The organism is Rhodococcoides corynebacterioides (assembly GCF_019834675.1).
Classification (GTDB): domain Bacteria; phylum Actinomycetota; class Actinomycetes; order Mycobacteriales; family Mycobacteriaceae; genus Rhodococcoides; species Rhodococcoides corynebacterioides_A.
Genome location: NZ_JABUBU010000014.1, coordinates 1 through 57,265 on the forward strand (window position 1 = coordinate 1; position 57,265 = coordinate 57,265).

Genomic DNA, 57,265 nt, shown 5'->3' on the forward strand with positions numbered 1-57,265 from the left:
GTTCGGGTTCGCCCGGTGCCGGTGGGTGGTTCTTGCCGGTGGCGGGTGGGTCGCCGAAGACGATCATGTCCAGGCCCGGGTGGGTGTCGAACCCGGTGTGGGCGGGTCCGAGGACGGTGCGGCCCTCGGGGATGGTGAACGTGCGGATGACCCGGCCGGGGTTCTCGGGGTCGGGGTACTGGTCGTCGACGAAGTCGCCGAACGTTTTCAGTAAGTGGTGGAACCGGCATTTGGCGCCGAGCCCGCAGGCGGAGGTCTGCCCGCCTCGCTCGGGGTTGCGGTGGTCGTATTCGGTGATGTGGTCGAGGTCGCCGTCCCGGGCGGGTTTGTTGCAGCCGGGCCAGGTGCAGTACTGATCGCGGGCGCGGATGTAGGTGTTCAGCGCCGCGGACGGCCGGTAGGGGTCCGCCGGTTGGGTCGCGGGGAGTGGGGTGTCGGTGCCGTCGCCGAGGGGTCGGATGAGGGTGGCGGGGTCGGCGGCGAGGTCGCGGAGGTGGGCGCCGGAGACGATGCCGAGTCCGGCGATGTAGCCGACACCGTCGACCAGCTCGGACTCCGCCGCAGCCTCAGTCGTCGCTGCCTCATCCGTCGCGGCGCCCTCGGCCGTACCCTCCTCGACCACGACCTCATCGACCGAAACGTCCTCTGCGGCAGTCGCGGTCGTGTCGATGTCACAAGCCTGTGCGTGCGTTGCTGTCTCGGCGGAGGTGGTCGCTGCAGTGGCGGTTGCGTGTGCGGGTCCGGTGAGGGTGGTGGTGTCGGTGACCACATGAATGACGATGCGCGCTGCGTTGGCCGCGACCTCGTCCGCATCGACCACAGTGAACGCGCATTCCGGGCGTGCGCAGTCGCAGCCGAACGGGGCGTGCTTGACCAACGCGAACAACGCATCCGACGCCCGCGCGGTTTTGGTGCGACTGTCGTGCTTGCACACCTGTGCGGCGAGGCGTTCGACGACGCGGGCGACGATGGCGGCGCGTTCGGCGGACATCGTCGCCCCCACCGTCGCCATGCCGTCGAGTCCGGCCTCGGTGAAGAAGCATCGCCCCTTCAGGGCGTCGTCGCGGCGTTCGCGGACGGCGTCGGGGTCGCGGCGGTAGACCATCTGATCGCACAGATCCCGCACTCGGGCTGTCGACCACGTCCCCGGTTTCCGCAGGGCGGCGGCGATGTCGGCGTCCACCAGTCCCTGATACGGGCGGCCGTGGATCAGTTCGGTGCGGGAGACGATGGTGCGGATGAAAGTGGCGGAGACGACCCCGTCACGCAAGCATTCCGCCACGCGGGGGAGTCGGTCACGCAGGGCGACGGCGTCGTCGAGGAGGCGTTCGGCGACGTACTGCGACACCGACAGGGTGGTGGCGATGCGGGCGGCGCACTGGGCGAACGCATCGACCGCCCGTTCGTCCCGGTCTTCCTCGGGGACGACGAGTTCGGTGTGCAGGGCGGCGGCATGCTGGTAGCGGCGCCACTCCAGATAGGCCGCCCCCGCAGCCAGGTCGGCCAGGGCGTCGAGGTGCCCACCGACGGGCAGGTCGAAGGACACGGGCAGGCCCATCGCGGTGTGATCCCGATCAGCCCATGGAGCCCCGACCTGCGCATCCCCCACCGTTCCGACCCCCCGATCGCTCATGTGTTCGATTGTATCGAACCCCACCGACACGATCCATGACACGCACGCACGAACTACTCCGCGTCCGCCGCCCGCGCCCGCAGCGCCCGTGCGAGATGGTCGCGCTGCTCGATCACCTGGCGGCGCAGGGCAGCGGGGGCATCGGGGTGCTCGGCCAGCCAGCGGTCCGCGTCGTCCGTGGTGTCGGCCGGCGGGAACAAGCCCACCACCAACCGTCGGGCGATCTCGATGCTGCGGTCGCGCCAGACGTCCTCGAGCATGGCGTAGTACGGCGCGTCGTAGGCCGCGACGCGCGATCGCTCGCCCGCCGTGAAGCCTCGGACCAGGGCGCCGACCTTCTCGTTGCTCGGTGACTCCTCGGTCAGCGCGGTCCACACCCGTGCCGCGCCGTCGGGAAGCGCGGCCACCGCGGCGGTGTGCGCCACCTCGCCGGCCCCGGTGCGATCGGAGTCGAGCACCGCGTCCAGTTCGGCCACCGTGGCGTCGCCGCGCGCGGCGAGGGCGAACCACAGTGCCCAGCGCTGCTCGGCGTCGAGGACGAGTCCGTCGATGCTCGTCCGGCCCGACAGCAGGTCCCGCAACTGCGCGGCGCGGTCGGTGTGCACGGCCGCGGCGGACCACGCGCGCCACCACTCGAGCTGGTGGTCGGACCCGGCGTCCGCGGCGACCAGCTGCTCGTAGGCGGTGTCGGCCCACGCGGACCGCACCGCATCACGATCGGCGACGTACCGCTCCACGGCCACGGCGGTGTCGGCGAGGACGGACGCGAGGATGCCCTCGTGCGGCTCCCGCGGCGCGAATCGGCGCGCCAGGTCCACGAATCGCGACGGCCGGTACTCCGCGTCGCGCGTCGCGTTCCACAGGGACGACCAGACGAGGCTGCGCCGCAGATCGTCGGGAATGCGATCGAGCGACGATTCGACGACGGCCACCGACGCGGCGTCGAGTCGCACCTTGGCGTACGTGTGGTCGCCGTCGTTGAGCAGGACGACGGTGCCGTCGCCGGCCGCGGCGAGATCGACGGACGTCTCCGCGCCCGTCAGATGGACCTCCTGCGGGGCGTCGTCGACCAGCTCGCCGTCGGCGTTCGGGGCCAGCACGGCGACGTCGAGCCGTTGCGGACGCGGGTCCGTCTGCACGATCACGCCGCGGGCGCGGTCGACGGTCAGCGTGCTCGGTCCGGTGGTCTGCAGCCAGGCCGCCGCCCAGGCCTCGAGGTCCCGCAGCGAGCTGTCCTGCAGCGCCGCGAGCAGGTCCGTCAGGGTGGTGTTGCCGTAGGCGTGGCGACGGAAGTACAGCCGAGCCCCGTCGAGGAACTCGTACTCGCCGACGAACGCCGCGAGCTGCTTGAGCACGCTCGCGCCCTTGGCGTAGGTGATGCCGTCGAAGTTCAGCTTGGCGGCCTCGAGGTCGACGATGTCCGCGACGATCGGATGCGTCGTCGGCAACTGGTCCTGCGAGTAGGCCCACGCCTTACGGCGCTGGGCGAACGCGACCCACGCGTCGGTGAATTCCGTGGCGGCGACGGAGGCGTACGACCCCATGTAGTCGGCGAACGACTCCTTGAGCCACAGATCGTCCCACCACCGCATGGTCACCAGATCGCCGAACCACATGTGCGCCATCTCGTGCAGGATCGTGTTGGCCCGACGCGCGTACTGGGATCGCGTCGCCGCGCTGCGGAAGACGTACGACTCGGTGAAGGTGACGCACCCGGGGTTCTCCATCGCGCCGAGGTTGTACTCGGGGACGAACACCTGGTCGTACTTGCCGAAGGGGTACTCGTAGTCGAACGCGTCGTGGAAGAAGTCGAGACCGGCGCGCGTCACGTCGAGAATCGCGTCGGCGTCGAGGTACTGCGCCAGCGACTTCCGGCAATGCACCCCGAGGTCGATGATCAGATCGTGCTGCACCGACCGACCCTCGACGCGGTGGTACGGCCCGGCGACGACGGCGGTGATGTACGTCGAGATCGGCTGCGTGGGCGCGAAGACCCGGGTGTCGCCGTCGGTCCGCTCGAGACGCTCGTTGGACAGCACCAGCCACTCCGACGGCGCCGTCACCCGGAACGTGAACGGGGCCTTCAGGTCCGGCTGCTCGAAGCACGGGAACACCCGACGCGCGTCGGCCGGCTCGTACTGCGTGTACAGGTAGGTCTCGCCGTCGGCGGGATCGACGAACCGATGCAGGCCCTCGCCCGTGCGGCTGTAGAGCCCGCGCCCGTGGACGCGCACGGTGCTCGCGCCGGTGAGGCCGCGCAGGGCGATGCGCGCCCCGTCGTACTCGACCTCCGTCTCGCGTCCGTCGATCTCCACGCGGTCGACGCCGGCGCCGAGGAAGTCCAGCCACGTCTCGGGTGACGACGCCGCGAGCGCGATCGTGGCGACGACGCCGAATTCCCCGTCGGTCAGTGCCCCGCTCAGATCGAGGGCGACGTCGTACGCCGAGACGGTGACGACGCGGGCGCGGTGGGCGGTCTCGGACCGGGTGAGGTTGGCGGTGCTCATCCCCTCATGGAAGCACCCCGACCTCAGCGCCGTCGGTCCGGTACCAGCCCGCCGAGCACCCAGTTCACGATCGAGATCAGCAGCGCGCCCCAGAAGGCCGCGCCGAACCCGTCGACGGTGAGGCCGTACCCGGTGACGTCGGTGACGGCCGCGGTCAGCATGAGCATCAGCGCGTTGATCACCAGGAGGAACACTCCGAGGCTCAGTACGATCAGCGGGAGCGACAGCAGCTGGATCACCGGCTTGACGACGGCGTTCACCAGTGTGAACACCGCGGCGATGCCGAGCAGCACCACCAGATCCCAGCCCGGGCCGCGGCCGGAACTCGCGACGGCGATCCCGTCGATCCAGGCGGCGGCGAGCCAGACGGCGAACGCGGTGACGACGAGGCGGAGCAGCAACACCATGGCAGCCATGGTGTCACCTCCGGCCGAGTCGGCGGCGTGTCAGCCGAGGACCAGGCCGACCGCCGTCGCGACGGACCACACCAACATGGCCAGGCCGGTGTCCCGGAGAGCGGGGATCAACGCCAGCCCGTGGGCCCGGGCCCGCACCGGGGCGTTGGCCTTCCAGGCGAGCGGGAACGCGACGAGGCCGAGCAGCGACCACGGCGTCTGCAGGACCAGCAGGACGCTCACCACGAACGGCACCAGCAGGAGAGCGGCGTGCAGTCCCCGGCTGCGCGGGTCCCCGAGGCGCACGGCGAGGGTGATCTTCCCCGACTCGGTGTCCGACGGGATGTCGCGGATGTTGTTGGCCACCAGCACCGCGCTCGAGAACGATCCGACCGCGACCGCGCACGCGAGGCCGGTGAGGTCGACGCGACCGGTGAGGACGAACTGCGTTCCGCACACCGCGACGAGCCCGAAGAACACGAAGACCGCGATCTCGCCGAACCCGCTGTAGCCGTACGGCTTCGTGCCGCCGGTGTAGAACCAGGCGCCCGCGATGCAGACGGCGCCGACGACGACGAGCCACCACGCCGTCGTCACCGCCAGGACCAGACCGGCCACGGCCGCGAGCGCGAAGCAGACCAGCGCGGCGGCGCGGACCGACCCGGGCGTCGCCGCCCCCGATCCGACCAGGCGCAGCGGGCCGACCCGCTCGTCGTCGGTGCCGCGGATGCCGTCGGAGTAGTCGTTGGAGTAGTTGACCCCGACGATGAGCGCGAGCGCGACGATGAGGGCGACCGGGGCCTTCCACCACGTGACGGTCGCGTCCGTCGTGGCGGCCGTGGCGGCCGCTGCCCCCGTGTCGGCCATGGCGGCCGCTGCCCCCACTGCCACCACCACCGGCGCGATCGCGTTCGGCAGCGTGCGCGGCCTCGCCCCCTCGATCCATTGCGTTGCTGTCGCCATGGCGGGAATCATTCCTCACGGTCCGTGCCGCGGGTCGCCCGGTGGCCGAATGCGACTGTGCGGTCGGTGTTGTCGGCCGGGCGCGCTGTCGCTTACCATGGCCGGGCGCTCTGGTTCGCAGAGTTTCTCACGGTCTGTGTCCGTCGGCCGTGAACGTGGCGTCACCACTGCGGGTCCCGGGTCGGTGTACCGACTCACGGCCTCGCCGTCACGATCGGGCTTCACCATGAATCCTTTTCCGTCCGCGGCGGACGTCGTCGCCGCCATGCCGTCCGACGAGATCGACCGCGCCATTCGCGCTCTCACCGAGCGTCAGCGGGCACTGCTGCTCGACGGTGATCTGTCGTCCGTGTGGGCCGTCACCGAGGATCTCGAGCGGTGCTTCGCCGCGCTGTCCGGACGGCGCTGATCAGAAGAACGGCCGGGGGTAACCGCGGTCGGTGACGGGCACCGGGTCCGGCTCGTCCGACGTTCCGGTCGGCTGGAACTCCACCATGATGAATCGGTGCCCGGGGACGCGCGTGGCCCGCAGGTCCACCACCACCCAGCCGCCGCCGCGGCGTCGCAGGCGCACCCCCGGAAGGAAAGCCGTGTGGTCGGACCACCGATCCATGGTCTTGTAGAGGTCCACCAGGCGCAGTACGTCGTCGGGATGCGGGGTGTCCCGACGGTCGACGTCGCCCTTCCACTGCACGCCCTGGACGGGCTCGGTCAACCACCGCACGACGCGGACCGCGCTCATGTCCACCAGCGCCATCGACGTGCGCAGGGAGCGCGTGAGCGACCGCAGCGCCAGTGATTCCAGGGACGGGCCCTCGCTCGAGAGCTGATCGGGCCGCAGTTCCACGGCGAGACCGCGGGAGACCAGGTCGGCCTCCCCGTCCTCCTCGACCCGCGCCGTGCGCACCACGTTGCGCAGCGGCACCGGCCCGTCCTCCGCCCGTGCCGCGACGGTGCCGGCCCAGCGGTCGCCGTCCCGCGCGTCGATCAGTGCGGTGAGCAGGTACATGCCCGACTCGGAATCGTGAATGGCCTCGAACAACCCCGGCGCCGTGCCGACCAGGGGCGTCCCGTCCGTGTGGTCGAGGAACGCGCCCATGTCCGGCGTGAAGCGGAAGACGCGGTCGACGCCGGACCACTCGTAGGCGGCGGCCCGCGGCGGCGGTGCGGGCGCGGCGCCGGCCGGACCGGCGTGCAGCAGGACACCGTGGACCGCGCCGCTGGGCCCGAGTACCGGACTCACGCGCAGGGTGACGTCCCCGTCCCGCAACGCCACGGTCTCGGTGATCTCCTGCGGATGGGCGACGACGCGCCCGACGAGCGTGCGCGCGGCCTCGGCCGCGCGCTTCTGGGGCAGTGCCCGTAGCAGCGACGTCCACCCCTTGGGCAGCCCGTCCCGCACCACCACGGAGGCGTCCGCGGTGTCGCCGGTGCGGGTGAGAGTCTCGACTACCATCCACCCGGCCGTCGGCGCCGAATGCTCCGCGGAATCGGGGGAGTTTCCACCGGCGGCGCGCCGTTCTGTCATCTCGACCACCTTCGAACGTGCCCGCGGTGCGGGTGGTCGAACTGTACCCATCGGCACCGACAGCCGAACCGTCGGAGCGGGGCGTTCCAGGCCGGTGTCGTCCGTTCGGAGGACAGTCCGTCCGGGCGCTCGCGGTCAGCGCGTCCGGTCGATCACCTGCTGCAACGCCGCAGCTCGGTCCACCTTTCCGGGCCCGCGGACCGGCAGTGCCGACGTGCGCACGACGGCGTGCGGCACCGCCTCGCGGCCGAGCTCGGACGCCACGCGGGCGCGGATGTCGTCGTCGGTCACCGACGCGCCCGCGTCGAGCACCACCAGGGCCGCCACGCGCGCGCCCAGCCGCTCGTCCGGCACGCCCACCACGACGCATTCCGCCACCCCGGGCACCGCCGTCACGACGTCCTCCACCACCCGCGGGACGACGGTCAGACCGGCCGTGGAGATGGCGTCGTCGACCCGGCCGAGGATGCGGAGGCGCCCGTCCTCGCCGATGCTCCCGACGTCGTCGGTCCGGAACCAGCCGGGCTCGGCGAACGCGGGATGGTCGGGCATCCCGCGGTACCCCGCGGCCAGCGTCGGTCCGCCGAGCGACACCCGCCCGTCGTCGCCCAGACGCAGGCGCACTCCGTCGAGGGGGACGCCGTCGTAGACGCAGCCGCCGCAGGTCTCGGACATCCCGTACGTGCGCACGACGGGGATCGACGCCGCCGTCGCCCGCGCCAGCAGCGGGGCGGGGGTGGCGGCGCCGCCGAGCAGGACGGCGTCGAGGGAGGCCAGGGCGGCGGTGGCGTCGGGGTCCGCCAACGCCTTGACCAGTTGGGTGGGTACCAGCGAGGTGTAGCGACGGGGGCCGCTCATCGCCGCGACCGCGGCCGGGAGCGCCGCGGGGTCGAACCCGTCGCGGACGTCGAGCACCACCGGCTCGGTTCCGGCGGCCACGGACCGGAGCAGCACCTGCATGCCCGCGACGTGGTGAGCGGGCAGGGCCAGCAGCCACGTCCCGACGCCGCCGAGCCGGGAGTGCGTCGCCGCGGCGCTCGCCCGCAGCGCGGCGGCGGTGAGCAGGGCGCCCTTGGGCACCCCGGTGGATCCGGAGGTGGCGAGGACCAGCACGGCGTCGTGCTCGATCGGGCTGCCGGGCGCGAGTGTGCCGGTGAGACGGTCGATCTCGCGCGGGTCGTCGGCGGGGACGGGCAGCGCCGGGGGTGCCTGACCGTCGAGCACGCGGGCCAGGTGGGGGAGCAGTGCTGCTGCCTCGGGACCGGCGGGAACGGGAAGGACCTCGAGGTCACTCGCCACGGGAGTCCCTGCGCTGCGGGTGATTCGGCGGCACCTCGACCAGCACGATGCGGGTGCCGTCGGGGTCCGCGATCCACATCTCGATCAGTCCCCAGGGCTCGGTCCGGGGTTCGCGCACGATCGGCACCCCGGCATCCACGAGCTCCGTGCGCGCAGCGTGGACGTCCCGCACCTGGAGCAGGATGGTGGCGCCCGACGCACCGTCCGGCTCGCCGTGCCCCGCGACCTCGATCAGGGCCTGGCCGGCGAAGAACACCACCCCGCCCGGATACTCGCGAAAGATGCCGAGGCCCAGGCGATCCCGGTAGAACGCCGTCGTGACGTCGGGATCGCGGGGGCGCAGGATCGTGCGGCTCGCCAGGACGTCCATCGCGTCAGAAGTACCACGGGTACGGCGACCAGTCGGGGTCGCGCTTCTCCAGGAACGAGTCCCGGCCCTCCACGGCCTCGTCGGTCATGTACGCCAGCCGGGTCGACTCGCCGGCGAACAGCTGCTGGCCGACCAGCCCGTCGTCCTGCAGGTTGAACGCGTACTTCAGCATGCGTTGCGCCTGAGGCGATTTGCCGTTGATGGTGCGGGCCCACTCGATGGCCACCGTCTCGAGCTCCGCGTGGTCGACGACCTTGTTCACCGCGCCCATCCGGTGCATGTCCTCGGCGCTGTAGGTGTCGCCGAGGAAGAAGATCTCGCGAGCGAACTTCTGCCCCACCATCTTCGCGAGGTAGGCGCTGCCGTACCCGCCGTCGAAACTGCCCACGTCCGCATCGGTCTGCTTGAAGCGGGCGTGCTCGCGGCTGGCGAGCGTCAGGTCGCACACCACGTGCAGGCTGTGGCCGCCGCCGGCCGCCCACCCGTTGACGAGGCAGAGCACCACCTTCGGCATGGTGCGGATCAGCCGCTGCACCTCGAGGATGTGCAGGCGACCGGCGCGCGCCTTGTCCACCGTCTCCGCGGTCTCGCCGCTCGCGTACTGGTACCCCGAGCGGCCGCGGATGCGCTGATCGCCACCGGAGCAGAAGGCCCACCCGCCGTCCTTGGGGCTGGGCCCGTTGCCGGTGAGCAGGACCGCGCCGACGTCGGACGTCATGCGGGCGTGATCGAGCGTGCGGTACAGCTCGTCCACCGTGCCGGGCCGGAACGCGTTGCGCACCTCGGGACGATCGAACGCGATGCGCACGGTGCCGTCGGTGACGTGGCGGTGGTAGGTGATGTCGGTCAGGTCCTCGAACCCGGGCACGACGGTCCACTGATCGGGCTGGAACGGGGAGCTCGTCTCGGTCACGCCCCAACCCTACGACCCGGCGCCCGCGCCGGTCCCACCCTACGACCCGGCGCCCGCGCCGGTCCCACCCTACGACCCCGGTCGTGGGCCGCAGCGTTACCGTCGGGCGATGAGCGACACGCCGCACGGCGGCTTCCCGAGGTTCACGCCCGCGCACCCGCCTGCCGACTTCGGGCGCCTGCTCGAGGCGCTGCGCACCATCCAGGACCTCGCCGTCTCGACCGACCTCCCCGAGGAGCAGCTGGCGGCCGCCGCCGACCAGGCGGAGAAGCTCGCCGCGGCGATGGCGCCGTACGTGGTGCCGGAGGGCGCCTCCCCGGCCGGCCGGTCGCTCGAGCTGCCGGGTCGCGGAAGTCTGCTGCTCCTGCCCTGGACCATCGAGAAGTACGGCCCCGACGGTGTGCAGGCCACCGGCGTGTTCCGGCGCTACCACCTCGGCGGCAACGCGGCCGCGCACGGCGGCACCCTGCCGCTGCTCTTCGACGACCTGTTCGGGCTGATCCAGCACGCCTACGGCCGCCCGCGCAGCCGCACGGCCTTCCTGCACATCGACTACCGCGCGGTCACACCGCTCGACCAGCAGCTGAGGGTGAGCGGGCACGTCACGAAGGTCGAGGGACGCAAGGCGTTCATCGAGGCGGTGCTGACCGACCTCGACGGGAAGGTCCTCGCCGAGTGCCACTCCCTCATGGTGTCGCTGCTGCCCGGCCAGCCCTGATGGGCCCGGCCGACCTGCTCGCGTCCGCGCACGTCGTCGCCCTGCCGATGCGCACGCGGTTCCGCGGCATCACCGTGCGGGAGGCGATGGTCTTCGAGGGCCCGGCCGGGTGGGGCGAGTTCGCCGCCTTCCCCGAGTACGACGACGCCGAGGCCGCCCTGTGGCTCGCCGCCGGTCTCGAGGCGGCCACCCTCGGTCCGCCCGATCCCGTCCGCGAGTGGGTCGACGTCAACGCCACCGTGCCCGCCGTGCCGGCGACCGACGTCCCCGACGTCCTCGCCCGGTTCCCCGGCGCCCGCACCGCCAAGGTGAAGGTCGCCGAGAAGGGGCAGAGCCTCGCCGACGACGTGGCGCGCGTCGAGGCCGTCCGTGCCCTCGTCCCCACCGTGCGGGTGGACGCCAACGGCGGCTGGACCGTCGACGAGGCCGAGCGGGCGCTGCACGCCCTCACCGCGACGGGCGACCTCGAGTACGCCGAGCAACCCTGCGCGAGCGTCGAGGACCTGGCCGAGGTGCGACGTCGGGTGCCGGGCGTCGCCGTCGCCGCCGACGAGTCCATCCGCCGGGCCGACGACCCCCTGCGCGTCGTGCGGGCGGGCGCCGCCGACGTCGCCGTGGTCAAGGTGCCGCCGCTGGGCGGGATGCGGGCCGTCGTGGCGCTCGCGGACCAACTGGCCGAGTACGGCGTGCCGGTGGTCGTCTCGAGTGCGCTCGACACCGCCGTGGGCATGAGCGCCGGTCTCGCCGCCGCCGCGGCGCTCCAGTCCACCGCCGCGTGCGGGTTGGCCACCGGCGCGCTGTTCACCGCCGATCTGGCGCCGCCGCGGGAGCTGGTCGACGGCCGATTGTGCGCCGACACAGTCGTTCCCGACTCCGCTGCGCTCACCGCACTGGCCGCGCCCGAGGACCGCCGGCGGTGGTGGATCGCCCGGGCCGAACGGTGCCTCCGGCTGTTGTAGGGTCGCCGCCGTCCCCAGAACCGCCGTTCCCGACCACCCCGAAAGGTTCCCCTCGTGGCTTCCCTCCAGACCACCCTGCTCGACGAGTCCGTCGCCCCCGCCGTCCGTGCCGACGTCGCGGCGCTGATCGACGCCGAGGTGTCCGGCAAGAAGGGCGCGTCCGGCCTCGCCGTCAAGGGCGGGTACGGCGCGGTGAAGAAGGTCAGCCCCGGTGTCATCGACGACGCCGTCGCCAAGCTGTGGCCGAGCTTCGTCGCCAAGCTCGACCCGTTCTGGCAGGAGTACACCGCCGCCGGGTCCGCCGGACGGTTCGGCGACCACCTCGTCGGCCGCGGTGACGCCGTGTCCGACGCGCTGCTGTCGGTCACCGACGAGCGCATCGAGGGCACCAGCAAGTCGACGATCAAGAAGGCCTACTCGTCCCTGCGTCCGTCGGCGAAGAAGCACGTCACCGAGGCGCTCCCGCGCGTGGGCGAGCTGGTCCAGAAGTACGCCTGAGCAGCCTCACTCGCCCCGCTGCCGCCGCCGCGTGAACAGCGGCACGATGAGCAGCATGAGGAACACCCGCAGCACCTGCGCGGCGACGACGAACGTCACGTTCACGTCGCTGGCGGCGGCGAGGGCGAGCACGGCGTAGATGCCGCCCGGCGTGGTGGCGAGGTACGCCTCGTACGGGGTGACGGACGTCGTCGCCACCAGGACGAGGCCGAGCAGCGCGCACCCGACGGCGATGGCGACGATCAGCAGCGTGGCCCACGGCAGGATGCGGCCGATGGACCGGAACGACTCGACGGTGAAGCGCAGGCCCGCCTGCCAGCCGATCACCACGTAGACGGCCTGGAGCAGCAGGAACGGCACCTCGGCGCCGGCGGTCCAGCCGGCCAGATCGGCCACGGTGGACACGATCAGCGGGCCCAGCAGCGCCGGCGCGGGCAGGCGGATCAGCCGCGCCAGCGGCACGCCGACGGCCAGGCACACGAGGATGAAGACGGCGTCGACCCACAGGGGTGCGCCGGACGCCTCCGGCGCGGTGCCGCGGCCGGTGTCGGCGTGGAAGACCACCGTCGCGACGAACGGCAGGGACGCCGTCACCAGCAGCACCCGCAGGTACTGCACGACGGCGACCACCCGCTCGTCGCCGCCCAGGTCGCGCGCGATGGCCACCATGCCCGACGCCCCACCCGCGACGAGCGCCAGCGCACCCGTCGTCGCCGACAGGTCCCGGTGCAGGCCGAGCGCGGCGCCGGCGGCGATCGACAGCAGCAGCGTCCCGAGGGAGACCAGCAGCACGGCGATCCAGCCGGATCCCAGGGACGACAGCGTGTCCCGGTCCAGCAGCGTGCCGATCTCCACGCCCAGCACCGCCTGCGCCGCCTGACTCGCACGGCTCGGCACCTTCGCCGGGCCGACCTTCGCCAGGGCGAACACCGTCGCGACGGCGAGGCCGACGAACAGCGCGGCCGACGGCACGCCCACGCGCTGGGCGAGGACCGTCAGCAGAATCGTGACGAGGGTGAGGGCGACCCACCTCCCGGCGAGGGCCGGGGAGAACCTCATCGCGGCGTCGTCGGCCGATCGATGGTCCGCACCGCCGGCGGCAGTCCCCATTCGTTGCGGCCGAGGCGACTCAGCGGAGCGAGCGAGTCGAATGCGGGCAGTCCGTCGTCGGCGAGGTGACTCTCCCGCACCGTGATCATGGTGACGTCGCCCATCACGACGAAGGCGTTGCCCACCTCGACCACCCGGTTCAGCGTCGCCTCGATGGACACCGGCGACTGCGCGACCCGCGGCGGGCGCACGGTCTCGCTCGGCTCGTCGGTCAGACCGACGGCCGAGAACTCGCTGACCGACGACTCGTAGTTCGCCGACGTCGCGTTGACCTCCTCGAACAGAGCCTCCGTCGCGAGGTTGATCACGAACTCGCCCGTCGCCTCGATGTTGCGGAGGCTGTCCTTGCGGCCGATCGAGGTGAACTGCACCACGGGGGGAACGGAGCTGGCCACGGTGAAGAAGCTGTACGGCGCGAGGTTGGTCACCCCGTCCGCCGAGATCGTCGACACCCAGGCGATCGGGCGCGGGACGACCGTCGAGGTCAGCAGCTTGTAGTAGGTGGTCTCGTCCACGGATTGCGGGGTGAAGGTTCGGCGCACGTCCTCGATCGTGCCATTCTCCCGGCGGTGTGCCCGTCGCCGTGTGTCACTCTGGATCGGTGAACCCGTCCACAGCTCAGGCCACCGTCGTCGTCGACGAGTTGATCCGCGGCGGCGTGCGTGACGTCGTCCTGTGCCCCGGGTCCCGCAACGCGCCGCTGGCGTTCGCGCTCGAAGCCGCCGACCGCGCCGGGCGCGTGCGGCTGCACATGCGGATCGACGAGCGCACCGCCGGTTTCCTCGCCATCGGGCTCGCGATCTCCGCCGGTCGGCCGGTCCCGGTGGTGATGACGTCGGGCACCGCCGTCGCCAACCTCGGGCCCGCGGTCCTCGAGGCGAACTACGCCCGCGTCCCGCTGGTCGTGCTCAGCGCGAACCGGCCCTACGAGATGCTCGGCACCGGCGCCAATCAGACCATCGAGCAGCTCGGCCTGTTCGACGTGCAGGTGCGGGCGACCATCAGCCTCGGGCTGGCCGAGGAGGGCGACCGCAACAGTCAGTGGCGCTCCGCCGTGTGTCGGGTTCTCGCCGCGGCGCGGGGCACCCGCTCCGGCAACGCCGGCCCCGTGCACTTCGACATCCCGCTGCGCGAGCCGCTGGTGCCGGACCTGTCCGACACCACCCCGGCCCCCGAGGGACGGCCCGACGGCGCCGCCTGGACCACCACGCAGTACGCCAGCCTGGACGTGCCCGTCGACCTCGACCTCACCCCCGACACCGTGGTGATCTCCGGCCACGGCGCCGCGTTCCGCCCCGAGCTCGCGCACCTGCCGACCGTCGCCGAACCCACCGCGCCGCTGCACGGCCCGGCCGTCAACCCGCTCGCGTTGCCGGCCCTCGCGCCGCGCCAGGCGGTCATCACCGGCCGGCCCACGCTGCACCGTCCCGTGTCCGCGCTGCTCGCGAACCCCGAGGTCGACGTCGTCGCCCTCACCACCGGACCGCGCTGGCCCGACGTGTCCGGCAACGTCGTCGCCACCGGGACGCGGGCCGTCGTCAGCGGGGCGCCGTCGGAGGCGTGGCTCCGCCGCTGCGCCGACGCCTCCGCGGCGGCCGACGAGGCCGTCCGGACCACCCTCGACCGCACCGACTCGGTGACCGGCCTACACGTTGCGGCGGCGGTGTCCTCGGCTCGACGTCCGGGTGACCTGGTGCTGCTCGGCGCCTCGAACCCCGTCCGCGACATGGCGCTGGTCGGCTACCCCGCCGAGGACGTGCGGGTGATCTCCAACCGCGGCGTCGCCGGCATCGACGGCACCGTCTCCACCGCGGTGGGCGCGGCGCTCGCGCACGACGGCCGCACCGTCGCCCTCATGGGCGACCTCACGTTCCTGCACGACGCGTCTGGCCTGCTCATCGGACCGGGCGAGCCGCGCCCGCGCGACCTGACGATCGTCGTCGCCAACGACGACGGCGGCGGCATCTTCGAACTGCTCGAGCAGGGCGACCCGCAGTACGCGGGCGTCTTCGAGCGGGTCTTCGGCACTCCGCACGGCATGGACCTCGCGGCCCTCTGCGCGGCCTACCGCGTGCCGCACCGCCGCGTCGACACCGACGAGCTGGCCAAGGCCCTCACCGGGCACGCCGACGGCATGCGGGTGTTCGAGGTGGCCACCGATCGCTCCGGGCTCCGTGACCTGCACGCGCACATCCGGAGGGCGATCGGCTAACCCTTCCGGGCCAGGTACTCCCGCGCCTGCTTGGACTCGGTGTGCACCAGCTTGCCGATCATGTCCACGATCAGGTTCTCGATCTTGCCGCCCACCAGCGGCACCTTGACCTCGGCGGTGCCGTTCAGGGTGAGGCGGGTGCCGGCGCCGTGCGGGGCCAGCGCGAACACGCCGCGAACCTTCGACGGCAGGCCCGTGGAGCCGCCCTCGAGGGTGCCGCCCGCGCGACCGTTCTCGAGCGGACCCCACGTGTCCTTGCGGGTGATGGTCAGACCGCCGCGCACCACCTTCTGCACCACGCCGGGGAGCACCTGAGCGCCGACGTTCTCGCTCATGGTCACCTCGATGCCGCCGTCGTCACGTCGGGTGACGGTGACCTCCGCGCGATCTCCGGCGTCCTGCCGGCGCTTCTCCCACAGGTCGTCGTCGGTCAGCGCGGCGTGCGCCTGCTCCAGTGTCACGTCGAAGTCTTCGGTGAACTCGAATTTCCGCCCCATGCGTCGGAAGGGTACCCGTCGCCGCACCGCCCGACCTGTCCGTGCGGGGCGGTGGTGAGGTGCCACTACGCTGACGGCCGTGACGAGCGAGACGACCGGGCCGCCGCGCCGACGGCGCCCCCTCGTGGTCACCGTGCTGACCGTGATCGCCACCGCCGTGTCGGTCCTGGCGGTGCTGCTGGTCCTCGCGGCCTGGCGCAACGACCACACCATCTCGTCCGACGAGGGCGTCGCGACGGCGGAGGTGCTCTCCGCGGGTCGCTTGCGGTCGGCGGTCAGCTTCGTCACGCCCGACGGGGAGACGCACAATCCCAAGCTCGGGGTGCTCTACCCGACCAACCTGGTGTCCGGTCAGCGCATCGACGTCGAGTACGCGCGCTCCGATCCGGATCTCGTGCGCGTCGCGGGCCGCGACGCGTCCGTCGCCGTCGTCCCCGCGCTGTCGGTCATCGTCGTGACGTGGGCGATCGCCGGTCCGCTGATCCTGGTCGCCCGCCGCAGGGTTCGTCTCCAGTTCGCCGAGACGTAACGGCCGCTCTGCCGCGCCGTCGTCGCGACGCGGAATCGTCGCCGACGTGCGCATTGCCGTGATCGCCGAATCGTTCCTGCCCCACGTCAACGGTGTCACCAACTCCATCCTGCGGGTGCTCGAGCACGCCGACGCCCACGGTCACGACGCGCTGGTCGTCGCGCCCGACACGCCGTCGGGCGCCGCGCCCGCGGCCACCGAGCACGACGGTGTGCCCGTCGTCCGCGTCCCGTCGGTGATGGTGCCGAAGGTCAGTTCTCTTCCGGTGGGCGTGCCGACGCCGGCCCTCGTCGGCGCGCTGCGCACGTTCGCGCCCGACGTCGTCCACCTGGCCTCGCCGTTCTCGCTCGGCGCGGGCGGTGTCGCGGCGGCCCGGCACCTCGGCGTGCCCACCGTGGCCGTGTACCAGACCGACGTGGCCGGGTTCGCCGAGAGCTACGGGCTGGGTCTGACCTCACGGGCCTGCTGGGCGTGGACGCGACGCATCCACAAGGCGAGCGACCGCACGCTCGCCCCGTCGACGTCGGCGATGGACGCCCTCGCCGCCCACGGCATCCCGCGGATCCACCGGTGGGGACGCGGCGTCGACACGCTGCGGTTCGCGCCGTCGGCGCGGCGCGCGGACCTGCGCCGCGCGTGGACCGGTGACGACGGCTCGCAGATCGTCGGGTTCGTCGGCCGGCTCGCGCCCGAGAAGCACGTCGAGCGCCTCGCCGGCCTCGCGGCGCGGGACGACGTGACGGTGGTGGTCGTCGGCGACGGCCCCGAACGGGCGCGCCTCGAGGCGCTGATGCCGACGGCGGTGTTCCTCGGCCAGCTCGGCGGGCAGGACCTGGCCGCCGCGTACGCGTCGTTCGACGTGTTCGCCCACCCGGGCGAGCACGAGACGTTCTGCCAGACCGTGCAGGAGGCGCTCGCCAGCGGGGTGCCCGTCATCGGGCCCGACGCCGGTGGTCCGCGCGATCTGGTGAGCCACTGCCGCAACGGCTACCTGCTCCCCGTGGACCGCTACACCGAGCTGCTGCCCAGCGCCGCCCGCGCGCTCGCCGACCCCACCACCCGCGCCCGGTTCGCCGCTTCCGCCCGCACCTCGGTGCTGCACCGGACGTGGCCGGCGCTGTGCACGCGGCTGTTCGAGCACTACGACGACGTCATCGGGGGCGCCGGCACGCGCCGCGCGCGGGCCGCGTAGGTGCAGCACGCGCCGCGCGCGGGCCGCATAGGTACAGCACGCGCCGCGCGCGGGCCGCGTAGGTGCAGCATCGGTAGTGTCAACGCCGTGGCTGCACACGGCTCCAGAGCGCAACTGGACAAGAAACCGCAGGACGTCGCGTCCATGTTCGACGGAGTCGCGAAGCGGTACGACATCACCAACACCGTCCTGTCCTTCGGGCAGGACCGCGGCTGGCGTCGCGCCACCCGTGCGGCGCTGGACCTGCGGCCCGGCGAGACCGTGCTGGACCTCGCCGCCGGCACCGGCGTGTCCACCGTGGAACTCGCCCGGTCCGGTGCGTGGTGCGTCGCGGCGGACTTCTCGAAGGGCATGCTGACCGCCGGACTGTCGCGGAAGCTGCCCATGGTGGCGGGCGACGCGATGTCCCTGCCGTTCGCGGACGACGCCTTCGACGCCGCCACCATCTCCTTCGGACTCCGCAACGTCGCCGACCACGAGGTAGGACTGCGCGAACTCCGTCGCGTGGTGCGGCCCGGTGGCCGGTTGGTGGTGTGCGAGTTCTCCACGCCCGTCTTCCCGGCGTTCCGCACGCTGTACATGGAGTACCTGATGAAGGCACTCCCCGCCGTCGCTCGCGCGGTGAGCAGCAACCCCGACGCCTACGTCTACCTCGCCGAGTCCATCCGCGCCTGGCCGGACCAGGCCGAGTTGGCCCGGCGCCTCGAGCGGGCGGGGTGGACGGACGTGACGTGGCGCAACCTCACCGGCGGGATCGCCACCCTGCACCGAGCGGTCGCTCCCTGACGGTCGGTGCGGTCAGCTGAACGGCGCGCGCGTGTCCAGTCGTCGGGACGCCGAGCCCGCGGCGCGCCACGCGCGCGCCACCACGTCGTGGTCCTCCTCGGTGATCAGGTTGCCCATCACCCGCACGGCGACGGTCATGATCGCCGACGAGCGCATTCCGATCGGGCCCGTCGCGGGCAGGAAGCGCGGGAGCGTGAGCAGTCCCGCGAGGCGTCGGGCGACGGAGAAACTGCGCCCGTAGTGCTCCCGCAGGACGGTGGGCCACACGTCGGTGAGATCCGGCTCGTCGAGCAGGTCGGCGATCAATCGCCCGCCCTCGAGTCCGTAGTCGATGCCCTCGCCGTTGAGGGGGTTGACGCAGGCCGCGGCGTCGCCGATCAGCGCCCAGTTGCGGCCCGCCACCGTCGACACCGCACCGCCCATGGGGAGCAGCGCCGACTGCACGCGCTGCGGCCCGCCGGACAGTCCCCATTCCGATTCGCGTTGCGCGGCATACAGATTCAGCAGCGGCCGGAGTGCGCCGCCGGCCGGCCGTCGGTCCGTCGCGAGGGTGCCGACGCCCAGGTTGATCTCGCCGGTTCCCAGCGGGAACACCCAGCCGTACCCGGCCTGCAGCACGCCGTCGGCGTCGCGCAGTTCGAGGTGTGAGGTGATCCACTCGTCGTCGCTGCGCTCGCTGGTGACGTACGCCCGCGCCGCCACCCCGAACGCGGTGTCCCGGTGCCACTGTCGGCCGAGCAGCTTGCCCAGGGGTGAGCGCACACCGTCGGCGACCACCAGCGTCCGGCACGCGATGCGCAGCGGACCGTGATCGGTGCGGAAGGTCACCGCCGCCACCCGGTCGCCGTCGCGCTCGACCTCGACGGCCTTGGCGCCCTCGACCATCCGGGCGCCGTCGTCCGTCGCCACGCGGCGGATGCGGTCGTCGAGTTCGGTGCGCGGCACGGCACTGCCGACGTCGGGCAGCGACCCGCCCGGCCACCGCAGCTCGTGCTGCTGCCCGAACCCCGTCAGCCGCAGGCCGACGTTGCGCGCGCGGCCGCGCACCCAGTCGCCGAGTCCCAGCCGATCGAGTTCCGCGACCGCGCGCGGGGTGAGCCCGTCGCCGCAGGTCTTGTCGCGCGGGAACCGGGCCGCGTCGGCCAGCACGACGTCGCGTCCCGCCCGCGCCGCCCACGCCGCGGCGGCGCTGCCGGCCGGTCCGGCGCCCACCACCAGAACGTCCGCGGACAGCGCGTCGGGGGTCGGGATCGCGGAGGTCACATGCTCGACGGGTCGCTCGGTCATGGTTCCATCTTCCAGACCCGCTAGGTTGGTGGTCGACGGCGCCGCGCGAGTGGCGCCGGGGGACAGGACTACGGCGACGGGAATGGGTGCGAGCACGGTGACCGACACGGGTGCGAGTACGGCCGACACGACCGTGGTTGCGGGCGTCGACCTGGGGGACGCCGAGTTCGCGGCCACGGTGCGGTCCGCGATGGCGGCGGTGGAGACCCTGCTGGTCGAGGAACTCTCCGACGGCGAGGACTTCCTCACCGAGGCGGCACTGCATCTGGCCAAGGCCGGCGGCAAGCGCTTCCGCCCGCTGTTCACGGTGCTCACCGGGCAGCTCGGGCCCGATCCGACCAATCCCGACATCGTCACCGCCGCGACCGTCCTCGAGATGGTCCACCTCGCCACGCTCTATCACGACGACGTCATGGACGAGGCCGGCATGCGCCGCGGCGTCGACAGCGCCAACGCCCGCTGGGGCAACAGCGTCGCCATCCTCGCGGGCGACTACCTCTTCGCGCACGCCTCCCGCCTGGTCTCGACCCTCGGCCCGCAGGCCGTGCGCGTGATCGCCGAGACGTTCGCGGCGCTGGTCACCGGCCAGATGCGGGAGACCATCGGCAGCCGTGCCGACCAGGATCCCGTCGAGCACTACCTCCGCACGGTCTGGGAGAAGACCGGGTCCCTCATCGCGACCAGCGGGCGCTTCGGCGGCACGTTCTCCGGTGGCGACACCGACCACGTCGAGCGGCTCGAACGCCTCGGCGACGCCGTGGGCACCGCGTTCCAGATCGCCGACGACATCATCGACATCTCCTCCGCGTCGGCCGAGTCGGGCAAGACTCCCGGCACCGACCTGCGCGAGGGCGTCCACACCCTGCCCGTGCTCTACGCGTTGCGCGAGGAGGGGGAGACCGGCGATCGGCTCCGCCACCTGCTGCGCGGCCCGGTCACCGACGACGCCGAGGTCACCGAGGCGCTCGAGCTGCTGGCCGCGTCCACCGGGATGACCCGCGCCCGCGAGACGCTGGACGAGTACACCCGTAAGGCGTTCACCGAGCTCGACGCACTGCCCGCCGGTCCGGCCAACGACGCGCTGCGGCACCTCGTGGAATACACGGTGGCGCGCACCAGCTGACGGCGCGCGGGAACCCGACACGGCCCGTCGCTCGTTGTCCTCACGGGGACGGCGAAAGGTGGTCGGCGAGCATGAAGTTCGCGAACGGTATGAAGACGTTCGGCCTGATGGTCGGCATGTCGGCGCTCATCGTGTTCATCGGATCGTTGTTCCAGAACTCGACCGTGCTGATCGTCGCGGTGCTCCTGGCCGTCGGCATGAACGGCTACGCCTACTTCAACAGCGACAAGCTGGCGCTGCGCTCGATGCACGCCCAGCCGATCACCGAGGTCGAGTACCCGCAGATCTACGCGATGGTGCGGGAACTCGCCACGGCCGCCCACCAGCCGATGCCGCGGCTCTTCATCAGCCCCACCAATGCGCCCAACGCGTTCGCGACCGGGCGGAACCCGCGCACCGCGGCGGTGTGCGTCACCAGCGGCATCCTCGGCCTGCTCGACCAGCGCGAGCTCCGGGCCGTGCTGGGGCACGAGCTCAGCCACGTCTACAACCGCGACATCCTCATCTCCTCCGTCGCGGGTGCCATGGCGGCCGTCGTGTCCGGCCTGGCGAACTTCGCGTTCTTCGCCAACGCCTTCGGCGGACGCGGCAACGGTCAGGGCGCCAACCCGCTGGCGCTGCTGCTGGTGTCGATGCTGGGTCCGATCGCGGCGTCGTTGGTCAAGCTGGCCGTGTCGCGCTCACGGGAGTTCCAGGCCGATCAGTCCGGCGCCGAGCTCACCGGTGATCCGCTGGCGCTGGCGTCGGCGCTGCGCAAGTTGCAGTACGGCACGCAGCAGGCGCCGCTGCCGCCGGATCCGAAGCTCACCGCGCAGTCGCACCTGATGATCGCCAACCCGTTCCGTATGGGCGACCGCGCGGGCAAGCTCTTCTCGACGCACCCGCCGATGGAGGAGCGGATCGCGCGGCTCGAGAGGATGGCCGGGCCGTATCGGTGAGTCGGTGGTGACCGGTGGTGACCGGTAGTTACCGGTAGTTGACGAACTGCAGGGCGATGCCGAAGTCCTCGCCCTTGAGCAGGGAGATGACGGCCTGCAGGTCGTCGCGCTTCTTGCTCGACACCCGCAGTTCCTCGCCCTGCACCTGCGCCTTGACCCCCTTGGGGCCCTCGTCGCGGATCTTCTTCGAGATCTTCTTGGCGTTCTCGGTGGAGATGCCCTGCACGAGGGTGCCGGTGATCTTGTAGGTCTTGCCGGACTGCACGGGCTCGCCGGCGTCGAACGCCTTGAGCGAGATGTCGCGGCGGATCAGCTTCTCCTGGAACACCTCGAGCGCGGCCTTCACCCGCTCCTCGGCCTCGGCGGTGAGCACGATCGACTCCTCGCCGGACCAGTCGATGCTCGCGCCGGTGCCGCGGAAGTCGTAGCGGGTCGACAGTTCCTTACCGGCCTGGTTCAGCGCGTTGTCGACCTCCTGACGGTCGACCTTGCTGACGACGTCGAACGACGAATCGGCCATGAGTTTCTCTCCCTCTTCCGCGCTGATCGGGGGCTGATCGGGGGCTGATCGGGTCTCAGCCCGTCGGTCGCGCCCTCGTTCGACCGTATCGGACCGCGGTCTGGGCAGGCGGTTTGGCATTCGGGGGTGCGGTCGTTGTAGTCTCGTCGTCGCACCGAGAGCGGAACACCGCCCTCGGATCGCACCCGGCAGATTGCCCGAGCGGCCAATGGGAGCGGACTGTAAATCCGTCGGCTTATGCCTACGTAGGTTCGAATCCTACATCTGCCACCCCGGCCCGGCCCCGGCGAGCACCAGCTCGTCGGGGCCGAGTCGTAGGACGGGTCGGATCGCACTCGCACCGGGCCCGACCAGCCGATTTGGCGGGTCGACCGGGGCTTGTGTACTGTCTGTCGAGGCTTCGACGCGTGCGAGAGCAAGCGCCGAACCTGCCCCCTTAGCTCAGTCGGTAGAGCGTTTCCATGGTAAGGAAAAGGTCAACGGTTCGATTCCGTTAGGGGGCTCGCGGGACCGTGCGCCGGCCGGCGTCCGGCACCGAGGCGGTGTAGCTCAGTCGGTAGAGCAAACGACTCATAATCGTTGTGTCGCCGGTTCAAGTCCGGCCATCGCTACTCGACTCGAAGGACTTCGCGGCCGCTGCGCGGCGAGGTCCGATCCGTGACCGACGCAGCGCCCGTATCGCGCTCTACCCGAAAGCAGGCATCGACGTGGCCTCCTCCACCGACGTTCGGCCCAAGATCACCTTGGCGTGCGAGGTGTGCAAGCACCGGAACTACATCACCAAGAAGAACCGGCGCAACGATCCCGATCGCCTCGAGATCAAGAAGTTCTGCCCCAACTGCGGAACCCACCGGGCGCACCGCGAATCTCGCTGATTCCTCCACGCCAGCGCTGTCCTCGCCCGTCGGGCGGGGGCAGCGCTGTCGTGCGTTCAGACACTCGTCCGTCAGGGGGGACCTCGTCATGACCGACACGGCAACGCCCGTCGCCGTCGATCCGGCCGCTCACACCGCGTCGATGGTGGGCCACCACTACCGCATGCCCGATCACTACGAGATCGGACGCGAGAAGGTGCGTGAGTACGCCCGCGCCGTGCAGAACCTGCACCCCGCGCACCTCTCGGAGGACGCGGCGCAGGAGTTGGGCTACGACCATCTCGTCGCGCCCGCGACCTTCGTCTCGGTCATCGGCATCATCGCGCAGAAGGCCATGTTCGACGAGGTCATCACGGGGTACGACCTCTCGCAGATCATGCAGGCCGATCAGCGCCTGGAGTTCCACCGGCCCATCGTCGCCGGCGACCGCCTGACGGTCGACGTCTACCTCGAGTCGTTCCGCCAGATGGGCGGCAGCGACATCATCGTGACCAAGAACATCGTCACCGACGCGGACGATCACGACGTGATGACCACGGTGACGACGTTGGTCGCCAAGACCGGCGGCGGTGCCGACACCGAGGCGCTGGCCATGGCGAAGGGAGTGATGCGCAGTGAGTGACGAGCGATCCGGAACGGTCGTGTCCGGCCGCAAGCGGTTCGACGACGTGGTGGTCGGACAGGACCTGCCGGAGAAGACCTACGAGCTCACGCGCGGCGACCTGGTCAACTACTCCGGGGTGTCCGGTGACCCGAACCCCATCCACTGGTCCGACCCGGTGGCGCGGTCGCTCGCGGGCCTGCCCGAGGTGGTCGCGCACGGCATGCTCACCATGGGCCTCGGCGCCGGGTACGTCACCGACTGGTCCGGCGACCCGGGTGCCATCACCGAGTACAACGTGCGCTTCACCTCGCCGGTCCTGGTGAAGGAGACCGAGCCGGCCAAGGTCGACTTCACGGGCAAGGTCAAGTCCGTCGACGCGGAGAACCGGACCGCCGTCGTCGCCATCACGGCGAAGTTCGAGGGCAAGAAGATCTTCGGGCGCGCGACGGCCACCGTGCGGCTCGGTTAGGGACGATTTCGTTCCCGTTCACGCGGTGCAGTACACTCGTGCTTCGGGGTCGTGCGGCGCTGCGCGCTGTCCGTCTCCGGCTGCGATCGCCTCGGGCGATCGAAGGGGCGTAGCTCAATTGGTAGAGCAACGGTCTCCAAAACCGTAGGTTGCAGGTTCAAGTCCTGTCGCCCCTGCCACGACCGGCCGGTCTTCTCCGAGTCACCCGATCCGGAGGTGTTCGATCCGGCGGGTCGGCCACCGTCCTCGCCCGTGTGGGCGCGGCGGACCGAACGCGACCGAGAGGAACCACGTGAGCGATCAGCGCGAGCCGCGCGACAGCGCCGCCTCCTCCGACGCGTCCGCCGCTGCCGACGGATCGGCCGCCGCAGAGGGATCGGCCGCATCGGCACGGCCCACCGGTAAGCGCGCCGCACGTCGTCCGCGGGACACCGGGACCACCGCAGGGTCCAGTGCAGGATCCGCAGCGTCGACCAGCGGATCGACCACCGCCGGCAAGTCGGTCGCCACGGCGTCGCGCGTCCCCGGCCGCCAGCGCGCCGAGGCGACGCCGAAGCAGAACATCTTCAAGCGACTGCGCAAGTTCCTCCGCGAGGTCGTTGCCGAGCTGCGCAAGGTCATCTGGCCGAACCGCAAGCAGATGGTCACCTACACCGCCGTGGTGTTGGTGTTCGTGACGTTCATGGTGGCCTACATCAGTGGGCTGGACCTGGCGTTCATCCGAGGGGTCCAGTGGCTGTTCGGCTGACGCCGACGTACGCGCCCACCCCGACACGACAGAACGAAAACAGGAAGCGAGTGCCTTTCGTGAGCACGCCCCATAACGACGCCACCGACGTGGCCGCCTACGACGCTCAGGTCGAGGCCACCGAGCAGGGCCTCGAAGCGGAGCAGGCCGCAGAGGACCGCGCGACCGACGAGGCCATCGCGGCCGACGTCGCCGCCGCGACTGGTGACGTCGCCGCCGCGACCGGTGACGACGCCGCCGTATCCGACGACGCCGCTGTCTCCGACGACGCCGTCTCCGACGAGACCCCGATCGACGCCGAGCCGGTCGACCCGGTCGCCGAGCTCAAGGCGGCGCTGCGTCGGGCTCCCGGTGACTGGTACGTCATCCACTCGTACGCCGGTTACGAGAACAAGGTGAAGGCCAACCTCGAGACCCGCGTCCAGAACCTCGACGTCGGCGACTACATCTTCCAGGTGGAAGTGCCCACCGAAGAGGTCACCGAGATCAAGAACGGCCAGCGCAAGCAGGTCAACCGCAAGGTGCTGCCGGGCTACATCCTGGTGCGCATGGAGCTCAACGACGAGTCGTGGGGCGCCGTGCGCAACACGCCCGGTGTCACCGGCTTCGTCGGCGCGACCTCGCGCCCGTCGCCGCTGACGGTCAACGAGGTCGTCAAGTTCCTCATGCCGCAGGAGGACAAGAAGAAGGCCTCCGCAGCGCCGGCCGCCGGTGGCGACACCGCGGGCGAGACCGCGGCCAAGCCGATCATCGAGGTCGACTTCGAGGTGGGCGAGTCGGTCACCGTCATGGACGGCCCGTTCGCGACGCTGCCCGCCTCGATCAGCGAGGTCAACGCGGAGCAGCAGAAGCTCAAGGTGCTGGTGTCGATCTTCGGTCGCGAGACGCCCGTGGAGCTCGGCTTCACGCAGGTCGCCAAGATCTAGCTCGCTCCACCCCCCACTACTTGCAGGCAGTACCGCAAGACATCCGAGAACCACGCAACAACCGAGGAAATACAGATGCCCCCCAAGAAGAAGAAGCTGGCCGGGATCATCAAGCTTCAGATCCAGGCCGGCCAGGCCAACCCGGCGCCGCCCGTGGGCCCCGCCCTCGGTCAGCACGGCGTCAACATCATGGAGTTCTGCAAGGCGTACAACGCGGCGACCGAGTCGCAGCGTGGCAACGTCGTGCCGGTGGAGATCTCGGTCTACGAGGACCGGACCTTCGACTTCAAGTTGAAGACCCCGCCTGCCGCCAAGCTGCTGCTCAAGGCAGCCGGCGTCGCCAAGGGTTCGGGCGAGCCGCACAAGACCAAGGTCGCCACGGTGACCATGGATCAGGTGCGCGAGATCGCCAAGACCAAGCAGGAAGACCTCAACGCCAACGACATCGATCAGGCCGCGAAGATCATCGCCGGCACTGCTCGCTCGATGGGCATCACGGTCCAGGGCTGATCACACCCCAGCACTTCTCGTGGGAGAGCCGGCCAGGCTCGTCACCACACTCCGAACGAACGAACGGATTCACCATGGCAAAGCGCAGCAAGGCCTACGAGGCCGCCGCAGCGAAGATCGATTCCGACCAGCTCTACTCGCCGCTCGCGGCGGCGAAGCTGGCCAAGGACACCGCGTCGAGCAAGTTCGACGCCACCGTCGAGGTCGCCGTACGCCTCGGTGTCGACCCCCGCAAGGCGGACCAGATGGTCCGCGGCACGGTCAACCTGCCCCACGGCACCGGTAAGACCGCCCGCGTCATCGTCTTCGCCGCCGGCGCGAAGGCCGACGAGGCCGCCGCAGCCGGTGCCGACGAGGTCGGAGCCGAGGACCTGATCGAGCGCATCCAGGGCGGATGGCTCGAGTTCGACGCCGCGATCGCCACCCCCGATCAGATGGCCAAGGTCGGCCGCATCGCCCGCGTTCTCGGACCGCGTGGCCTGATGCCGAACCCGAAGACGGGCACCGTCACCACGGACGTGACCAAGGCCGTCAACGACATCAAGGGCGGCAAGATCAACTTCCGCGTCGACAAGCAGGCCAACCTGCACTTCGTCATCGGCAAGGCGTCGTTCGACGACGCCAAGCTGGTGGAGAACTACGGCGCGGCGCTCGACGAGATCCTGCGTGCGAAGCCGTCGTCGGCCAAGGGCCGGTACGTCAAGAAGGTCACGGTCTCGACCACCACCGGACCGGGCATCCCGGTGGACCCGAACCGGACCCGCAACCTCCTCGAGGACGACGCGACCGCCTGATCCGCGTAGACAGCCGAAGGCCGGTACCCCCGTGTGGGGTGCCGGCCTTCGTCGTGTCCGGACCTGCGCCGGTGCACACGACCGCCCCGATCCGACGGGATCCCGTCGTTCGGAGCGAGTCGTGTGCCGTCAGGCAGGTCGGGCGCGCGCGATGACGTCGGTGATGGCGCCGATGACGTCGTCGAGCAGTTGGTTGGGGATGTCGTGACCCATCCCGTCGAGCAGCGTGAGTCGAGCACCGGGGATCGCCTTGGCGACGGCCTTGCCGCACATCGGCGGGACCAGCGGGTCGGCGGTGCCGTGGATCACGGCGGTGGGCGCGGTGATGCGGCGGGTGTAGTCCAGCAGGCTGCCGGTGCCGGTGATGGCCGCGAACTGCCGGACGATGCCGGCGGGGTGGTAGCTGCGGTCGTAGGCGGCGGTGGCGTCGGCGATGCGCTCCTCCCACGTGGTGGCGTACTGCTTGCCGCCGATGGTCTGGAACGTCGTCGCCTGGTGCTCGATGATCTGCTCGCGGGTGGCGTTCTTCGGCGGCGGCTTGAGCAGCGGCGCGAGCGCGCGCAGGTCCGGCGGACGCAGGAACGGCTGGTTGGTGCTGGAGAAGACGATGGTGACGGAGTCGAACCGCTCGGGGTGCGCACCGGCGGCGACCTGGGTGATCATGCCGCCCATCGAGGCGCCGACGATGTGCGCGCGGTCGATCCCCAGGTGATCCATGAGCCCGATCGTGTCGTCGGCCATGTCGACGATCGTGTACGGCACCGAGCTCGGCTGTCCCAGCTCGTGGCGCAGCAGGCGCAGCAGAACGTTGCCGGTCACCCGCGCGCCGGTCATCTTGGTGGACAGGCCGATGTCGCGGTTGTCGAACCGAATGACGCGGTGGCCGGCGTCGAGCAAACGGCGGCAGAACGGCATCGACCACGTCAGCAGCTGACACCCGAGACCCATGACGAGCAGGACCGGCGGCGCGTCGACGTCGCCCATGTCCTCGTACGCGATCTCGACGCCCCGACCGACGGGGGCGGTGCCCCGGCGGATCTCGAGGTCGGAGTCGGCTTCCCGTGCGTCTCGGTCGTGCTGGTCCGCGCGTGCCTCGTGCATGTGTCCTCCTACCAGCCGGGCTCACCGAGCACCGGCAGCGTGACGAAACTGGGGTTCGACGGATCGACGACGACGTCCTGGGCGCGCCAGCGGGTACGCAGGCGGTCCGGCAGGATCGGGACGTAGCGCGGCGCGTCGGCGGCGAACAGGTCGATCCGGAGGCGGTGGCCGGGGTGCAGCACCGCCTCGGTCGAGAGTAGTTCGATGTCGAGCACGGTGACCTCGCCGGGAACCACGGGCAGCAGCGATTCGCGCGTCAGCGGGTGGTGCGCGACGAGGTAGTCGCCGTCGTCGGTCCGCACGCTCTTGTCGTCGTCGATCGCCCGCCGGGTCGCGAGGAGCGCACCGTTGGTGAGCACCGTCGACCGCCCGTCGGGGTCGACGTCGCACACCATCACCGCCCAGAACGCCTCGCGCGCGAACGCGACCGTGGTGACGTGCAGATTCGCGGGCCCGGAGAGCACCACCGAGGCCCGGCAGGGCGGCGTGGTGAACGTGAGGGCGTCCCGCTCGGCGAAGCGGTTGTCGTAGGTGAAGCCGCCGCCGAGCACCGCGGGCACCCCGGCGAGCACCTGCGTCGTGTCGCGGGAGATCGTGGCGCGCCAGCCCGGCGCCACGCGCAGCGACGCGGAGCGGAACGGCGGCTCGGAGGTCAAGGAGCCGTCCGTGCGGGCGTGCCCGGCGGTGCCCGACGTGTCGGCGGTCAGATACAGCCGGCGGGGGGCGGCCTTGGGGGCGGGGAAGCGGCCGTGGGCGCTCCACCCGCCGCCCTGCTGCCGGAGCGTGACGGGCCCGTAGCGGTCGATGCCGTTGTCGACGCCGCGCAGCCACCGGTCGAACCAGGCGCGTTCGAGCACGTCGAGACGCGGTGGGAAGCCGGGTTCGCCGAAGCCGATGCCGGGATTGCCGTGGTAGCCGTCGCCGACCAGCAGTTGCTTGCGACCGCGCTCGAGGGTGAGCCGGTTGTACATGTCGGGGGCCGCGCCGCCGAAGATGTCGTGCCAGCACCCGTACAGGAACGTCGGGACGTCGATCGTCTCGATGGTGGGGTCGATGGTGTCGAAGCTCGGGTCGTCGTAGATACGCGGGTCGGACCCGGTGAGGAAGCCGCGCACGAGGTTCCCGACGTTCGTGGCCGGGCTGCGGAGCCGGTCCACCAGCCAGCGGGGAATGCCGGTCCCGAGGTGTGGGGTGGGCGCCCACTTCAGCGCGTTCACCGTGGCCAGCCACAGCGGGATGAACACCGACGGCGCCCCGCCGGTCGCGAAGATCTCGCGGACGATGTCCTCGGAGCCCTCCACTGCGAACACCGCGTCGGGTCCGTCCGGTGATCCCGCCGCCTGCAGCGAGTTGATCGCGGAGTACGAGATGCCGGCCATGCCGACGTGCCCGTCGCACCAGTCCTGCGACCGGACCCAGCGCAGCACGTCGAGGGTGTCGAGCTGCTCGCGCGGCCCCAGGGTGTCCCACACACCGGCCGATTGGCCGGTACCACGGGCGTCGACGATGACCTGGACGTACCCGCTGCGCACCAGGTGGCGGTTGATCGTCAGGAGATCGGCGGCCCCACCGGCGATCACCCGCGTGATCTCGGTGACGCCCTCGAGCGGGGTGCCGGACAGGTCGATCGACGCGGACACCGAGCGCAGGGTCCGGCCCAGCACCGGGGCCTCGAGCAGCCGGTCGATCACGTCGAGCAGCAGCGAGTTGTACGGGGTGACGTTGAGAACGACGGGGAAGCGGTACGACGCCGGTCGGCCGTCGTCGTCGGCGGGGGAGATCACCACGGCGCGCAGCACGGTTCCGTCGCTCACCGGAATCGGCACGGCGCGGCGGATGTGGACGCCGGGGAACTCGGGAGTCGACTCCACCAGGGCGGCCGAGCGCGCCCGGACGCACCAGTGGGTGCGCGGCGGCGGCCGTGCTGTCGACGGAGGTCATGATGGACGAGTCAACCTCGAGGGCGGTGCGCACGTCGTCGCAACGCGCGAACGTCGTCGCCGCGGACAGCCGCGACGACGCCGTTCGTGGGCAGGTGCCACGAACGGCGCGGTCGTCGGTGGTGTCGATCGGGGTGGGCCGGTCTACTTGCCGCCCTCGGGCGTGCCCTCGCTGTCGCTGAAGAAGGCCCACTCGCCGTCGTGTTCGACCTCGAGGCGCCAGCCGAGCTCGGCGTCGTCGGACTTGCTCTCCTTGAACCAGCTGTGGGCGTCGGTCGAGTTGGCGATCTCCTTGGTGGCGACGACGGAACCGGTGGGGTCGAGTACGCGATAGTTGGCCATGGTGGACTCTGTTCCCGAAGTCGGTCCTCGGTAACCCGTTTTGCGTTCGCGGCTCGCCACCGCCTACACTCGACCGGTCTGCGCAAGCAGCCACATGCTTCACCCGTTCCACCCAAGACCGTTGGTCGTCGCGCCCGTACGGGGCGTGATCGAAGGTCCGACCCCTCGCGAGTCGGCGGCCCACGCAGGAGGATCGAGGCCCGAGCAGCGTGTCGACGTCGTACCGACGTCCTCCGCTCACCGTCGTGCGCCCCGAACGCTTCTGCGTCCGGGGCGTTTCTCGTGTCCGGGCCGGCTTCGCCTCTCGCCGAGGGATCGACACGAGAGCGAAAGAGAGGAGGCGAAGTATGGCGAAAGCAGAGAAGGTCACCGCGGTGTCGGAGATCTCGGAGCAGTTCAAGGGCGCGACGGCGGCCGTGGTCACGGAATACCGTGGCCTGTCGGTCACTCGTCTGACCGAACTGCGTCGGGCGCTCGGTGCCGGGGCCACGTACTCCGTCGCCAAGAACACCCTGGTCAAGCGGGCCGCTGCGGATGCGGGCATCGAGGGTCTCGACGATCTGTTCGTCGGACCGACGGCGATCGCGTTCATCGAGGGCGAGCCCGTCGACGCCGCCAAGGCGATCAAGCAGTTCGCCAAGGACAACAAGGCGCTCGTGATCAAGGGCGGCTACATGGACGGCCGCGCGCTGTCCGTGGACGAGGTCAACCGCATCGCGGACCTCGAGTCGCGTGAGGTTCTGCTGGCCAAGCTGGCCGGCGCGATGAAGGGCAACCTGTCGAAGGCTGCCGGACTGTTCAACGCTCCCGCCTCGCAGGTCGCGCGTCTCGCGGCTGCGCTGCAGGAGAAGAAGGCCGCAGAATCGGGCGCCTCGGCAGATGCTGCCGCGGAGCCGGAAGCCGCAGCCGCCGAGTAGCTGATCCGCAAGGACTGCAGCACCACCTGTGCGGGTTCGCCCGCACGCCACCACCCTGTCCCCGGATCGGCGACAGCAACTTCCCGCCGCTCACGGCGGCGGGCATCACGGAAGGACGCCCCCATGGCGAAGCTCAGCACCGAAGAATTGCTCGACCAGTTCAAGGAGCTCACCCTCCTCGAGCTCAGCGAGTTCGTGAAGGCATTCGAGGAGACCTTCGAGGTCACCGCCGCTGCCCCGGTCGCCGTTGCCGCTGCCGGTGCCCCGGCTGCCGGTGGCGCCGAGGCTGCCGAGGAGCAGGACGAGTTCGACGTCGTCCTCGACTCGGCCGGCGACAAGAAGATCCAGGTCATCAAGGTCGTCCGCGAGGTCGTCTCCGGCCTGGGCCTGAAGGAAGCCAAGGACCTCGTCGAGAGCGCCCCGAAGGCGATCCTGGAGAAGGTCGACAAGGCTGCCGCCGACGCCGCCAAGGAGAAGCTCGAGGCTGCCGGCGCGAAGATCTCCCTCAAGTGATCTGAGTTCCCGCGAACCGACAGCGGCCGCATCCCTTCCGGGGTGCGGCCGCTGTCGTCGTTCGGGGGGGGCAGGCCGGGGTCAGGCCAGGGAGAACGCCTCGCCGCGGTGGTACGCGGCCAACGACGCCTCGGTCTCCCGGATCGACGGCGGGTGGAAGGCGAAGGCCGACACCACCGACTGCAGGTACGCCACGTCCGGGTCGGTGATGAACGCGATGCCGCCGAGCGCGGTCACGGCGGCGTCGGCGGCGCGGCGCAGCGCGCCCCGCAGGGCGATGCGGCAGAACAGCAGCCGCGCGGAGACGTCGGCACCCGTCTCGCCGCGGTCGAGGGCCGCGGCGACGGCCTCCAGTGCCGCCATGGCGGACTCGAGTTCGGCGGCGGCCGTGGTGTAGACGCTGTCGCTCACCTTGGGGTGGCCCACGAGCCGGTCCACCAGGGCCGTCGCGGCGCCGACGTAGCCGGCGGAGGCGAGGATGCCGAACCACAGGAACCCGGTCAGCTCGTGCCGGCCGTCCGGATCGTCGAGCGCCCCGATCATCGTGAGCGCCACCGGGATTCGGACGTCCTCGAGCACCACCTCCTCGCTCTCGGCGCCCGCCAGGATCGGCGTGCTCCAGAACGGCCGCACCGACACCCCCGGCATGGTGGCCGGGATCAGGGCCACCGCCTTGCGGGTCTTCCCGCCCTTCTTCTCGCGGGTGGCGACGCTCGCGGCGAGGAAGTCCATGGACGCGGACAGGCTGCACGGCTTCTTGCTGCCGTTGATCACGTAGTCGCCGTCGTCGTAGTAGGCGTCGACGGACGGCACCAGAGTCGAGCCGACGCCCTCGGCGAACCCGGACGCGATCAGGGCCTTCTGCTCGATGAGCCCGGCGACGAGGGGGAGTTCCTCCTCCGGCCCGGCCTTCGCGATCTCGACGATCGTGGCCAGCGAGAGATGGTGCATGGTCACCGCCGCGGCCAACGACGGCGACGACGCGCCGAGGGCGCGGTGGATGCGCATCGCGTCGACGGCCGACGCGCCCAGTCCCCCGAGGGACTCGGGGGCGATGAGACCGCAACCGCCGGTGTCCTTGAAGACCGCGACGGCGTCGTGCCCGGGCGATTCGAGGACCGACAGCGGGGTCGCGTCGAGGTAGTCCGCGAGCGTCGGCAGATAGCGCCGCAGCGTGTCGCGCTCGAGGGAGGCGAGGCGGGGGGTGGTGGCGGGAGCAGCGGTGGGCCGTTCCTCGGCAGTCGTGGACACGGCGGTACCTTTCGTCGGGGTCGTCCGGTTCTGTCCCGGAAGGTGCTCTCCTGCGGTCGTTTCCGGGCGGAACGCACCGACCGCAGTATCGGCTCGTCGCCGCCGCCTGCCCGGGTCAACCGCACGACCCTGGTACTTCTCCAACCGAACGACCGACTGTTGACCACAGGTCACATCGGTTCCGTCGTGTTCCGGCACAACGACTTCCGTAGCCTGGAGGGGTAAGCGCAACAGTGGTTGAGGCCGGTGTGCCCGGTGCGGAACCGCGCCGGATCCCCCCCTCGGCCGCCCGTGCGCCGGCGGGCTCCGCCGGATCCTCCCACCGACCTGTTCGGGGTGACACATGAGTTCACAGGCTCTGCTCGACCGCATCCGCCACGACAAGCGCATCTGGGCGCACCGCGTGCTCACCAAGCACGATCAGAATCCGTTCTTCCGCGTGATGAAGTCGGTCAACGCACCGACGGTCGACGTCGAGGACCGCTCGGTGATCATGATGGGCTCCAACAACTATCTGGGCCTGGCCGATCATCCGGTGGTGCGCGCGGGCGCCGCGGCGGCACTCGAGCGCTACGGCGCCACCGTCACCGGCAGCCGGTTGCTGAACGGCACCATCACACTGCACACCGAGCTCGAGGAGGAGCTGGCCGACTGGCACGGCACCGATCAGGCCCTGGTGTTCACCACCGGGTACCAGGCCAACCTCGGCGGCATCAGTGCCCTCGTCGGCGTCGGGGACACCGTCGTGGTCGACTCGGCGGCCCACGCGTCGATCTACGACGCCTGCCGGCTCTCCCGCGCGACGGTTCGCGCGTTCCGCCACAACCGGGTGGATCTGTTGGAGGACAAGCTGAGTCGCTCCACGGGCGTCGTCCTCGTGGTCGTCGACGGGCTGTACTCGATGCACGGGGACCTGGCACCGCTCGACGAGATCGCCGCCGTGTGCGAGAAGTACGACGCCGCACTGTTCGTCGACGAGGCCCACAGCGTCGCCGTGATGGGCCCGGATCTCACCGGTGCGGCCGGATTGTTCGGCGCGACCGACGACATCGACGCCCGCATGGGGTGCCTGTCCAAGGGATTGGGATCGTCGGGTGGGTTCGTTGCCGGATCCAAGGACATCGTCGACGCCATGCGCGTGCACGCCCGCACGTTCCTGTTCACCACGGCCGGGGTGCCCGCCGCCCTCGGCGCCGCGCTCGCGGCGATCCGCCTGATGCGCACGGACGAGGGGGCCGAGCGCTCCCGGCGCACCCTCGCCAACGCGCGGTACCTGCACGACGGTCTGCGGGCCGCGGGGGTCGACGTCGGCGCGCCCAGCCCGCTGCCCGACGGGTCGGACCTGGTGTCCCCCATCGTCGCGGTGAACGTGCGGGACGATCTGAAGACGGTCAACACGTGGCGAACCCTCTGGGACGCCGGGGTGTTCGCCTCCGCGGCGATGTTCCCGGCGGTGCCGCACGACGGCGCGATCCTGCGTCTGTGCGTCCAGGCCGACCACACGACCGCGCACCTCGATCGGGTGATCGAGGAGGTCGGCAGGGTTCTCGGCGACGGGTCCGAGCACGCGGACCGGCAGGCGGCCCCGGACGAGGTCGGCGCGGCCCTCTCGAGCCCGGTTCCGGTGGGCGCGTGAGTCTCTCGGTCGAGCAGTGCACCGCGTACCCGTGTTCTGCGGCGCGGTTGCACGCCACCCTGACCGACGCCGAGTACTGGTCGGACCGGGTCCGTGATCTCGGCAGCGGCAGCAGGGTCGTGCGGCACGAGGTGACGTCGACGCTGACCGTCTCCGAGGTCGACCAGACGCTCGATCCCGCCGCGGTCCCGAAGAGTCTGCGCCGGCTCGTCGGCAGCACGATGTCCGCCCGGTGCCTCGAGCGATGGCAGCCGCTGCGTTCGGACGGCTCGGCCGTGGGGGACTACCGACTGGTGACGGCCGGCGTCCCCGTGATCCTGGCGGGGGACCTCGAGCTCCGGCCGACCGGAACGGATCGGTGCGCGTTGATCTTTCGCGGCACCGTCGAGGCCACCATGCCCGTCGTCGGGCCCGCGCTCGAGAAGATGATGGCCGGGGACGTCGAGCGCGGCTTCGAGGCCGAACGCGAGTTCACGATGCGGTGGCTCGTCGCGCAGGGGACGGTGCCGCCGACCGCGTCCGTGCAGTCACGACACGACTGATCGCCGCGAGGGCGCGGGCCTGGCCGTCGCCCGTCCGCATGCCGGCGCGCCGCGGCAGCCGGACAGTGCGGACGCGCGGGAGCCGGGTGGTCGTGTGGCCCTCCTCCGATCGGCGTACCGGCAGACGCACACCGCTGCGGGCCCGCAGCAGTCCGTCCGCCCCCGGCACGGCCGCGAGGCTGTCCCGACGCGATCCTCGGCGATGACGGACGACCACGACGTCGTCGGTCGGGAACTCCGCCGTCACCGCCCGCAGGGCCTCGCGCTCGGCCCGGCGGGACGTACGCCCCCGGCGGCCCGTGCTCAGTCCGTGACCGGGCAGATCGACCAGCACCGCGGTGGCGCCGAGGTCGGCGATCGCGCGGCCCAGCGCGGTGAGGTAGCGGGCGTGCAGCCCGCGCGGGGCGGGGAGCACCACGACGGTCGAGCCGTCGTCGGCCCGGTGGATCTCCACGTGCACCGCGCCGGTCGGGATGTCCACCCGGCGGTGCTCGCACCGGTCGAGCCCCGCGTCGAGGCGGCTCGTCAGATCGGCGACCGCCGGGTCGACGTCGCCCCAGGCCCGTACCCGCGCGGTGGCCGCCTGCAGTGCCGATTCGCAGACCACGTGCCGCTGGGGGGCGTGGTGGCGCGTGACCACGGGCCGCCCCGCGAGCAGAATCATCACGGCGGCGGCCTCGGCGGAGCTCATGGTCGGAGCCCACCCGGTGCGGCGCTCCAGCGCGGACGAGTCCACCGCGGCCTCACCGGAGGAGATCCAGTGGCTGGAGAACGGGAGCAGACGCAGCGCGTAGGCGACGTTCACCGCGGTGCGCAGCAGGCGGAGCGGGACGTTCAGGACCAGCTGGCCCTGCATCGCGCCCAGCTCGGCGACCGAGAGCCAGTCCCGCGGACCGAGGTTCCACGGCCCGTCGAGACGCTCGTGGACGGCACGGTGGAACGCGTCCGCCATGTCGTCCTGGTGCAGGAACTGGTAGTGCGAGCGTCGGGGATCGGGGAACGCGACCACCGGCTGGGTCAGGGTGTCGATGCCGTCGTTCGCGAAGTGGGACCCCACCACGTACGTCGGCCGCAGCAGCGCGATCGACATCTCGCCCGGGTGGCGTCGCAGCCACCACTCCACGAAGTGCTCCACCTCCGCCTTGTCGAAGAAGTAGTAGCGACTCGGATCCGCCGTCGGGAACTCGTCCTCCGTCACGGGCACGGGCAGGTCCTCGCGGCCGTAGGCGCTCACGCTCGACGCCACGACCATCGAGCGCACCCCGGCGCGGTGCGCGCACTCGACGGTGTTGCGGGTGCCCTCGATGTTGACCTCGTGGATGGCGGCCTTGTCGCGCTGCTCCTCCACGACGAACGCCAGGTGGATCACCACGTCGCACCCGGTGAAGATCGATTCCAGTTCGGGGGAGCGGATGTCGGCGGACACGTGCCGCAGCTTGGCGTGGTGGACGCGGGGGGCGCGGCGCCCGAGCCCGACCACCGCCGTGATCGCCGGGTCGTCCAGCAGCACCGGGAGCAGGGCGGCGGCGAAATCGCTCGTGGCGCCCGTGACGGCGACGGTCAGTCCGGTCATGCGTCCTCCGATGTGTCGCCCGTGCGCAGCACGCCGGTGGTGCGATGGGACCGCGGCAGGCCGACGGCCACCACCACCGCGCAGACGGCGACGGCCGCCGCGGCGACGTGGGACGCCGTCTGCGCGCCGTCCATCGCGGCCCGCTTCATGGTTTCCACCAACGCATCTCGCGCGGGCACGAGCAGGCTGGGGAGATCCTGCTGCTGCAGCTGCGTGACCGACAGGACGCTCGAGTCGACGTACTCGCGGTCCCGGTCGGACAGGACGGACGACGGAATCTCGGCGACCACGGGCCGAACGGTGGCGTTGTAGTAGGACGCGGTGATCGAGCCCAGCACGGCAACGCCGAGGGTGCCCCCGAGTTCGCGAGTGGTGTCGTTGACCGCGGAGCCGGCGCCCGCTTCGTCCATGGGCACCGCGGACATGATGGATTCCGTTGCCGGACCCTGGATCACGGCGATACCCACGGCGAGCACCACCATGGTGGGCAGCAGCAGGCCGACGTACGACGAGTCGACGTCGACCTGCCCGGCGAGCACCATCCCGATCGAGACGAGGAGCAGGCCGGCGACCACGACGGGCATGGTGCCGACGCGCTGCGCCACCGACGTGGCCAGCGGCGCGCTCACGGCCAGCGCGAGGGCGAACGGAATGGTGGCGACGCCGAACTCGAGGGCCGAGTAGCCCCGGACCCCTTGGAAGTACTGGGTGGTGAGGAAGACGTAGCCGAAGAGGGAGAAGTAGGCCACCGAGATCGCCAGGGCGGGCATGGCGAACGGCGGCAACCGGAACAGTCGCACGTCGAGAATCGGTGCGGCGGTGGTGAGTTGGCGTCGGACGAAGAGGACGAGCAGCACGGTGCCGAGGGCCGCGCCGCCGAGGGTGTGCGCGGTCCACCACCCGTGCGTGGGCGCCTCGATCACCGAGTACACCAGCGCCGTGATGCCCGCGAAGGACAGGACGACGCCGGGAACGTCCACCGGACCGGCCACGGGCGCACGGGATTCCGGCACCGCGACGACGATGCCCGCGACGGCGGCCAGGGCGATCGGCACGTTCAGCCAGAACACCGCGTGCCACGAGAAGTGTTCGACGACGTAGCCGCCCGACACCGGCCCGACGGCGATCGCGATGCCCGCCACCGACGCCCAGGTGCCGATCGCGACCGCACGCTGCGCCGGCTCGCGGAAGAGGTCGATGACGACCGCCAGCGTGGCGGGCAGGGCGGCGGCCGCGAAGACCCCCATCAGGGCGCGGGAGGTGATCAGCTGCGGCAGGCTGTCGGCCACCGCACCGATCACCGACGTCGCGGCCAGGCCGGTGACGCCGATGAGCAGCATGCGTCTGCGGCCGATGCGGTCGGTGAGGTTGCCGAACGCGAGCAGGAGGCCGCAGAACGTGAGGATGTAGGCGTCGACCACCCACTGCAGGCCGGTGAATCCCGCGCGCAGCTCCTCGCTGATGTCCGGCAGCGCGACGTTCACGACGGTGTTGTCGAGCACCACCAGGAGCTCGACGAAGCAGATGACGACGAAGGCGGCGGTGCGGCGTCGCGAGGACAGGTCGGCGGCGGAGGGCACGACGGCCGTCACCGGTCGGCCTCGGTGTGGGACGGCCCGCTGTGCGACGGTCCGGTGTGCGACCGCTCGGTGCGGTCCGGTGCCTCCGGCGCCAGCATGCCGGTGGTGCGGTGGTGCGCGGGGAATCTCAGGGCGACGACGACGGCGCAGACGAACACGGCGCCCGCCGCGACGTACGCCGCGATGGACGAGCCGCGCAGGGCGGCTTCCTTCATCTCCAGGATGAGTTGTGCGCGTTGGGGTTCGAAGAGGCTGGGCAGGTCGCGGGCGCGGATCTCCGAGACGCTGAGCACGCTGGCCTGCGCGTACGTCTTCTCGGTGTCGGTCATGATCGCGCTGGGGATCGCCTCGACCAGGGGCCGGACCGTGGAGACGTAGTAGCTGGCGACCAGGGAGCCGAGCACCGCGACCCCGAGCGTGCCGCCGATCTCGCGGGTCGTGTCGTTGACCGCGGCGCCGGCGCCCGCTTCGTCGAGGGGGAGCGAGGACATGATGGATTCCGTGGCCGGGCCCTGGATCACGGCGATGCCGACGGCCAGCAGAAGCATGGCGGGGAGGACGAGTCCGAGGTAGGAGCTGTCGATCTCCACCTGCGCGGCCACCACCAGGCCCGCCCCGATCGACACCAGCCCGGTGACGAGGACCGGCATGGTTCCCACCTTCTGCGCGACGACCGTGGCCGTCGGCGAGCTGATCGCGAGGGCGGCGGCGAACGGCAGGGTAGCGATGCCGAAGGCCAGCGGGCTGTACTCGCGAATACCCTGGAAGTACTGGGTGATGAGGAACAGGAAGCCGAAGAGGCTGAAGAAGCCCACGGCGATCGACACCGCCGGCCAGGCGAACGGCGCGATCCGGAACAACGAGACGTCCAGCACCGGGGCCGCAACGCGTCGTTCCCGACGGACGAAGGCCCACAGCAGCGCGGCCGCGACCACCGCACCGCCGAGGGTGGCGGGGGAAGTCCACCCGAAGTTGGGGGCCTCGATGACCACGAACACCAGGAGGGTCACCCCGGCCGTGGACAGGATCACGCCGGGCACGTCGAGCTTGCCCGGGTTCGCGGCGCGCGACTCCGGCACGATCAGCGCCACGAGCACCACGGCCACCAGGGCGATGGGCACGTTCAGCCAGAAGACCGAGTGCCAGGAGAAGTGCTCGAGCAGGAAGCCCCCCGAGACCGGTCCGATCGCGACGGCCACCCCCGCGATCGACGACCAGACGCCGATGGCGAGGGCGCGCTCCTTCGGGAGCGGGAAGAGGTTGGTGATGACGGCCAGCGTCGCCGGGAGCACCATGGCGGCGAAGACGCCCATGACGGCGCGGGAGGTCAGCACGTCGCCCAGTCCGTCCGCGGTCGCCCCCACGATCGACGACGCTCCGAGGCCGGTGAGGCCGACCAGCAGGAACAGCCGGCGGCCGTACCGGTCACCCAGGTTGCCGAACGCGAGCAGCAGGCCGGAGAACGTCAGCGTGTAGGCGTCGACCACCCACTGGAGTCCCGAGATGCCGGTGGCGAGCTGGACGCCGATCGACGGCAGCGCCACGTTGATGATCGTCATGTCCAACACGATCAGCAGCTCGGCGACGCAGATGACGGCGAAGGCGGCGAGTTGGCGGCGCCGGCTCGGGGCCGTCCGGGTCACGTCGGTCATCGATCCTCCGGTTTCCGCGCACGGGGTCGTGCGGGGGCTCACGGTAGGGCGGGTCTCGCGGCGCGGGGCGCCATCGCGCCCGTCGCGGAGCATCTCGGGGCGAGGTCACTGCGTCGACGGGCGCGCCCCGTGACCGCGTACGACGGACTCCTTGCGAACGGTCACGAATTTCACGCGCGTCACCTCTGTTCCCCCGTGCAACGGCGGATCATCGTGCAGACTTCGATCACGGAAGCCACGGCCGCGTCGGGGGGCGGGTTACCGATCGGTAAGGTGCGTGGTCGTTGCGGCCACTCGAGTGGGTTAGAGTGACGCGACGCACACACACAGATGTCGGTTGAGCAGTCGGTCGGCGCACCTGCGTCGTGTGCGAGAAGCAGTGGGAGGGTCCAACAGTGGGTGTCGAGGTTTCGGTCGAGGGACTGACCAAGTCGTTCGGTGTTCAGAAGATCTGGCAGGACGTCACGCTGACTCTGCCGACCGGTGAGGTGAGCGCGTTGCTCGGCCCGTCGGGCACGGGCAAGTCCGTCTTCCTCAAGTCCCTGATCGGACTGCTGCGCCCCGAGGAGGGCCGGATCGTCGTCGACGGCACGGACATCATGGAGTGCTCCTCGAAGGAGCTCTACGAGATCCGCAAGCTGTTCGGCGTCCTCTTCCAGGACGGCGCGCTCTTCGGCTCCATGAACCTGTACGACAACACGGCCTTCCCGCTTCGTGAGCACACGAAGAAGAAGGAAGACGAGATCCGCAAGATCGTCATGGAGAAGCTCGAGCTGGTCGGTCTGACCGGCGCCGAGAACAAGCTCCCCGGCGAGATCTCCGGCGGTATGCGCAAGCGCGCGGGGCTGGCGCGCGCGCTGGTCCTCGACCCCGAGATCATCCTGGTCGACGAGCCGGACTCCGGCCTCGATCCCGTCCGCACCACCTACATCAGCCAGTTGCTGCTCAACATCAACGCGCAGATCGACGCCACGATGCTGATCGTCACGCACAACATCAACCTCGCGCGCACGGTGCCGGACAACATCGGCATGCTCTTCCGCAAGAACCTCGTCATGTTCGGACCACGCGAGGTGCTCCTCACCTCCGACGAGCCGGCCGTCAAGCAGTTCCTCAACGGCACGATGATCGGCCCCATCGGCATGAGCGAGGAGAAGGACGAGGCGCAGATGCGCCAGGAGCAGGCGCTGTCCGACGCCGGCCACAACCTCGGCGGCGTCGAGGACGTCGAGGGCATCATGCCGCAGATGGATCCGACGCCCGGTATGCCGCGTCGGCAGGCCGTCGACCGCCGGCGCGAGCGGGTGCGCAGCATCATGCACACGCTGCCCGAGAGCGCCCAGCAGGCCATCCAGCAGAGCTTCGACGAGGCCGAGGCGGAGGACGGCCGCAGCCCGGCGTACGCCGGGGCGACCGAGCGCAGCGGCTACGGCAACGACGACCAGGGCTACCAGCAGGGCGGCTACGACCAGGGTTACCAGCAGGGCGGCTACGACCAGGGTTACCAGCAGGGCGGCTACCAGCAGGACGGGTACCAGCAGGCCGGCTACGACCAGGGACAGCAGCAGGGCGGATGGTCGTCCGACGACCGTCCGACCGAGCAGAACGAGTTCAGGCAGGGCGTCGACGGGGGCGAGCGCCGAGCCGATCAGGGTGGCTACCAGGGCTGGAACGAGCCCGAGCCGCGTGATCGGTACGATTCCCCGACCGACCGTCCCCGAGGCTGAGACGACACATGGCGAAGACCTCCAACCCGATCGCACGATCGGGCACTGCCGCGCTGACCCAGGCCGGAAACATCGTCGAGCTACTCGTCGACGTGGCCAGGAACACCTTCAGGCGGCCGTTCCAGTTCCGTGAGTTCATCGAGCAGGCCTGGTTCATCGCGAGCGTGACCATTCTGCCGACGGCGTTGGTGGCCATTCCGTTCGGCGCCGTGGTGTCGCTGCAGACGGGGTCGCTGATCAAGCAGCTCGGCGCGGAGTCCTTCACCGGTGCCGCCAGCGTGCTGGCGGTGGTCCAGCAGGGCAGTCCCATCGTGGTCGCGCTGCTGATCGCGGGAGCGGCGGGGTCCGCGGTGACCGCGGACCTCGGGTCGCGCACCATCCGCGAGGAGATCGACGCCATGCGCGTGCTGGGCATCGACCCGGTGCAGCGCCTGGTGGTGCCCCGCGTGCTGGCGATGATCCTGGTCGCGTTGCTGCTCAACGGCCTGGTCTCCGTCATCGGCATCGCCGGCGGCTACTTCTTCAACGTGATCCTGCAGGACGGCACCCCGGGTGCGTACCTGGCGTCGTTCGGCACGCTGGCCCAGCTGCCCGACCTGTGGGTCGGCGAGCTCAAGGCCGTGGTGTTCGGACTGATCGCCGGGGTGATCGCGTCCTACAAGGGGCTCCATCCCAACCCCGGACCCAAGGGCGTCGGCGAGGCGGTCAACCAGACCGTCGTCATCACCTTCCTGATCCTGTTCTTCGCGAACCTCATCATGACCCTGGTCTACCTCCAGGTCGTTCCGGCCAAGGGAGCCTGAGATGACCATCGCGCGCGGTCGCGGCGACCGCACTCTCCTCAAGCTGCGCAGCGCAGCGGGCGCCCCACTGGGGATGCTCGACCGCGCCGGCGAGCAGATGTCGTTCTACGGCCGGGCCATCGGGTGGATCCCGCGCACCGTCGTGCACTACAAGAAGGAGACACTGCGGCTGCTGGCCGAGGTCACCTTCGGCACCGGCGCGCTCGCGGTCATCGGCGGCACCATCGGCGTCATCCTCATGATGAGCGGCTTCACCGGCGTCGTGGTCGGTCTCCAGGGCTTCGCGGCGCTCGAGCAGCTCGGATCCCAGGTGCTCACCGGATTCCTCAGCGCCTACGTCAACACCCGTGAGATCGCACCGATCGTCGCGTCCCTGGCGTTGTCCGCGACGGTCGGCTGCGGCTTCACCGCGCAGCTCGGCGCGATGCGCATCTCCGAGGAGATCGACGCGCTCGAGGTCATGGCCGTTCCGTCGGTGCCGTTCCTGGTCTCGACGCGCATGATCGCCGGCTTCATCGCCGTCATCCCGCTCTACATCGTCGGTCTGCTCTCGGCGTACCTGGCGTCCCGGCTGGTCTCGACCATCTTCAACGGGCAGTCGCCGGGCTCGTACGACCACTACTTCTCGCTGTTCCTGCCGCCGGAGGACGTGCTCTACTCCTTCGCCAAGGTGCTGGTCTTCGCCTTCGTGCTGATCATGATCCACTGCTACTACGGCTACACCGCCTCGGGCGGACCCGCCGGTGTGGGCGTGGCCGTGGGTCGCGCCGTCCGCGCCGCGATCGTGACCGTCGCGGTTCTCAACTTCTTCCTGAGCCTCGCCATCTGGGGCACCACGACCACGGTGAGGGTGGCCGGATGAATCACGCTCCGTCCGCGACCAAGCGCAGGCTGCTCGGCGTCGGGTTCCTGCTCGTCGTCGTGCTGTTCGTCGCCTGGTCCATCGCGAGTTACTCGAAGACCTTCAAGTCGGTCGTCATGGTCGACCTGGTCACCGACACCGTGGGCAACTCCCTGCCCGCCAATGCCGACGTCAAGGCACGCGGCATGATCGTCGGAGAGGTGCGCTCGGCCACGACCGAGGACGGCCGGGTGGTCTCGCAGCTCGCACTCGACCCGGACAAGGTCGACATGATCCCGTCGAACACGACGGCCCGCCTGCTCCCGAAGACCCTGTTCGGCGAGCGGTACGTGGCGCTGCAGATTCCGGAGGGCGGCGCGAACGCCACCCCCATCGCGGCGGGCGGCACCATTCAGCAGGACACCAGCGGCAACGCCATCGAGGTCGGGCAACTGCTCGACTCCCTCCTGCCGCTGCTCGACGCGATCCCGCCGCAGGATCTGGCGAACACCCTCGGTGCGCTGTCGCAGGCGCTCGACGGGAAGGGCGAGAAGCTCGGCCTGACCATCGACCGGCTCGAGGAGATCTTCTCCGGGCTCAACACCGAGCTGCCGAACATCCAGGCGGATCTGCGCGGTATCGCGGACCTGTCGCAGACGTACTCCACCGCGGCGCCCGATCTGGTCGACGCGCTGGACGACCTGCGCGTCACGGGCAACACCGTGGTGGAACGGCAGAGCGACGTCGAGACGCTGCTGGTGTCCGCCACGGCGTCGTCGGGATCGTTGGCCGACCTGGTGCAGACCAACGCGGAGTCCATCGTCACGGTGGCGGCCGATTCGCGCGAGGCGCTCGAGCTGCTCGCCGAGTTCTCGCCGTCGTTCGGGTGCACCTTCACCGAGTTCGTGCGCGTCGCCGACGAGGCCAAGAAGATCCTGTCCGTCGACGCCCCCTACCCGGGTGTCCGCGCGTCGATCAACTTCGTCAACCCCAAGGGCCGGTACCTCCCCAACCAGGACGAGCCGCGCCTGTTCGACGATCGTGGGCCGTCCTGCTTCGACAACGTCACCACGCCGGGCAAGTTCTTCCCGCAGTACCCCGGCAGTGGCGTCAACGACGGGTCGTACCAGGTGCCGTCCCGTAACCCGGGCCCGGCGATCGACCCGCCGCTGCCCAACCCGTTGGACTCGCCGGTGCCGGCCTCGTACGCCGGATCGGACGTCGAGCGTGACACGTTGGCCGTCGTGTACGGCTCCGGGTCCGGACTGGCGCCGGAGCAGGTGCCGGCCTGGACCACTCTGGTGGGCGCTCCGGCGCTCCGCGGCACGGAAGTGAGTGTGCGATGAGGGGATTGGCTGCACCGCTGGTCAAGCTGATCGTCTTCGCGGTGGTCACCATCCTGGCGACGGCCGCGTTGGCGCTGACCATCGCCAACGGCGCGGGATCCGGCAACACCAAGTTCTCGGCGATCTTCTCCGACGTGGCCTCGCTGAACGAGGGCGACGAGGTGCGCATCGCCGGCGTCCGGGTGGGCACGGTGGAGAAGATCGAGATCTACGAGCGTGACCGCGCCCGCGTCGATTTCGCGCTCACCCAGCGGGACTGGTTGCCCGCGAGCAGTACCGCGACCATCCGGTACCGCAACCTCATCGGCCAGCGCTACATCGCGCTCGAGGAGGGATCCGGCAACCAGGGCGAGAAGATCACGAGCGGCGCGACGATCCCGATCGAGCGCACGCGCCCCGCCGTCAACCTCACCACGCTGTTCAACGGCTTCCGTCCGCTCTTCCAGACGCTCACGGCCGACGACGTCAACAAGCTCAGCTACCAGATCATCCAGGTGTTCCAGGGCGAGTCCGGCACCATCGGAGACCTGGTGCGCGACACCGCATCCCTGACCAACACGGTCGCGGACAAGGACCGCGTGATCGGCGCCGTGATCGACAACCTCAACGGGGTGCTCGACACGGTCAACCGCCACGACAAGGACCTCGACCAGCTGATCGTCAATACCCAGCAGCTGGTGTCAGGGCTGGCCGCGGACCGCGACACGGTGGGGTCGGCGGTCACCTCGCTGGCCGGATTGACCGACGCCACAGCGGATCTCCTCGAGCCGACGCGGCCGTCGATCCAGTCCTCCATCGCCTCGATCGACCAGTTGTCGACCAAGATCAACAACCGCCAGGCCGACTTCGACGCGATCCTGAAGAACTTCCCGGTGAAGCTCGAGAAGCTCATTCGCGTGGCGAGCTTCGGCTCGTGGTTCCAGTTCTACCTGTGCGGCATCGACATCGTCGCCGGGCCGGGGTACGCGCCCCAGCTGAACCTCCCCACCGGTCTGCCGACCATCAACCAGCCGCTCTACACGAACTCCGCGAAACGCTGTGCGGCAGGAGGTATTTCCTGATGGAGTCCCGTCGCAAGCCGGCCGTCGCGGGTGCCCTCGGCATCTTCCTCATCCTGATGGCCACGATGAGTGCGTTCTTCCTGGACTCGCTGCCCATCATCGGGGCGAGCACCAAGTACACGGCCAACTTCTCCGAGGCCGCCGGGCTGCGCGCGAGCAACGAGGTGCGCATCGCCGGCGTGAAGGTCGGCAAGGTCACCGACGTCTCCCTCGAGGGCGACAAGGTCGCCGTCGAGTTCACCGTCGACGACGCGTGGGTGGGCGACCGGACGTCGGCGTCCATTCAGATCAAGACGGTGCTGGGGCAGAAGTACCTCTCGCTCGAGCCGAAGGGCGACGAGCGGCTGAACCCGCGCGACGTCATTCCGATCGAGCGCACCACGGCGCCGTACGACGTCATCGACGCGTTCTCCGACGCCGCCCGGACCACCGGGGACATCGACACCACGCAGTTGGCGACGAGCATGGAAACGCTCTCGCAGGCGTTCTCCGAGACCCCGGAGAACATCCGCGCCTCCCTCGACGGCGTGACCCGGCTGTCGGAGACCATCGCCTCCCGCGACGACCAGCTCTCGAAGCTGTTCGCGGCGACCAACACCACGACCAAGGTCCTCGCCGACCGCAACCAGGAATTCACCCGGTTGATCGGTGACGCGTCGGTTCTGGTGCAGGAGCTCAACAACCGGCAGCAGTCGATCTCGCAGCTGCTGATCGGAACCCAGCGCGTCTCGCGCGAGCTCACCGGGCTGGTGCGGGACAACGAGGCACAGATCGGGCCCGCGCTCGCGTCGCTCGGTCAGGTGATCGAGACGCTCCGCAGCAACAACGAGAACATCGCCCGCGCCATCGAGTTGTACGAGCCGTTCGTGCGGCTCTACACCAACATCGTCGGCAACGGCCGGTGGTTCGACCAGGTCATCGTCAACACGTTCCCGCCGGGTCTTCCCGACATTCCGGGCTACCGGGAACCGATCCGCACGCTGGGTGTGGATCCCGTTCGCAGTCCGGGAGCAGGCCAGTGACCGCCGAGCAGGGTACGCAGAGTTCGAGGTTCACCAAGCGCAGCCTCGGGCTGATCGCGGCCGTCGTGGCCGTCGTCGTGGTGGTCGTGTTCGCGCTGTGGTGGGCGTTCACCCGGCTCGGGACGACGACGATCACCACGTACTTCGACAAGTCCGTCGGCGTCTACGAGGGCACCGAGGTGCGGGTGCTCGGCGTGAAGGTCGGCGAGGTGACCAAGGTCGAGGGACTCGGCGACCAGGTGCAGGTCGACCTGCGGGTCGACCGCGGCGTCGACATCCCGGCGACCGCGCGTGCGGTGCAGATCGCGCCGTCGGTGGTCGCGGATCGGTACGTCCAGCTCGCGCCGGCGTACACGGGCGGCGAGAAGATGGAGTCGGGCGCGGTCATTCCCCGCGAGCGCACGGCCACCCCGGTCGAGGTCGACGAGCTGTACACGAGCATCGACCAGCTCTCCGAGGCTCTCGGTCCCAACGGCGCCAACCGCAACGGCGCCGTCTCCGATCTGGTGACGACGGGTGCGCGCAACCTCGAGGGCAACGGCGAGGCCCTGAACGACACGCTGACCCAGCTGTCCGGCGCCGTCGACACGCTCGATTCCTACCGCGGCGACCTGTTCGGCACGGTCCAGAACCTGCAGACCTTCGTCAGCGCGCTGGCGGCCAACGATCAGCAGGTGCGGGCGTTCAACGAACAGCTGTCCTCCCTGACCGGCTTCCTGGCGGGCGAGCGGGAGAACCTGTCGCAGGCGCTGCAGCAACTGTCGGTGACGCTCGGCGACGTGGCGGGCTTCGTCCGCGACAACCGCGATCAGCTGGGCGCGGACCTCGACGCCCTCGCGCCCACCACGCAATTGCTGGCGGACAATCGGGACAAGCTGGCCGACACGCTGACCTTGCTCCCGCTGGCCGTCGCCAACGTCGCCAACTCCTACAACGCGGAGAACGGGTCGCTGGACGCGCGCCTGATCTTCAACGAGCTCCAGGACCCGAAGACGTTCGTGTGCAGCCTGATCGATCTGCAGAAGCTGCGTCCGGGCGATCCGCAGTTCGAGGCGCTCGGCCGGCAGATGCAGCCGATCGTCGACAACTGCGGGGCCATCGTCGACCAGGCCGTCGCCGGGGTGAAGACCCCGACGCTGGTGCTGCCGTTCGGTCTGCTCTCCGCCGACAACATCCAGCGGAACGTCGAGCCGGGCACGGTGCCGGGCAACCCGTCGCCGCGCCTCGATCTGAACCTGCCCGGACTGTCCATCCCGCAGGAAGGGGAGTGACCGTGCGCGTCACGCGTAACTCGACTCGCCGCGCGCGCGGTGTCGTCGTCGCGTCGGGTGCCTGTGTGGTGGCCCTGACCGTGGGGGCCTGCGGGTCCGAGGGCGTCTACGGCATCCCGCTGCCCGGCGGCGCCGACGTGGGGTCCGAGCCGCTCCGGCTCACCCTGCAGTTCGACGACGTGCTCGACCTGGTGCCGCAGTCGACGGTCAAGGTCGACGGCGTCGAGGTCGGCCGCGTCACCGACATCTCGGTCCCCGGGGACTCGTGGATCGCGAACGTCCAGGTGGAGGTCAACAACTCCGTCGACCTGCCGGCCAACGCGACCGCGTCGATCCAGCAGACCAACCTCCTCGGCGAGAAGTTCGTGCAGCTGTCGGTGCCCGAGGAGGACGCCGACGAGGCGCGCCTCATCGGCGGCGACACCATCCCGGTCGAGCGCACCCGCCACGCCACCGACATCGAGCAGGTGTTCGGGGCGCTGTCGATGCTGCTCAACGGGGGCGGCGTCGCGCAGCTCGCGCCGATCGTCAAGGAACTGAACACCGCGACGTCCGGCCGCGAGGATCGCCTGCGGTCGCTCATCGAGCAGGCGAACACCCTGATCGGCGGACTCGAGGAGCAGAAGGGCGACATCACGCGCGCCCTCGACGGGCTCGACGTGCTCACGGGCACGCTGAACCAGCAGACCGAGAAGATCGATCGCATCCTCGCCGATCTGCCCGTCGCGACCGAGGTCCTCGAGCAGCAGCGTCCGCAGCTCACGCAGTTGCTCACCCAGCTGGACCGTCTCGGCGAGGTGGGTACCGACGTCATCGAGCGCAGCAAGGACGATCTCATCGCCGACCTGCGGGCTCTGCGGCCGACGCTGCAGGAGTTGGCGACGTACGGCGACGAGTTGGTCACCGACCTCGCCTTCGTGCCGACGTTCCCGTTCCCGGACGGCGTCGAGAAGATCGCCCAGGGCAACTCGGTGAACCTGTTCATCAGTGCCGATCTGCAGATCGGCAACCAGCTGAGCACGTTCGGTGTGGGCGAGGGCAATCCGGTCTACAGCCCGCCGCGCAACGGTGACCCCAAGCCGCGGGTGGATCCGTCCAACCCGTACTACAACGGCAACGGTCCGCGGCCGGGATGGCCGACGGTGTCGCTGCTGCCGCTGCCCCCGGTGATTCCGTCGCCGACTCCGGCGCCGGGTGTTCCGGCCGCCGCGCCGCCGGCGGCGAATCCGCTCGACGGCATCCTCGAACAATTCGGTATCGGCGCTGCCCCCGGCGCGCAGCCGGGAGGTGGACAGTGAGATCGAAGTTGGTCAGCGGTCAGCTGATCGCGTTCGTGGTGATCGCGCTGCTCGGCATCGTCTACGTCGGCGCGAAGTACGTCCGCATCGATCAGCTGCTCGGATTCGGGCAGTACCAGGTGACCGGGCAGTTCGCGGACTCCGGCGGCATCTTCCAGAACGCCGAGGTCACGTACCGCGGCATTCCGGTCGGCCGGGTCGGCGCCCTGTCGCTCACCGAGGACGGTGTCGACGTCACGCTGAACCTGGAGAAGGGCGGCCCGGACATTCCGTCCGACACCGTGGCCGTGGTGGCCAACCGCTCCGCGATCGGTGAGCAGTACGTCGACCTGCAGCCGCGGACCGATCAGGGTCCCTACCTCGAGGACGGGTCGACCATCGCGCAGGCCGACACCTCGACGCCGACGCCGGTCGAGGACCTGCTGCGCAACGTCGACACGCTCGCGTCGTCGGTCCCCAAGGACGATCTGCGGACGCTGGTCACCGAGCTCGGTGCCGGGTTCGAGGGCACGGGGACGGCCCTGGCCGGTCTCGTCGATTCGCTCGACACGTTCTCGCAGGACGGACTGTCCAACCTGCCGCAGACGTTGACGCTGATCCGGGACAGCCGGGTGGTGCTGGACACGCAGAGCGAGCAGTCGTCGGCGATCCAGCAGTTCAGCTCCGACCTCGCGTTGGTCACGGCGCAGCTGCGCTCCAACGATCCGGACATCCGACGGCTCATCGACAACGGCATTCCGTTCGCCGACGAGACCAGCGCGCTGGTCGATCGGGCCGGTCCGGGGCTCACGACCAACCTCACCAACCTGGCCGGGGTCAGCGAGGCGCTCAGCCCGCGGACGTTCGCTCTGCGGCCGCTGCTGCAGTTCCTGCCCGCCCTGGCGCAGGGTGCGAACTCGGTGAGCCCGGGTGACGGCACCATCCACTTCGGCATCGCGCTCGAGGTGAACAACCCGCCGTCGTGCACGCAGGGGTACGAGGGCACGCAGGCCATCATCGACGCCGAGTACGCCCGCAACCCCGACTTCGATCCGACGCAGCAGGACTTCCCGATCAACCTGGACGCCAACTGCACGGTGCCGCAGGGCTCGCTCACGGGCGTGCGCGGGGCCAACAGCGTCCGGTTCGCCGATCCGAACATCCCGCAGCCGTGGGACGGCAAGCCGAAGGTGGCGCCGGACCCCATCGACCTGAACCCCATCGCGACGCAGCTGGCGGCGCTGCTGGGTGTGACGGTTCGTCCCTGACGGGTGTCGTCGTCGACGGTGGTGGCCACCGGTCCCTCGGGGGACCGGTGGTTACCGCCTAGTAGGGTGGCGCTGTGACGCCAACCACCTCCACCCCGCGCACGCGACGGTCCCGGCTCGTCGTGGTCGTGGCCGCCGTCTGTGTGGTCGCGGCCGTTCTCGCCGTCGTCTCGGCCGTGTTCTGGTTCCTCGCGTACCGCGAGTCCTCGTCCGCGAGCACGCGGGACGACGCGCTCGCCGGCGCTCGTCAGGCCGCGATCAATCTCAACTCGGTCGACGCCAACGATCTCGACAAGACGTTCGCCGACATCGAGTCGTCGATCACCGGCGACGAGCTCACCAACGGCCTCAACGACACGCGCGAGCAGTTCCGCCAGCAGTTCGCCGACACGAACGTCGTGACGACGGCGTCGGTCCAGCACGCGACGCTCGTCGGTTTCTCGGCCGACGAGGGCACGGCGCAGTCGCTCATCGTGCTGACGACCGACACCACCAAGCCCAGCGGTACCGAGCGGTATCAGAGCACCCTGCGGCTCGAGTTGGCCGACGACGACGGCACCTGGAAGGCCACGCGCATCCAGCCGATCGGCAAGCGCATCCCGTTGCAGCTGCCGCAGTCCGCGCCGACCGACCCCGCCGCACCCGCCGATCCGGCTGCACCTGCCGACCCCGCTGCACCTGCCGACCCGGCGGCCCCCGCCGCGCCGTCCGGCGGCCAGTGATCCCGCGCTAGGAGAATCCATGCCCCCCGCACGTCGTCGCCCTCCCGTGGGCGCCACGCGTCCCCCGGCCGGAGCCGTCCGTCGCAAGAAGGTCGCCGGCCGGCCCGCCGGCCCCGTGAATCCCGCCGACACCACCGAGAACAGCGACGCCACCGAGTCCCTCGAGACCACCGACGAGACCGGTACCACCACCGACGCCACCCCCGGCGCGGTCGATCTGTCGAAGCCCGCCACCGAGACTCGCGCCGACACCGACACCGACACCGACACCGACGCCTCTGCGTCCTCCGAGCCCTCCGAACGACGCCCGCTCTCGCCGCTGGTCTCGATCCTGGGCGCCCTCGCCGTGGTGTTCGCGGTGATCGCGGTGCTGGGTCTGATCCGGCCCGGCGCGCCGGCGGTCACCAACAGCGCCTGGGTGGACACCGGCGCCACCCTCGAGGTGACCTCCGCCGGCCGGGACGCGCTGCAGACGGTGTTCAGCTACGGCTTCGACACCATCGACCAGGACCAGGAGGCGGCGCGCGCCGTCCTGAACGACGAGCGCCGCGCCGAGTACGACTCGACGGCGGAGCAGACCAAGCAGGGCGTGCTGCAGACGCAGACCGTCACGACGGCCACGGTCACGGACATCGGCGTCTCGCTGCTCGACGGGGACCGGGCCGAGCTGGTGGCGAGCATGGACATCGCGGCCCAGCAGGACACGGTGGACCAGGGGACCGTGCAGACCCCCGTGGCGTTCACGATGGAGCGGGTGGACGGTCGGTGGTTGCTGGCGACCATCGACAACCGCTAGCCGACCGATCCCCGACCCGAAACGCCGCGCGCGCTCTTGACGCGGGGCGTCCGGGAGTCCACTCTGATTACCGGATTCGTCCACGAACCCGGTTTCGAGCGGGTCGTCGCCGGGGTACATTTCGTCGGAGACGCCACCCGATCGGTCTCGATCACGGGTCGGGTGGTGAGTTCGATCGCCGAGATTTCTGGGCGACGCCGGAGCAAATGGAGGCACCGGGCGTCGACAGCGGGTCTCGGCGGAGCCTGTCTCCGGCGTGTTCGACCACGCCGTACTGCCGTCGGTGCAGTGCGCCGTCCGGCGTCCGAGACCCACGCGTGTTGCCATGTCCGCGTTTCTGGGGTACTTTTGGACGTTGCGCTGGGTGCCTCCTGTCATTCTCCAGACTCCGCCTCGATGGACACGTGTGTCGATCGCTGCCGAGCGAGGGCTTCGTACGGGTCGTGACCAGCGGAGTTCCCACTCGAAAAGCAGATACAGCGACGGTCGCGCAGTGCAGCAAGCGGCCCGCGTGAGGTGCTGGAAGGACGCATCTTGGCAGTCTCCACCCAGTCCAAGGAAAACGCCGGAACCCCCGGAGCCCCGAAGAGGGTGTCGTTCGCGAAGATTCGTGAACCCCTCGAAGTCCCGGGGTTGCTCGATCTTCAGACCGATTCGTTCGAATGGCTCGTCGGTACCCCCGAGTGGCGTGCCCGTGCCGAGGCACGCGGCGACAGCTCGGTCAGCGGCGGCCTCGAGGACATCCTGACGGAGCTCTCGCCCATCGAGGACTTCTCGGGTTCGATGTCCCTCTCCTTCTCCGACCCGCGCTTCGACGAGGTCAAGGCCTCCATCGAGGAGTGCAAGGACAAGGACATGACCTACGCGGCGCCGTTGTTCGTCACCGCGGAGTTCATCAACAACAACACCGGTGAGATCAAGAGCCAGACGGTCTTCATGGGTGACTTCCCGATGATGACCGACAAGGGCACGTTCATCATCAACGGCACCGAGCGCGTCGTCGTCTCGCAGCTCGTGCGGTCCCCCGGCGTCTACTTCGACCACACGGTCGACAAGACCACCGAGAAGGACCTGCACAGCGTCAAGGTCATCCCGGGCCGCGGCGCGTGGCTCGAGTTCGACGTCGACAAGCGCGACACCGTCGGCGTGCGCATCGACCGCAAGCGTCGTCAGCCGGTCACCGTGCTGCTGAAGGCTCTCGGCTGGACCACCGAGCAGATCACCGAGCGCTTCGGCTTCTCGGAGATCCTCATGGCCACGCTGGAGAAGGACAACACGGCCGGCACCGACGAGGCGCTGCTCGACATCTACCGCAAGCTGCGTCCGGGCGAGCCCCCCACCAAGGAGAGCGCGCAGACCCTGCTGGAGAACCTGTTCTTCAAGGAGAAGCGCTACGACCTCGCTCGCGTGGGTCGCTACAAGATCAACAAGAAGCTGGGTCTGAACTCGGGCCTGCCCATCGAGGCGTCGACGCTGACCGAAGAGGACATCGTCGCCACCATCGAGTACCTCGTGCGTCTGCACGCGGGGGAGAAGTCGATGACGGCTCCGGGCGGCGTCGAGGTGCCGGTCGAGGTCGACGACATCGACCACTTCGGCAACCGTCGTCTGCGTACGGTCGGTGAGCTGATCCAGAACCAGATCCGCGTGGGCCTGTCCCGCATGGAGCGCGTGGTCCGTGAGCGGATGACCACCCAGGACGTCGAGGCGATCACGCCGCAGACCCTGATCAACATCCGCCCGGTCGTCGCCGCGATCAAGGAGTTCTTCGGAACGTCCCAGCTGTCGCAGTTCATGGACCAGAACAACCCGCTGTCGGGTCTGACCCACAAGCGTCGTCTGTCGGCGCTGGGCCCCGGTGGTCTGTCCCGTGAGCGTGCCGGCCTCGAGGTGCGCGACGTGCACCCGTCGCACTACGGCCGCATGTGCCCGATCGAGACCCCCGAGGGTCCGAACATCGGTCTGATCGGTTCGCTCTCGGTGTACGCGCGGGTCAACCCGTTCGGCTTCATCGAGACCCCGTACCGCAAGGTCGTCGACGGCCAGGTCACGGACGAGGTCCACTACCTGACCGCGGACGAGGAGGACCGCCACGTCGTGGCGCAGGCCAACTCGACCATCGACACGTCGGGCCGCTTCGTCGACGAGCGCATCCTGGTCCGCCGCAAGGGCGGCGAGGTCGAGTTCGTCTCGTCGATGGACGTGGACTACATGGACGTCTCGCCGCGCCAGATGGTGTCGGTCGCGACGGCGATGATCCCGTTCCTCGAGCACGACGACGCCAACCGCGCCCTGATGGGTGCGAACATGCAGCGTCAGGCCGTGCCGCTGGTGCGCAGCGAGTCCCCGATCGTCGGTACCGGCATGGAGCTGCGTGCCGCCGTCGACGCCGGTGACGTCATCGTCAGCGACAAGACCGGTGTGGTCGAGGAGGTCTCGGCCGACTACGTCACCGTCATGGCCGACGACGGCTCGCGCACCACGTACCGGATGCGCAAGTTCGCCCGCTCCAACCAGGGCACGTGCGCCAACCAGCGTCCGATCGTGGACGAGGGTCAGCGCGTGGAGTCCGGCCAGGTGCTGGCCGACGGTCCGTGCACCGAGAACGGTGAGATGGCGCTGGGCAAGAACCTGCTCGTCGCCGTCATGCCGTGGGAGGGCCACAACTACGAGGACGCGATCATCCTGTCGCAGCGCCTCGTGGAAGAGGACGTCCTGACCTCGATCCACATCGAGGAGCACGAGATCGACGCCCGCGACACCAAGCTCGGTGCCGAGGAGATCACGCGCGACATCCCCAACGTCTCGGACGAGGTGCTCGCGGACCTCGACGAGCGCGGCATCATCCGCATCGGTGCGGAGGTTCGTGACGGTGACGTGCTGGTCGGCAAGGTCACGCCGAAGGGCGAGACCGAGCTCACCCCGGAGGAGCGCCTGCTGCGCGCCATCTTCGGCGAGAAGGCGCGCGAGGTGCGCGACACGTCGCTGAAGGTGCCGCACGGCGAGAACGGCAAGGTCATCGGCATCCGCGTGTTCTCGCGCGAGGACGACGACGATCTGCCTCCGGGCGTCAACGAGCTGGTACGCGTCTACGTCGCGCAGAAGCGCAAGATCCAGGACGGCGACAAGCTCGCCGGCCGCCACGGCAACAAGGGCGTCATCGGCAAGATCCTCCCGCAGGAGGACATGCCGTTCCTGTCCGACGGCACGCCGATCGACATCATCCTGAACACGCACGGCGTTCCGCGTCGTATGAACATCGGTCAGATCCTCGAGACCCACCTGGGCTGGATCGGCAAGACCGGATGGAACGTTCAGGTGGCGACGGACGGCACTCGACCCGACTGGGCCGAGACTCTGCCGGAGGAGATGCTGGCGGCGGACGCCGACACCAACATCGCCACCCCGGTGTTCGACGGCGCCAAGGAGGACGAGCTGACGGGTCTGCTGTCGAGCACGATCCCCAACCGCGACGGCGACCAGATGGTCGGCGCCGACGGCAAGGCGACGCTGTTCGACGGCCGCTCCGGCGAGCCGTTCCCGTACCCGGTGTCCGTGGGCTACATGTACATCATCAAGCTGCACCACCTGGTCGACGACAAGATCCACGCTCGCTCGACCGGGCCGTACTCGATGATCACGCAGCAGCCCCTCGGTGGTAAGGCGCAGTTCGGTGGACAGCGCTTCGGTGAGATGGAGTGCTGGGCCATGCAGGCCTACGGCGCGGCGTACACGCTGCAGGAGCTCCTGACCATCAAGTCGGACGACGTCGTCGGACGCGTCAAGGTCTACGAGGCGATCGTCAAGGGCGAGAACATCCCCGAGCCCGGCATTCCCGAGTCCTTCAAGGTGCTCCTCAAGGAGCTCCAGTCGCTCTGCCTCAACGTGGAGGTGCTGTCCTCGGACGGCGCGGCCATCACGATGGCCGACGGCGACGACGAGGATCTCGAGCGCGCCGCGGCCAACCTGGGAATCAACCTCTCCCGCAACGAGTCCGCCACCGTCGACGATCTCGCGCAGTGATCGGTGACCGGCCGGCGCGACCACGCGTCGCGCCGGCCGGGCCGCCGACCACGAGCAGCAGCAGGAAACTATCCCTGAGAAGGGGAAAGGAAGTACGACGTGCTGGACGTCAACTTCTTCGATGAACTCCGCATCGGTCTCGCGACCGCGGACGACATCCGTAACTGGTCCTACGGCGAGGTCAAGAAGCCGGAGACCATCAACTACCGCACGCTGAAGCCGGAGAAGGACGGCCTGTTCTGCGAGAAGATCTTCGGACCGACTCGCGACTGGGAGTGCTACTGCGGCAAGTACAAGCGTGTCCGCTTCAAGGGCATCATCTGCGAGCGCTGCGGCGTCGAGGTGACGCGAGCCAAGGTGCGCCGTGAGCGCATGGGCCACATCGAGCTGGCCGCCCCGGTCACGCACATCTGGTACTTCAAGGGTGTGCCGTCGCGGTTGGGCTACCTGCTCGACCTGGCGCCGAAGGATCTCGAGAAGATCATCTACTTCGCCGCCTACGTCATCACCTCGGTGGACGACGAGCTGCGCCACAACGAGCTCTCGACCCTCGAGGCCGAGATGGAGGTCGAGAAGAAGGCCGTCGCCGATCAGCGCGACGCCGATCTCGAGGCCCGCGCGCAGAAGCTCGAGGCCGACATCGCCGAGCTCGAGGCCGAGGGTGCCAAGTCGGACGTGCGTCGCAAGGTCAAGGACGGCGGCGAGCGCGAGATGCGTCAGCTCCGTGACCGTGCGCAGCGCGAGCTGGATCGTCTCGAGGAGATCTGGTCCACCTTCACCAAGCTGGCACCGAAGCAGCTCATCGTCGACGAGCTGATCTACCGCGAGCTGATCGACCGCTACGGCGAGTACTTCACGGGTGCGATGGGCGCGGAGTCCATCCAGAAGCTCATGGAGACCTTCGACATCGAGGCCGAGGCCGAGTCGCTCCGCGAGACCATCCGTAGCGGCAAGGGGCAGAAGAAGCTCCGTGCGCTCAAGCGTCTCAAGGTCGTCGCGGCGTTCCAGTCCACGGGCAACTCGCCCATGGGCATGGTGCTCGACGCCGTGCCGGTGATCCCGCCGGAGCTGCGTCCGATGGTTCAGCTCGACGGTGGCCGCTTCGCCACCTCGGACCTGAACGATCTGTACCGCCGCGTCATCAACCGCAACAACCGC

General features: G+C 70.2%; 54 protein-coding genes and 4 tRNA genes (1 of these 58 cut by a window edge). 38 read left to right on the forward strand and 20 right to left on the reverse strand.

Features of this window, described 5'->3' with window-relative positions; genetic code table 11:
• The 4 genes from HQ603_RS13580 to HQ603_RS13595 form a co-directional block, all read right to left on the reverse strand.
• The coding region (locus HQ603_RS13580; RefSeq protein ID WP_222685057.1) for a DUF222 domain-containing protein at window positions 1–1,633 on the reverse strand (1,633 nt) is incomplete at its 3' end.
• Window positions 1,634–1,686: 53 nt separating this feature from the next.
• The gene (pepN, locus tag HQ603_RS13585) at window positions 1,687–4,140 is read right to left on the reverse strand and encodes an aminopeptidase N (RefSeq protein WP_222685058.1); all 2,454 of its coding nucleotides are present in this window, start codon (window positions 4,138–4,140) and stop codon (window positions 1,687–1,689) included.
• Window positions 4,141–4,163: 23 nt separating this feature from the next.
• Complete coding sequence (locus tag HQ603_RS13590; protein ID WP_222685111.1) at window positions 4,164–4,547, reverse strand: phage holin family protein; 384 nt, start codon at window positions 4,545–4,547, stop codon at window positions 4,164–4,166.
• 39 nt (window positions 4,548–4,586) lie between these two features.
• Window positions 4,587–5,498 (reverse strand): 1,4-dihydroxy-2-naphthoate polyprenyltransferase, encoded by a 912-nt coding sequence (locus HQ603_RS13595; protein WP_222685059.1) that lies wholly within the window; start codon window positions 5,496–5,498, stop codon window positions 4,587–4,589.
• Between the two features lie 226 nt (window positions 5,499–5,724).
• Here HQ603_RS13595 and HQ603_RS13600 point away from each other — a divergent pair, with 226 nt between their 5' ends.
• Window positions 5,725–5,907 (forward strand): hypothetical protein, encoded by a 183-nt coding sequence (locus HQ603_RS13600; RefSeq protein ID WP_222685060.1) that lies wholly within the window; start codon window positions 5,725–5,727, stop codon window positions 5,905–5,907.
• Here HQ603_RS13600 and HQ603_RS13605 read toward each other — a convergent pair whose 3' ends face one another.
• From HQ603_RS13605 to HQ603_RS13620, 4 genes are all read right to left on the reverse strand, one after another.
• Complete coding sequence (locus HQ603_RS13605; RefSeq protein WP_222685061.1) at window positions 5,908–7,026, reverse strand: GAF domain-containing protein; 1,119 nt, start codon at window positions 7,024–7,026, stop codon at window positions 5,908–5,910.
• A 135-nt stretch (window positions 7,027–7,161) separates the two neighbouring features.
• A complete protein-coding gene (menE, locus tag HQ603_RS13610; protein ID WP_222685062.1) occupies window positions 7,162–8,325 on the reverse strand; it encodes an o-succinylbenzoate--CoA ligase in 1,164 nt (387 codons plus the stop codon).
• On the reverse strand, window positions 8,315–8,695 hold the full coding sequence (locus HQ603_RS13615) for a VOC family protein (protein WP_222685063.1): 381 nt from the start codon (window positions 8,693–8,695) through the stop codon (window positions 8,315–8,317). Before HQ603_RS13615 ends, menE begins: the two co-directional genes overlap by 11 nt.
• Window positions 8,696–8,699: 4 nt before the next feature.
• Entirely contained in the window at window positions 8,700–9,608 is a 909-nt protein-coding gene (locus tag HQ603_RS13620) for a 1,4-dihydroxy-2-naphthoyl-CoA synthase (protein ID WP_222685064.1), read from the reverse strand.
• Between the two features lie 109 nt (window positions 9,609–9,717).
• Between HQ603_RS13620 and HQ603_RS13625 the strand changes: the two genes are divergently transcribed.
• From HQ603_RS13625 to HQ603_RS13635, 3 genes are read left to right on the forward strand one after another with little or no spacing between them, the layout of a single operon-like run.
• Window positions 9,718–10,326 carry a PaaI family thioesterase gene (locus tag HQ603_RS13625; RefSeq protein ID WP_222685065.1) on the forward strand — a complete coding sequence of 203 codons (609 nt, stop codon included), beginning with the start codon at window positions 9,718–9,720 and terminating at the stop codon, window positions 10,324–10,326.
• Entirely contained in the window at window positions 10,326–11,285 is a 960-nt protein-coding gene (locus tag HQ603_RS13630; protein WP_222685112.1) for an o-succinylbenzoate synthase, read from the forward strand. The genes HQ603_RS13625 and HQ603_RS13630 overlap by 1 nt, the downstream gene beginning before the upstream one ends.
• Before the next feature lie 54 nt (window positions 11,286–11,339).
• Complete coding sequence (locus HQ603_RS13635; protein WP_222685066.1) at window positions 11,340–11,783, forward strand: DUF6918 family protein; 444 nt, start codon at window positions 11,340–11,342, stop codon at window positions 11,781–11,783.
• A gap of 6 nt (window positions 11,784–11,789) precedes the next feature.
• On the opposite strand, the gene HQ603_RS13640 is transcribed toward HQ603_RS13635, so the two are convergent.
• A complete protein-coding gene (locus HQ603_RS13640; protein WP_222685067.1) occupies window positions 11,790–12,842 on the reverse strand; it encodes an AbrB family transcriptional regulator in 1,053 nt (350 codons plus the stop codon).
• The gene (locus HQ603_RS13645; protein WP_222685068.1) at window positions 12,839–13,435 is read right to left on the reverse strand and encodes a flavin reductase family protein; all 597 of its coding nucleotides are present in this window, start codon (window positions 13,433–13,435) and stop codon (window positions 12,839–12,841) included. Before HQ603_RS13645 ends, HQ603_RS13640 begins: the two co-directional genes overlap by 4 nt.
• Before the next feature lie 59 nt (window positions 13,436–13,494).
• On the opposite strand from HQ603_RS13645, the gene menD reads away from it, so the two are divergent.
• The gene (gene menD, locus HQ603_RS13650) at window positions 13,495–15,105 is read left to right on the forward strand and encodes a 2-succinyl-5-enolpyruvyl-6-hydroxy-3-cyclohexene-1-carboxylic-acid synthase (protein ID WP_222685069.1); all 1,611 of its coding nucleotides are present in this window, start codon (window positions 13,495–13,497) and stop codon (window positions 15,103–15,105) included.
• Here menD and HQ603_RS13655 read toward each other — a convergent pair.
• Entirely contained in the window at window positions 15,102–15,602 is a 501-nt protein-coding gene (locus tag HQ603_RS13655; protein WP_222685070.1) for a DUF2505 domain-containing protein, read from the reverse strand. The two genes, menD and HQ603_RS13655, sit on opposite strands and share 4 nt — an antisense overlap.
• Before the next feature lie 124 nt (window positions 15,603–15,726).
• Here HQ603_RS13655 and HQ603_RS13660 point away from each other — a divergent pair, with 124 nt between their 5' ends.
• The 3 genes from HQ603_RS13660 (at window position 15,727) to HQ603_RS13670 (ending at window position 18,109) form a co-directional block, all read left to right on the forward strand.
• Window positions 15,727–16,131 carry a DUF3592 domain-containing protein gene (locus HQ603_RS13660; RefSeq protein WP_222685113.1) on the forward strand — a complete coding sequence of 135 codons (405 nt, stop codon included), beginning with the start codon at window positions 15,727–15,729 and terminating at the stop codon, window positions 16,129–16,131.
• A gap of 46 nt (window positions 16,132–16,177) precedes the next feature.
• Window positions 16,178–17,323 (forward strand): glycosyltransferase family 4 protein, encoded by a 1,146-nt coding sequence (locus HQ603_RS13665; protein ID WP_222685071.1) that lies wholly within the window; start codon window positions 16,178–16,180, stop codon window positions 17,321–17,323.
• 87 nt (window positions 17,324–17,410) lie between these two features.
• Complete coding sequence (locus HQ603_RS13670; protein WP_308126526.1) at window positions 17,411–18,109, forward strand: demethylmenaquinone methyltransferase; 699 nt, start codon at window positions 17,411–17,413, stop codon at window positions 18,107–18,109.
• Between the two features lie 12 nt (window positions 18,110–18,121).
• Here the strand turns inward: HQ603_RS13670 and HQ603_RS13675 are convergent, their stop codons facing one another.
• The gene (locus HQ603_RS13675) at window positions 18,122–19,396 is read right to left on the reverse strand and encodes a geranylgeranyl reductase family protein (RefSeq protein ID WP_222685072.1); all 1,275 of its coding nucleotides are present in this window, start codon (window positions 19,394–19,396) and stop codon (window positions 18,122–18,124) included.
• Window positions 19,397–19,478: 82 nt separating this feature from the next.
• Between HQ603_RS13675 and HQ603_RS13680 the strand changes: the two genes are divergently transcribed.
• Both HQ603_RS13680 and htpX read left to right on the forward strand, forming a co-directional pair.
• A complete protein-coding gene (locus HQ603_RS13680) occupies window positions 19,479–20,519 on the forward strand; it encodes a polyprenyl synthetase family protein (RefSeq protein ID WP_222685073.1) in 1,041 nt (346 codons plus the stop codon).
• A 71-nt stretch (window positions 20,520–20,590) separates the two neighbouring features.
• Window positions 20,591–21,457: a zinc metalloprotease HtpX gene (htpX, locus tag HQ603_RS13685; protein ID WP_222685074.1), complete on the forward strand. Its 867-nt coding sequence runs from the start codon at window positions 20,591–20,593 to the stop codon at window positions 21,455–21,457.
• A 28-nt stretch (window positions 21,458–21,485) separates the two neighbouring features.
• Here htpX and HQ603_RS13690 read toward each other — a convergent pair whose 3' ends face one another.
• On the reverse strand, window positions 21,486–21,977 hold the full coding sequence (locus HQ603_RS13690) for a YajQ family cyclic di-GMP-binding protein (RefSeq protein ID WP_222685075.1): 492 nt from the start codon (window positions 21,975–21,977) through the stop codon (window positions 21,486–21,488).
• Between the two features lie 187 nt (window positions 21,978–22,164).
• Here HQ603_RS13690 and HQ603_RS13695 point away from each other — a divergent pair.
• The 11 genes from HQ603_RS13695 (at window position 22,165) to rplA (ending at window position 26,903) form a co-directional block, all read left to right on the forward strand.
• Window positions 22,165–22,247 (forward strand) — tRNA-Tyr (locus tag HQ603_RS13695).
• Between the two features lie 160 nt (window positions 22,248–22,407).
• A tRNA-Thr gene (locus tag HQ603_RS13700) sits at window positions 22,408–22,480 on the forward strand.
• A gap of 35 nt (window positions 22,481–22,515) precedes the next feature.
• A tRNA-Met gene (locus HQ603_RS13705) sits at window positions 22,516–22,588 on the forward strand.
• Between the two features lie 96 nt (window positions 22,589–22,684).
• On the forward strand, window positions 22,685–22,852 hold the full coding sequence (gene rpmG / locus HQ603_RS13710; protein ID WP_027504552.1) for a 50S ribosomal protein L33: 168 nt from the start codon (window positions 22,685–22,687) through the stop codon (window positions 22,850–22,852).
• 88 nt (window positions 22,853–22,940) lie between these two features.
• Entirely contained in the window at window positions 22,941–23,474 is a 534-nt protein-coding gene (hadA, locus tag HQ603_RS13715) for a (3R)-hydroxyacyl-ACP dehydratase subunit HadA (RefSeq protein ID WP_222685076.1), read from the forward strand.
• Window positions 23,467–23,925: a (3R)-hydroxyacyl-ACP dehydratase subunit HadB gene (hadB, locus tag HQ603_RS13720; RefSeq protein ID WP_308126527.1), complete on the forward strand. Its 459-nt coding sequence runs from the start codon at window positions 23,467–23,469 to the stop codon at window positions 23,923–23,925. The genes hadA and hadB overlap by 8 nt, the downstream gene beginning before the upstream one ends.
• A gap of 103 nt (window positions 23,926–24,028) precedes the next feature.
• Window positions 24,029–24,104, forward strand: a tRNA-Trp gene (locus HQ603_RS13725).
• Window positions 24,105–24,217: 113 nt separating this feature from the next.
• Entirely contained in the window at window positions 24,218–24,673 is a 456-nt protein-coding gene (gene secE, locus HQ603_RS13730) for a preprotein translocase subunit SecE (RefSeq protein ID WP_222685077.1), read from the forward strand.
• A 59-nt stretch (window positions 24,674–24,732) separates the two neighbouring features.
• Entirely contained in the window at window positions 24,733–25,599 is an 867-nt protein-coding gene (gene nusG, locus HQ603_RS13735) for a transcription termination/antitermination protein NusG (protein WP_222685078.1), read from the forward strand.
• Window positions 25,600–25,674: 75 nt separating this feature from the next.
• Window positions 25,675–26,109, forward strand: coding sequence for a 50S ribosomal protein L11 (rplK, locus tag HQ603_RS13740; RefSeq protein ID WP_068146024.1), 435 nt, complete (start codon window positions 25,675–25,677; stop codon window positions 26,107–26,109).
• A gap of 74 nt (window positions 26,110–26,183) precedes the next feature.
• Window positions 26,184–26,903: a 50S ribosomal protein L1 gene (gene rplA / locus HQ603_RS13745; RefSeq protein WP_068146027.1), complete on the forward strand. Its 720-nt coding sequence runs from the start codon at window positions 26,184–26,186 to the stop codon at window positions 26,901–26,903.
• A 129-nt stretch (window positions 26,904–27,032) separates the two neighbouring features.
• Here rplA and HQ603_RS13750 read toward each other — a convergent pair whose 3' ends face one another.
• The 3 genes from HQ603_RS13750 to HQ603_RS13760 form a co-directional block, all read right to left on the reverse strand.
• Entirely contained in the window at window positions 27,033–27,941 is a 909-nt protein-coding gene (locus HQ603_RS13750; RefSeq protein WP_308126533.1) for an alpha/beta fold hydrolase, read from the reverse strand.
• A 71-nt stretch (window positions 27,942–28,012) separates the two neighbouring features.
• Window positions 28,013–29,875 carry a CocE/NonD family hydrolase gene (locus HQ603_RS13755; protein ID WP_308126528.1) on the reverse strand — a complete coding sequence of 621 codons (1,863 nt, stop codon included), beginning with the start codon at window positions 29,873–29,875 and terminating at the stop codon, window positions 28,013–28,015.
• A gap of 213 nt (window positions 29,876–30,088) precedes the next feature.
• On the reverse strand, window positions 30,089–30,286 hold the full coding sequence (locus tag HQ603_RS13760; protein ID WP_222685080.1) for a hypothetical protein: 198 nt from the start codon (window positions 30,284–30,286) through the stop codon (window positions 30,089–30,091).
• Between the two features lie 347 nt (window positions 30,287–30,633).
• On the opposite strand from HQ603_RS13760, the gene rplJ reads away from it, so the two are divergent.
• Both rplJ and rplL read left to right on the forward strand, forming a co-directional pair.
• A complete protein-coding gene (gene rplJ, locus HQ603_RS13765) occupies window positions 30,634–31,203 on the forward strand; it encodes a 50S ribosomal protein L10 (protein ID WP_222685081.1) in 570 nt (189 codons plus the stop codon).
• 123 nt (window positions 31,204–31,326) lie between these two features.
• On the forward strand, window positions 31,327–31,716 hold the full coding sequence (gene rplL / locus HQ603_RS13770; protein WP_068099504.1) for a 50S ribosomal protein L7/L12: 390 nt from the start codon (window positions 31,327–31,329) through the stop codon (window positions 31,714–31,716).
• Window positions 31,717–31,797: 81 nt separating this feature from the next.
• Here the strand turns inward: rplL and HQ603_RS13775 are convergent, their stop codons facing one another.
• Window positions 31,798–32,967 carry an acyl-CoA dehydrogenase family protein gene (locus HQ603_RS13775; RefSeq protein ID WP_308126529.1) on the reverse strand — a complete coding sequence of 390 codons (1,170 nt, stop codon included), beginning with the start codon at window positions 32,965–32,967 and terminating at the stop codon, window positions 31,798–31,800.
• 343 nt (window positions 32,968–33,310) lie between these two features.
• Here HQ603_RS13775 and HQ603_RS13780 point away from each other — a divergent pair, with 343 nt between their 5' ends.
• Both HQ603_RS13780 and HQ603_RS13785 read left to right on the forward strand, forming a co-directional pair.
• Window positions 33,311–34,603, forward strand: a complete 1,293-nt coding sequence (locus HQ603_RS13780) for an aminotransferase class I/II-fold pyridoxal phosphate-dependent enzyme (protein ID WP_222685082.1) — start codon at window positions 33,311–33,313, stop codon at window positions 34,601–34,603.
• Window positions 34,600–35,145 carry a DUF2505 domain-containing protein gene (locus tag HQ603_RS13785; protein WP_222685083.1) on the forward strand — a complete coding sequence of 182 codons (546 nt, stop codon included), beginning with the start codon at window positions 34,600–34,602 and terminating at the stop codon, window positions 35,143–35,145. The genes HQ603_RS13780 and HQ603_RS13785 overlap by 4 nt, the downstream gene beginning before the upstream one ends.
• On the opposite strand, the gene HQ603_RS13790 is transcribed toward HQ603_RS13785, so the two are convergent.
• From HQ603_RS13790 to HQ603_RS13800, 3 genes are read right to left on the reverse strand one after another with little or no spacing between them, the layout of a single operon-like run.
• On the reverse strand, window positions 35,075–36,718 hold the full coding sequence (locus tag HQ603_RS13790) for an NAD-dependent epimerase/dehydratase family protein (protein WP_222685084.1): 1,644 nt from the start codon (window positions 36,716–36,718) through the stop codon (window positions 35,075–35,077). The two genes, HQ603_RS13785 and HQ603_RS13790, sit on opposite strands and share 71 nt — an antisense overlap.
• A complete protein-coding gene (locus HQ603_RS13795) occupies window positions 36,715–38,310 on the reverse strand; it encodes an MFS transporter (protein WP_308126530.1) in 1,596 nt (531 codons plus the stop codon). The genes HQ603_RS13790 and HQ603_RS13795 overlap by 4 nt, the downstream gene beginning before the upstream one ends.
• Window positions 38,307–39,950: an MFS transporter gene (locus HQ603_RS13800; protein ID WP_222685085.1), complete on the reverse strand. Its 1,644-nt coding sequence runs from the start codon at window positions 39,948–39,950 to the stop codon at window positions 38,307–38,309. Before HQ603_RS13800 ends, HQ603_RS13795 begins: the two co-directional genes overlap by 4 nt.
• Before the next feature lie 395 nt (window positions 39,951–40,345).
• Here HQ603_RS13800 and HQ603_RS13805 point away from each other — a divergent pair, with 395 nt between their 5' ends.
• The 13 genes from HQ603_RS13805 to HQ603_RS13865 all read left to right on the forward strand — a co-directional run.
• Window positions 40,346–41,677, forward strand: coding sequence for an ABC transporter ATP-binding protein (locus HQ603_RS13805; protein WP_308126531.1), 1,332 nt, complete (start codon window positions 40,346–40,348; stop codon window positions 41,675–41,677).
• Between the two features lie 8 nt (window positions 41,678–41,685).
• Complete coding sequence (locus HQ603_RS13810; protein ID WP_068099509.1) at window positions 41,686–42,480, forward strand: MlaE family ABC transporter permease; 795 nt, start codon at window positions 41,686–41,688, stop codon at window positions 42,478–42,480.
• A gap of 1 nt (window position 42,481) precedes the next feature.
• On the forward strand, window positions 42,482–43,342 hold the full coding sequence (locus HQ603_RS13815) for an MlaE family ABC transporter permease (RefSeq protein ID WP_222685086.1): 861 nt from the start codon (window positions 42,482–42,484) through the stop codon (window positions 43,340–43,342).
• Window positions 43,339–44,667: an MCE family protein gene (locus tag HQ603_RS13820; RefSeq protein WP_222685087.1), complete on the forward strand. Its 1,329-nt coding sequence runs from the start codon at window positions 43,339–43,341 to the stop codon at window positions 44,665–44,667. Before HQ603_RS13815 ends, HQ603_RS13820 begins: the two co-directional genes overlap by 4 nt.
• Window positions 44,664–45,728, forward strand: coding sequence for an MCE family protein (locus HQ603_RS13825; RefSeq protein ID WP_222685088.1), 1,065 nt, complete (start codon window positions 44,664–44,666; stop codon window positions 45,726–45,728). The genes HQ603_RS13820 and HQ603_RS13825 overlap by 4 nt, the downstream gene beginning before the upstream one ends.
• On the forward strand, window positions 45,728–46,750 hold the full coding sequence (locus tag HQ603_RS13830; protein ID WP_222685089.1) for an MCE family protein: 1,023 nt from the start codon (window positions 45,728–45,730) through the stop codon (window positions 46,748–46,750). Before HQ603_RS13825 ends, HQ603_RS13830 begins: the two co-directional genes overlap by 1 nt.
• Window positions 46,747–48,021 carry an MCE family protein gene (locus HQ603_RS13835; protein WP_222685090.1) on the forward strand — a complete coding sequence of 425 codons (1,275 nt, stop codon included), beginning with the start codon at window positions 46,747–46,749 and terminating at the stop codon, window positions 48,019–48,021. The genes HQ603_RS13830 and HQ603_RS13835 overlap by 4 nt, the downstream gene beginning before the upstream one ends.
• A complete protein-coding gene (locus HQ603_RS13840) occupies window positions 48,018–49,319 on the forward strand; it encodes an MCE family protein (RefSeq protein ID WP_371831056.1) in 1,302 nt (433 codons plus the stop codon). Before HQ603_RS13835 ends, HQ603_RS13840 begins: the two co-directional genes overlap by 4 nt.
• Window positions 49,316–50,566 carry an MCE family protein gene (locus HQ603_RS13845; protein ID WP_222685091.1) on the forward strand — a complete coding sequence of 417 codons (1,251 nt, stop codon included), beginning with the start codon at window positions 49,316–49,318 and terminating at the stop codon, window positions 50,564–50,566. The genes HQ603_RS13840 and HQ603_RS13845 overlap by 4 nt, the downstream gene beginning before the upstream one ends.
• Before the next feature lie 74 nt (window positions 50,567–50,640).
• Complete coding sequence (locus HQ603_RS13850; RefSeq protein ID WP_222685092.1) at window positions 50,641–51,288, forward strand: hypothetical protein; 648 nt, start codon at window positions 50,641–50,643, stop codon at window positions 51,286–51,288.
• 19 nt (window positions 51,289–51,307) lie between these two features.
• Window positions 51,308–52,084, forward strand: a complete 777-nt coding sequence (locus HQ603_RS13855) for a hypothetical protein (RefSeq protein WP_222685093.1) — start codon at window positions 51,308–51,310, stop codon at window positions 52,082–52,084.
• Window positions 52,085–52,600: 516 nt separating this feature from the next.
• Complete coding sequence (rpoB, locus tag HQ603_RS13860; RefSeq protein ID WP_222685094.1) at window positions 52,601–56,107, forward strand: DNA-directed RNA polymerase subunit beta; 3,507 nt, start codon at window positions 52,601–52,603, stop codon at window positions 56,105–56,107.
• Between the two features lie 99 nt (window positions 56,108–56,206).
• Window positions 56,207–57,265: the 5' end (the start) of a DNA-directed RNA polymerase subunit beta' gene (locus tag HQ603_RS13865; protein WP_222685095.1), read on the forward strand. Its footprint extends 2,898 nt past the window's final position; 1,059 of the gene's 3,957 nt are visible here — the first part of the coding sequence; it begins with the start codon at window positions 56,207–56,209; the stop codon falls past the right edge of the window.

Bases quoted from the DNA above. Each gene is read 5' to 3' on its own strand.
- pepN (WP_222685058.1), bottom strand. From the start codon at position 4,140: ATGAGCACCGCCAACCTCACCCGGTCCGAGACCGCCCACCGCGCCCGC.
- HQ603_RS13590 (WP_222685111.1), bottom strand. From the start codon at position 4,547: ATGGTGTTGCTGCTCCGCCTCGTCGTCACCGCGTTCGCCGTCTGGCTC.
- HQ603_RS13595 (WP_222685059.1), bottom strand. From the start codon at position 5,498: ATGGCGACAGCAACGCAATGGATCGAGGGGGCGAGGCCGCGCACGCTG.
- HQ603_RS13600 (WP_222685060.1), top strand. From the start codon at position 5,725: ATGAATCCTTTTCCGTCCGCGGCGGACGTCGTCGCCGCCATGCCGTCC.
- HQ603_RS13605 (WP_222685061.1), bottom strand. From the start codon at position 7,026: ATGACAGAACGGCGCGCCGCCGGTGGAAACTCCCCCGATTCCGCGGAG.
- HQ603_RS13615 (WP_222685063.1), bottom strand. From the start codon at position 8,695: ATGGACGTCCTGGCGAGCCGCACGATCCTGCGCCCCCGCGATCCCGAC.
- HQ603_RS13625 (WP_222685065.1), top strand. From the start codon at position 9,718: ATGAGCGACACGCCGCACGGCGGCTTCCCGAGGTTCACGCCCGCGCAC.
- HQ603_RS13630 (WP_222685112.1), top strand. From the start codon at position 10,326: ATGGGCCCGGCCGACCTGCTCGCGTCCGCGCACGTCGTCGCCCTGCCG.
- HQ603_RS13640 (WP_222685067.1), bottom strand. From the start codon at position 12,842: ATGAGGTTCTCCCCGGCCCTCGCCGGGAGGTGGGTCGCCCTCACCCTC.
- HQ603_RS13655 (WP_222685070.1), bottom strand. From the start codon at position 15,602: ATGGGGCGGAAATTCGAGTTCACCGAAGACTTCGACGTGACACTGGAG.
- HQ603_RS13675 (WP_222685072.1), bottom strand. From the start codon at position 19,396: ATGACCGAGCGACCCGTCGAGCATGTGACCTCCGCGATCCCGACCCCC.
- HQ603_RS13680 (WP_222685073.1), top strand. From the start codon at position 19,479: ATGGGTGCGAGCACGGTGACCGACACGGGTGCGAGTACGGCCGACACG.
- htpX (WP_222685074.1), top strand. From the start codon at position 20,591: ATGAAGTTCGCGAACGGTATGAAGACGTTCGGCCTGATGGTCGGCATG.
- HQ603_RS13690 (WP_222685075.1), bottom strand. From the start codon at position 21,977: ATGGCCGATTCGTCGTTCGACGTCGTCAGCAAGGTCGACCGTCAGGAG.
- hadA (WP_222685076.1), top strand. From the start codon at position 22,941: ATGACCGACACGGCAACGCCCGTCGCCGTCGATCCGGCCGCTCACACC.
- rplK (WP_068146024.1), top strand. From the start codon at position 25,675: ATGCCCCCCAAGAAGAAGAAGCTGGCCGGGATCATCAAGCTTCAGATC.
- rplA (WP_068146027.1), top strand. From the start codon at position 26,184: ATGGCAAAGCGCAGCAAGGCCTACGAGGCCGCCGCAGCGAAGATCGAT.
- HQ603_RS13760 (WP_222685080.1), bottom strand. From the start codon at position 30,286: ATGGCCAACTATCGCGTACTCGACCCCACCGGTTCCGTCGTCGCCACC.
- rplJ (WP_222685081.1), top strand. From the start codon at position 30,634: ATGGCGAAAGCAGAGAAGGTCACCGCGGTGTCGGAGATCTCGGAGCAG.
- rplL (WP_068099504.1), top strand. From the start codon at position 31,327: ATGGCGAAGCTCAGCACCGAAGAATTGCTCGACCAGTTCAAGGAGCTC.
- HQ603_RS13780 (WP_222685082.1), top strand. From the start codon at position 33,311: ATGAGTTCACAGGCTCTGCTCGACCGCATCCGCCACGACAAGCGCATC.
- HQ603_RS13790 (WP_222685084.1), bottom strand. From the start codon at position 36,718: ATGACCGGACTGACCGTCGCCGTCACGGGCGCCACGAGCGATTTCGCC.
- HQ603_RS13800 (WP_222685085.1), bottom strand. From the start codon at position 39,950: ATGACCGACGTGACCCGGACGGCCCCGAGCCGGCGCCGCCAACTCGCC.
- HQ603_RS13810 (WP_068099509.1), top strand. From the start codon at position 41,686: ATGGCGAAGACCTCCAACCCGATCGCACGATCGGGCACTGCCGCGCTG.
- HQ603_RS13815 (WP_222685086.1), top strand. From the start codon at position 42,482: ATGACCATCGCGCGCGGTCGCGGCGACCGCACTCTCCTCAAGCTGCGC.
- HQ603_RS13820 (WP_222685087.1), top strand. From the start codon at position 43,339: ATGAATCACGCTCCGTCCGCGACCAAGCGCAGGCTGCTCGGCGTCGGG.
- HQ603_RS13825 (WP_222685088.1), top strand. From the start codon at position 44,664: ATGAGGGGATTGGCTGCACCGCTGGTCAAGCTGATCGTCTTCGCGGTG.
- HQ603_RS13830 (WP_222685089.1), top strand. From the start codon at position 45,728: ATGGAGTCCCGTCGCAAGCCGGCCGTCGCGGGTGCCCTCGGCATCTTC.
- HQ603_RS13855 (WP_222685093.1), top strand. From the start codon at position 51,308: ATGCCCCCCGCACGTCGTCGCCCTCCCGTGGGCGCCACGCGTCCCCCG.